This is a genomic window from Escherichia sp. UTM R2, from assembly GCF_048593455.1.
Taxonomy (GTDB): Bacteria; Pseudomonadota; Gammaproteobacteria; order Enterobacterales; family Enterobacteriaceae; genus Escherichia; species Escherichia coli.
The window spans coordinates 1,150,967-1,208,637 of sequence record NZ_JBFWDY010000002.1 but is presented as its reverse complement, the minus strand read 5'-3'; the positions used below and the strand labels follow the sequence as shown (position 1 = coordinate 1,208,637).

56 protein-coding genes (2 of these 56 running past the window's edge) are annotated in these 57,671 nt (G+C 52.2%); 18 read left to right on the top strand and 38 right to left on the bottom strand.

All coding sequences use genetic code 11. The features are described from left to right. From hscB to trmJ, 6 genes are all read right to left on the bottom strand, one after another. Positions 1–310, bottom strand: the 5' portion of a protein-coding gene (gene hscB, locus AB4H76_RS06710) for a co-chaperone HscB (protein ID WP_000384413.1). The gene continues 206 nt to the left of window position 1, outside the view; the window shows 310 of its 516 coding nt (coding positions 1–310); its start codon is at positions 308–310; its stop codon lies off the left edge, out of view. 95 nt (positions 311–405) lie between these two features. Then, on the bottom strand, positions 406–729 hold the full coding sequence (iscA, locus tag AB4H76_RS06705) for an iron-sulfur cluster assembly protein IscA (protein WP_000028953.1): 324 nt from the start codon (positions 727–729) through the stop codon (positions 406–408). A gap of 16 nt (positions 730–745) precedes the next feature. Then, positions 746–1,132 (bottom strand): Fe-S cluster assembly scaffold IscU, encoded by a 387-nt coding sequence (gene iscU / locus AB4H76_RS06700; protein ID WP_000331707.1) that lies wholly within the window; start codon positions 1,130–1,132, stop codon positions 746–748. Positions 1,133–1,159: 27 nt separating this feature from the next. Further along, positions 1,160–2,374, bottom strand: a complete 1,215-nt coding sequence (gene iscS / locus AB4H76_RS06695; RefSeq protein WP_001295373.1) for a cysteine desulfurase — start codon at positions 2,372–2,374, stop codon at positions 1,160–1,162. Positions 2,375–2,485: 111 nt separating this feature from the next. Next, positions 2,486–2,974: a Fe-S cluster assembly transcriptional regulator IscR gene (iscR, locus tag AB4H76_RS06690; RefSeq protein WP_001241357.1), complete on the bottom strand. Its 489-nt coding sequence runs from the start codon at positions 2,972–2,974 to the stop codon at positions 2,486–2,488. 269 nt (positions 2,975–3,243) lie between these two features. Next, positions 3,244–3,984: a tRNA (cytosine(32)/uridine(32)-2'-O)-methyltransferase TrmJ gene (gene trmJ / locus AB4H76_RS06685; RefSeq protein WP_000940019.1), complete on the bottom strand. Its 741-nt coding sequence runs from the start codon at positions 3,982–3,984 to the stop codon at positions 3,244–3,246. Between the two features lie 118 nt (positions 3,985–4,102). Between trmJ and suhB the strand changes: the two genes are divergently transcribed. From suhB to csiE, 3 genes are all read left to right on the top strand, one after another. Next, on the top strand, positions 4,103–4,906 hold the full coding sequence (gene suhB / locus AB4H76_RS06680; RefSeq protein WP_000553451.1) for an inositol-1-monophosphatase: 804 nt from the start codon (positions 4,103–4,105) through the stop codon (positions 4,904–4,906). 144 nt (positions 4,907–5,050) lie between these two features. Further along, positions 5,051–5,905, top strand: a complete 855-nt coding sequence (locus AB4H76_RS06675; protein ID WP_001299515.1) for an alpha/beta hydrolase — start codon at positions 5,051–5,053, stop codon at positions 5,903–5,905. A gap of 190 nt (positions 5,906–6,095) precedes the next feature. Next, entirely contained in the window at positions 6,096–7,376 is a 1,281-nt protein-coding gene (gene csiE, locus AB4H76_RS06670) for a stationary phase inducible protein CsiE (RefSeq protein WP_000982997.1), read from the top strand. On the opposite strand, the gene AB4H76_RS06665 is transcribed toward csiE, so the two are convergent. Together AB4H76_RS06665 and hcaR are read right to left on the bottom strand one after the other, a co-directional pair. Next, entirely contained in the window at positions 7,368–8,507 is a 1,140-nt protein-coding gene (locus AB4H76_RS06665; protein WP_000244174.1) for a 3-phenylpropionate MFS transporter, read from the bottom strand. The two genes, csiE and AB4H76_RS06665, sit on opposite strands and share 9 nt — an antisense overlap. Positions 8,508–8,666: 159 nt before the next feature. Further along, entirely contained in the window at positions 8,667–9,557 is an 891-nt protein-coding gene (gene hcaR, locus AB4H76_RS06660; RefSeq protein WP_000423257.1) for a DNA-binding transcriptional regulator HcaR, read from the bottom strand. A gap of 135 nt (positions 9,558–9,692) precedes the next feature. On the opposite strand from hcaR, the gene hcaE reads away from it, so the two are divergent. The 6 genes from hcaE (at position 9,693) to AB4H76_RS06630 (ending at position 14,429) form a co-directional block, all read left to right on the top strand. Beyond that, the gene (gene hcaE / locus AB4H76_RS06655) at positions 9,693–11,054 is read left to right on the top strand and encodes a 3-phenylpropionate/cinnamic acid dioxygenase subunit alpha (RefSeq protein WP_000211172.1); all 1,362 of its coding nucleotides are present in this window, start codon (positions 9,693–9,695) and stop codon (positions 11,052–11,054) included. Next, positions 11,051–11,569 carry a 3-phenylpropionate/cinnamic acid dioxygenase subunit beta gene (gene hcaF, locus AB4H76_RS06650; RefSeq protein ID WP_001276076.1) on the top strand — a complete coding sequence of 173 codons (519 nt, stop codon included), beginning with the start codon at positions 11,051–11,053 and terminating at the stop codon, positions 11,567–11,569. Before hcaE ends, hcaF begins: the two co-directional genes overlap by 4 nt. Beyond that, complete coding sequence (locus AB4H76_RS06645; RefSeq protein WP_001080102.1) at positions 11,569–11,889, top strand: bifunctional 3-phenylpropionate/cinnamic acid dioxygenase ferredoxin subunit; 321 nt, start codon at positions 11,569–11,571, stop codon at positions 11,887–11,889. Before hcaF ends, AB4H76_RS06645 begins: the two co-directional genes overlap by 1 nt. Further along, a complete protein-coding gene (gene hcaB, locus AB4H76_RS06640; RefSeq protein ID WP_001281377.1) occupies positions 11,886–12,698 on the top strand; it encodes a 3-phenylpropionate-dihydrodiol/cinnamic acid-dihydrodiol dehydrogenase in 813 nt (270 codons plus the stop codon). The genes AB4H76_RS06645 and hcaB overlap by 4 nt, the downstream gene beginning before the upstream one ends. A 9-nt stretch (positions 12,699–12,707) precedes the next feature. After that, a complete protein-coding gene (gene hcaD / locus AB4H76_RS06635) occupies positions 12,708–13,910 on the top strand; it encodes a phenylpropionate dioxygenase ferredoxin reductase subunit (protein WP_000660788.1) in 1,203 nt (400 codons plus the stop codon). Positions 13,911–14,006: 96 nt separating this feature from the next. Then, positions 14,007–14,429, top strand: a complete 423-nt coding sequence (locus tag AB4H76_RS06630; RefSeq protein WP_001094726.1) for a DoxX family protein — start codon at positions 14,007–14,009, stop codon at positions 14,427–14,429. A 47-nt stretch (positions 14,430–14,476) separates the two neighbouring features. Here the strand turns inward: AB4H76_RS06630 and AB4H76_RS06625 are convergent, their stop codons facing one another. The 6 genes from AB4H76_RS06625 to AB4H76_RS06600 form a co-directional block, all read right to left on the bottom strand. Further along, complete coding sequence (locus AB4H76_RS06625; protein WP_000158547.1) at positions 14,477–15,349, bottom strand: aldose 1-epimerase; 873 nt, start codon at positions 15,347–15,349, stop codon at positions 14,477–14,479. A gap of 11 nt (positions 15,350–15,360) precedes the next feature. Further along, a complete protein-coding gene (locus AB4H76_RS06620; protein ID WP_000700812.1) occupies positions 15,361–16,455 on the bottom strand; it encodes a zinc-dependent alcohol dehydrogenase family protein in 1,095 nt (364 codons plus the stop codon). Positions 16,456–16,487: 32 nt separating this feature from the next. Next, positions 16,488–17,486 carry an ABC transporter permease gene (locus AB4H76_RS06615; protein WP_001276670.1) on the bottom strand — a complete coding sequence of 333 codons (999 nt, stop codon included), beginning with the start codon at positions 17,484–17,486 and terminating at the stop codon, positions 16,488–16,490. A gap of 24 nt (positions 17,487–17,510) precedes the next feature. Beyond that, the gene (locus AB4H76_RS06610; protein ID WP_000493470.1) at positions 17,511–19,022 is read right to left on the bottom strand and encodes a sugar ABC transporter ATP-binding protein; all 1,512 of its coding nucleotides are present in this window, start codon (positions 19,020–19,022) and stop codon (positions 17,511–17,513) included. A gap of 22 nt (positions 19,023–19,044) precedes the next feature. Then, positions 19,045–20,028 (bottom strand): substrate-binding domain-containing protein, encoded by a 984-nt coding sequence (locus AB4H76_RS06605; RefSeq protein ID WP_085452701.1) that lies wholly within the window; start codon positions 20,026–20,028, stop codon positions 19,045–19,047. Between the two features lie 96 nt (positions 20,029–20,124). Further along, on the bottom strand, positions 20,125–23,406 hold the full coding sequence (locus AB4H76_RS06600) for a DUF5107 domain-containing protein (protein ID WP_001329228.1): 3,282 nt from the start codon (positions 23,404–23,406) through the stop codon (positions 20,125–20,127). A gap of 117 nt (positions 23,407–23,523) precedes the next feature. Here AB4H76_RS06600 and AB4H76_RS06595 point away from each other — a divergent pair, with 117 nt between their 5' ends. Further along, entirely contained in the window at positions 23,524–24,717 is a 1,194-nt protein-coding gene (locus tag AB4H76_RS06595; protein WP_001200789.1) for an ROK family protein, read from the top strand. Between the two features lie 197 nt (positions 24,718–24,914). On the opposite strand, the gene glyA is transcribed toward AB4H76_RS06595, so the two are convergent. Further along, positions 24,915–26,168, bottom strand: coding sequence for a serine hydroxymethyltransferase (glyA, locus tag AB4H76_RS06590; protein WP_000919159.1), 1,254 nt, complete (start codon positions 26,166–26,168; stop codon positions 24,915–24,917). Positions 26,169–26,495: 327 nt separating this feature from the next. On the opposite strand from glyA, the gene hmpA reads away from it, so the two are divergent. Next, a complete protein-coding gene (gene hmpA, locus AB4H76_RS06585) occupies positions 26,496–27,686 on the top strand; it encodes an NO-inducible flavohemoprotein (RefSeq protein ID WP_000883122.1) in 1,191 nt (396 codons plus the stop codon). 44 nt (positions 27,687–27,730) lie between these two features. Here the strand turns inward: hmpA and glnB are convergent, their stop codons facing one another. The 5 genes from glnB to purL all read right to left on the bottom strand — a co-directional run bounded on the left by glnB (position 27,731) and on the right by purL (position 36,222). After that, complete coding sequence (gene glnB / locus AB4H76_RS06580) at positions 27,731–28,069, bottom strand: nitrogen regulatory protein P-II (protein WP_000717694.1); 339 nt, start codon at positions 28,067–28,069, stop codon at positions 27,731–27,733. A 60-nt stretch (positions 28,070–28,129) separates the two neighbouring features. Further along, positions 28,130–29,464, bottom strand: coding sequence for a two-component system response regulator GlrR (glrR, locus tag AB4H76_RS06575; protein WP_001295369.1), 1,335 nt, complete (start codon positions 29,462–29,464; stop codon positions 28,130–28,132). After that, on the bottom strand, positions 29,454–30,167 hold the full coding sequence (gene qseG / locus AB4H76_RS06570) for a two-component system QseEF-associated lipoprotein QseG (protein ID WP_001215861.1): 714 nt from the start codon (positions 30,165–30,167) through the stop codon (positions 29,454–29,456). Before qseG ends, glrR begins: the two co-directional genes overlap by 11 nt. 164 nt (positions 30,168–30,331) lie before the next feature. After that, positions 30,332–31,759, bottom strand: a complete 1,428-nt coding sequence (gene qseE, locus AB4H76_RS06565; protein ID WP_001297612.1) for a two component system sensor histidine kinase QseE/GlrK — start codon at positions 31,757–31,759, stop codon at positions 30,332–30,334. A 575-nt stretch (positions 31,760–32,334) separates the two neighbouring features. Continuing rightward, positions 32,335–36,222 (bottom strand): phosphoribosylformylglycinamidine synthase, encoded by a 3,888-nt coding sequence (purL, locus tag AB4H76_RS06560; RefSeq protein ID WP_085452703.1) that lies wholly within the window; start codon positions 36,220–36,222, stop codon positions 32,335–32,337. 256 nt (positions 36,223–36,478) lie between these two features. Between purL and mltF the strand changes: the two genes are divergently transcribed. Next, positions 36,479–38,035 carry a membrane-bound lytic murein transglycosylase MltF gene (gene mltF / locus AB4H76_RS06555; protein WP_000734212.1) on the top strand — a complete coding sequence of 519 codons (1,557 nt, stop codon included), beginning with the start codon at positions 36,479–36,481 and terminating at the stop codon, positions 38,033–38,035. Here the strand turns inward: mltF and tadA are convergent. Both tadA and yfhb read right to left on the bottom strand, forming a co-directional pair. Beyond that, positions 38,032–38,535 carry a tRNA adenosine(34) deaminase TadA gene (gene tadA, locus AB4H76_RS06550; protein WP_001301544.1) on the bottom strand — a complete coding sequence of 168 codons (504 nt, stop codon included), beginning with the start codon at positions 38,533–38,535 and terminating at the stop codon, positions 38,032–38,034. The two genes, mltF and tadA, sit on opposite strands and share 4 nt — an antisense overlap. A 57-nt stretch (positions 38,536–38,592) precedes the next feature. Continuing rightward, the gene (yfhb, locus tag AB4H76_RS06545; protein ID WP_000190655.1) at positions 38,593–39,228 is read right to left on the bottom strand and encodes a phosphatidylglycerophosphatase C; all 636 of its coding nucleotides are present in this window, start codon (positions 39,226–39,228) and stop codon (positions 38,593–38,595) included. A 208-nt stretch (positions 39,229–39,436) separates the two neighbouring features. Between yfhb and AB4H76_RS06540 the strand changes: the two genes are divergently transcribed. Both AB4H76_RS06540 and yfhL read left to right on the top strand, forming a co-directional pair. Continuing rightward, positions 39,437–40,285 (top strand): MurR/RpiR family transcriptional regulator, encoded by an 849-nt coding sequence (locus AB4H76_RS06540; protein WP_001013779.1) that lies wholly within the window; start codon positions 39,437–39,439, stop codon positions 40,283–40,285. A gap of 55 nt (positions 40,286–40,340) precedes the next feature. Then, positions 40,341–40,601 (top strand): 4Fe-4S dicluster ferredoxin YfhL, encoded by a 261-nt coding sequence (gene yfhL, locus AB4H76_RS06535; RefSeq protein WP_001196283.1) that lies wholly within the window; start codon positions 40,341–40,343, stop codon positions 40,599–40,601. A 193-nt stretch (positions 40,602–40,794) separates the two neighbouring features. On the opposite strand, the gene shoB is transcribed toward yfhL, so the two are convergent. The 13 genes from shoB to rseD all read right to left on the bottom strand — a co-directional run bounded on the left by shoB (position 40,795) and on the right by rseD (position 50,842). Then, positions 40,795–40,875, bottom strand: coding sequence for a type I toxin-antitoxin system toxin ShoB (gene shoB / locus AB4H76_RS06530; RefSeq protein ID WP_000128776.1), 81 nt, complete (start codon positions 40,873–40,875; stop codon positions 40,795–40,797). Between the two features lie 420 nt (positions 40,876–41,295). Further along, positions 41,296–41,676: a holo-ACP synthase gene (gene acpS, locus AB4H76_RS06525; RefSeq protein WP_053900796.1), complete on the bottom strand. Its 381-nt coding sequence runs from the start codon at positions 41,674–41,676 to the stop codon at positions 41,296–41,298. After that, a complete protein-coding gene (gene pdxJ, locus AB4H76_RS06520; RefSeq protein ID WP_001295365.1) occupies positions 41,676–42,407 on the bottom strand; it encodes a pyridoxine 5'-phosphate synthase in 732 nt (243 codons plus the stop codon). The genes acpS and pdxJ overlap by 1 nt, the downstream gene beginning before the upstream one ends. Positions 42,408–42,418: 11 nt before the next feature. Next, positions 42,419–43,147 carry a DNA repair protein RecO gene (recO, locus tag AB4H76_RS06515; protein WP_000399393.1) on the bottom strand — a complete coding sequence of 243 codons (729 nt, stop codon included), beginning with the start codon at positions 43,145–43,147 and terminating at the stop codon, positions 42,419–42,421. Between the two features lie 11 nt (positions 43,148–43,158). Next, entirely contained in the window at positions 43,159–44,064 is a 906-nt protein-coding gene (era, locus tag AB4H76_RS06510; RefSeq protein ID WP_000020749.1) for a GTPase Era, read from the bottom strand. Continuing rightward, a complete protein-coding gene (gene rnc / locus AB4H76_RS06505; RefSeq protein WP_001068343.1) occupies positions 44,061–44,741 on the bottom strand; it encodes a ribonuclease III in 681 nt (226 codons plus the stop codon). The genes era and rnc overlap by 4 nt, the downstream gene beginning before the upstream one ends. A gap of 271 nt (positions 44,742–45,012) precedes the next feature. Beyond that, positions 45,013–45,987 (bottom strand): signal peptidase I, encoded by a 975-nt coding sequence (gene lepB, locus AB4H76_RS06500; protein WP_000002541.1) that lies wholly within the window; start codon positions 45,985–45,987, stop codon positions 45,013–45,015. A 15-nt stretch (positions 45,988–46,002) separates the two neighbouring features. Then, positions 46,003–47,802, bottom strand: coding sequence for a translation elongation factor 4 (gene lepA / locus AB4H76_RS06495; RefSeq protein ID WP_000790168.1), 1,800 nt, complete (start codon positions 47,800–47,802; stop codon positions 46,003–46,005). Between the two features lie 197 nt (positions 47,803–47,999). Further along, complete coding sequence (gene rseC, locus AB4H76_RS06490; RefSeq protein WP_000589070.1) at positions 48,000–48,479, bottom strand: SoxR-reducing system protein RseC; 480 nt, start codon at positions 48,477–48,479, stop codon at positions 48,000–48,002. Beyond that, positions 48,476–49,432, bottom strand: a complete 957-nt coding sequence (gene rseB, locus AB4H76_RS06485) for a sigma-E factor regulatory protein RseB (RefSeq protein WP_000812053.1) — start codon at positions 49,430–49,432, stop codon at positions 48,476–48,478. Before rseB ends, rseC begins: the two co-directional genes overlap by 4 nt. Next, positions 49,432–50,082: an anti-sigma-E factor RseA gene (rseA, locus tag AB4H76_RS06480; protein ID WP_001168459.1), complete on the bottom strand. Its 651-nt coding sequence runs from the start codon at positions 50,080–50,082 to the stop codon at positions 49,432–49,434. Before rseA ends, rseB begins: the two co-directional genes overlap by 1 nt. Positions 50,083–50,114: 32 nt before the next feature. Then, positions 50,115–50,690, bottom strand: coding sequence for an RNA polymerase sigma factor RpoE (gene rpoE, locus AB4H76_RS06475; protein WP_001295364.1), 576 nt, complete (start codon positions 50,688–50,690; stop codon positions 50,115–50,117). Then, the gene (rseD, locus tag AB4H76_RS06470; RefSeq protein ID WP_001303621.1) at positions 50,687–50,842 is read right to left on the bottom strand and encodes a rpoE leader peptide RseD; all 156 of its coding nucleotides are present in this window, start codon (positions 50,840–50,842) and stop codon (positions 50,687–50,689) included. Before rseD ends, rpoE begins: the two co-directional genes overlap by 4 nt. Positions 50,843–51,097: 255 nt before the next feature. On the opposite strand from rseD, the gene nadB reads away from it, so the two are divergent. Further along, on the top strand, positions 51,098–52,720 hold the full coding sequence (nadB, locus tag AB4H76_RS06465; RefSeq protein ID WP_001094491.1) for an L-aspartate oxidase: 1,623 nt from the start codon (positions 51,098–51,100) through the stop codon (positions 52,718–52,720). On the opposite strand, the gene trmN is transcribed toward nadB, so the two are convergent. Further along, positions 52,705–53,442: a tRNA(1)(Val) (adenine(37)-N(6))-methyltransferase TrmN gene (trmN, locus tag AB4H76_RS06460; RefSeq protein WP_001295363.1), complete on the bottom strand. Its 738-nt coding sequence runs from the start codon at positions 53,440–53,442 to the stop codon at positions 52,705–52,707. The two genes, nadB and trmN, sit on opposite strands and share 16 nt — an antisense overlap. Before the next feature lie 131 nt (positions 53,443–53,573). On the opposite strand from trmN, the gene srmB reads away from it, so the two are divergent. Continuing rightward, positions 53,574–54,908, top strand: a complete 1,335-nt coding sequence (gene srmB, locus AB4H76_RS06455) for an ATP-dependent RNA helicase SrmB (RefSeq protein ID WP_000219193.1) — start codon at positions 53,574–53,576, stop codon at positions 54,906–54,908. Positions 54,909–55,116: 208 nt separating this feature from the next. Here the strand turns inward: srmB and AB4H76_RS06450 are convergent, their stop codons facing one another. Beyond that, on the bottom strand, positions 55,117–55,998 hold the full coding sequence (locus AB4H76_RS06450; RefSeq protein WP_001351830.1) for a LysR family transcriptional regulator: 882 nt from the start codon (positions 55,996–55,998) through the stop codon (positions 55,117–55,119). Between the two features lie 102 nt (positions 55,999–56,100). On the opposite strand from AB4H76_RS06450, the gene eamB reads away from it, so the two are divergent. After that, on the top strand, positions 56,101–56,688 hold the full coding sequence (eamB, locus tag AB4H76_RS06445; RefSeq protein ID WP_074579435.1) for a cysteine/O-acetylserine transporter: 588 nt from the start codon (positions 56,101–56,103) through the stop codon (positions 56,686–56,688). A gap of 55 nt (positions 56,689–56,743) precedes the next feature. Here eamB and grcA read toward each other — a convergent pair whose 3' ends face one another. Then, positions 56,744–57,127, bottom strand: coding sequence for an autonomous glycyl radical cofactor GrcA (gene grcA, locus AB4H76_RS06440; protein ID WP_000627807.1), 384 nt, complete (start codon positions 57,125–57,127; stop codon positions 56,744–56,746). 304 nt (positions 57,128–57,431) lie between these two features. Here grcA and ung point away from each other — a divergent pair, with 304 nt between their 5' ends. Further along, positions 57,432–57,671, top strand: partial view of a uracil-DNA glycosylase gene (gene ung / locus AB4H76_RS06435; protein WP_001262716.1) — the 5' end (the start) only. 450 nt of this gene lie beyond the right edge of the window; only the first 240 of its 690 coding nucleotides appear in the window; its start codon is at positions 57,432–57,434; its stop codon lies off the right edge, out of view.

Sequence of the window (57,671 nt, the reverse complement as noted above, 5' to 3'; positions counted from 1 at the left end):
CGTCCAGCTCTTCGCGCAGCTCCAACTGTTCCATCAGGAACGCGGTGTCGCGCACAGTATGCTGCTCGCTGGCGAGATCAAAGCCGTGCAAAGAAAGCAAATATTCCGCGCGCATTAACGGATGACGCAGCGTTTGCCAGGCCTGGTTAATGGTTGCAGATTGCTGTACGGCGGCGAGTTGTTCCGCCTGGCTTCCGCTGGCGAATTTATCAGGATGATACTGACGTTGTAGATCCTGAAAACGCAGGCTCAGCGCCTGGGTATCGAGTTGATAGCGGGCAGGCAAGCCAAAGAGGGTGAAGTAATCCATAACATTCTCAGGGCTGCGATCCGCCGCGATAACGGCGAATCAGGTAAAACAAACCCCACGCGCAGGCGACCACGGTGGGGTTATCGGTATGCGCATCAAACGTGGAAGCTTTCGCCGCAACCACACTCATCTTTGACGTTCGGGTTGGTGAATTTAAACCCTTCGTTCAGGCCTTCTTTTACGAAGTCCAGCTGCGTACCGTCCAGAAATTGCAGGCTCTTGCCATCGACCACGACTTTCACGCCTTTGTCTTCAAACACGATGTCTTCCGGCGTCGGTTCGTCAACAAATTCCAGTACATAAGCCATACCTGAACACCCGGAGGTTCTCACGCCCAGACGCAGGCCAAACCCTTTACCGCGGTTAGCCAGAAAGGTATTTACTCGCGCTGCTGCACTGTCGCTCAGTGTAATCGACATAACCAAACCTCAACTCTTATTTTGCTTCACGTTTGCTTTTATAGTCCGCAATGGCGGCTTTGATCGCGTCTTCTGCCAGAATAGAACAGTGAATTTTCACCGGCGGCAGTTCAAGTTCTTCAGCAATATCGGTGTTTTTGATCGCCTGCGCTTCGTCGAGAGACTTCCCTTTCACCCATTCGGTGACCAGGGAGCTGGAAGCGATAGCGGAACCGCAGCCGTAAGTTTTAAAACGCGCGTCTTCAATGATACCTTCATCGTTGACTTTAATCTGCAACTTCATCACGTCGCCACAGGCCGGTGCACCCACCATGCCGCTGCCGACGTTCTCGTCGTTGTTGTCAAAGGAACCCACGTTACGCGGATTCTCGTAATGGTCGATAACTTTTTCGCTGTAAGCCATTATAAATTCTCCTGATTCCGATACCGATTAATGATGAGCCCATTCGATGCTGTTCAGATCCACGCCCTGCTTGTACATTTCCCACAGCGGAGAAAGGTCACGCAGACGACCGATGGATTTACGAACTAACTCGATGGTGTAGTCGATCTCTTCTTCAGTAGTAAAACGACCTAAAGAGAAACGGATAGAGCTATGTGCCAGCTCGTCGTTCAGCCCCAGCGCGCGCAGCACGTAGGACGGTTCGAGGCTTGCTGACGTACAGGCGGAACCGGAAGAAACCGCGAGGTCTTTCAGCGCCATAATCAGCGACTCACCTTCAACGTAGTTGAAGCTGACGTTGAGAATGTTCGGCGCACCGTGTTCCAGGTCACCGTTCAGGTAAACTTCTTCGATATCTTTGATGCCGTTCCACAGACGGTTACGCAGTCCGCGCAGACGTTCCATCTCGGTCGCCATCTCTTCTTTTGCGATGCGATAGGCTTCGCCCATTCCGACGATCTGGTGAACAGGCAGAGTGCCGGAACGCATACCGCGTTCGTGACCGCCGCCGTGCATTTGCGCTTCGATGCGTACGCGCGGTTTACGACGCACATACAGCGCACCAATACCTTTCGGGCCATAGATTTTGTGACCGGAGAAAGACATCAGGTCAACTTTCAACTGGCTCAGGTCGATAGGCAGTTTACCCACGCTCTGGGTTGCATCAACGTGATAGATAATGCCACGAGCACGGCACATTTCGCCGATAGCCGCGATATCCTGCACCACGCCGATTTCGTTATTTACGTGCATGATGGACACGAGGATGGTGTCGTCACGCATCGCTGCTTCAAGTTCTTTCAGGTCGATAATGCCGTTACGCTGCGGTGCCAGGTAGGTGACTTCAAAACCTTCGCGCTCCAGCTGACGGCAGGTATCCAGTACCGCTTTGTGTTCGGTTTTGCTGGTGATGATGTGCTTGCCTTTTTTCTGATAAAAGTTGGCTGCACCTTTGATCGCCAGGTTGTCAGATTCGGTTGCACCAGAGGTAAAGACGATTTCACGCGGATCAGCGCCGACCAGATCGGCAATCTGATTACGGGCGATATCTACCGCTTCTTCAGCCTGCCAGCCGAAACGGTGAGAACGGGAGGCCGGGTTACCAAAGGTTCCGTCCATCGTCATAAACTGCATCATTTTCTCGGCAACACGCGGGTCCACCGGCGTGGTTGCGGAGTAGTCGAGATAAATCGGTAATTTCATTGCTCTATAAACTCCGTACATCACTCAATGCAAGGAATCAGGCTACCGGCTGGATGTACGACCGTGTTTACGGAGTATTTAGCACTCCGGCCTGATTCTGAATTCTTTTTATTAAGCGCGTAACTTAACGTCGATCGCGTCTTGTGTGCGGGTGCGTGGCGCGTCGTGAGTATGCTGACGACCAGACACATCCAGCACTTCCTGGTTATTAACCAGTTCGCCTAAAGTAATGTTGTTGAGAAAACCGGTGAGACGGTCGCTCAAATCACGCCACAGCGCGTGGGTCAGGCATTTATCGCCGCCCTGGCAGCCGCCTTTACCCTGACAACGGGTGGCATCTACAGATTCGTCAACGGCGCTAATTACTTCGCCAACGGCGATGCTGCTGGCATCTTTGCCTAACAGATAACCACCGCCTGGTCCACGTACGCTGGAAACCAGACCATTTTTACGCAGACGGGAAAACAGTTGTTCCAGATAAGAAAGGGAAATTCCCTGACGTTCGGAAATATCAGCCAACGGTACCGGGCCCGCTTCAGAGTTGAGCGCAACGTCAAGCATTGCGGTCACGGCATAGCGCCCTTTAGATGTCAGTCTCATGTCTTACTTCACCTCAAACTCGCCCCTGCCCGGGGTTTTTTATTGTAAAAGTGGGGGTATTGCATAGCAGGGTCAAGTCTGACATTCCCGAGTAAATTGGTCAACTATTTACTTGACTGATTTAGTCGGGTATTTAACCTTCAGTGCCATTTTTTTATCGTGGCGTTTGTACCTGTTGTCGGATGCGGTGTGAACACCTTATCCGACCTACGGTTCTGTACATTGTAGGCCTGATAAGACGCGTTAAGCGTCGCATCAGGCAACCACTGTTATTCGGCCTTGTTACCTTTATTCTGCTGCTCAATAGAAGCCAGAATCCCGCGCAGGATATTCAATTCCTGGCTTTCCGGGCGCGCACGGGTAAACAGACGGCGCAATTTATTCATCACCTGCCCCGGATGGTTTTCACGGATAAAACCGGTTGCCAGTAGCGTTTGTTCCAGATGACCATAAAAACGCTCCAGATCATCGACCAGCGGATACGGCGTCTCTTCATGCTCGACCTGCTCGCCATTTTCCTGAGTTGCCAGCCAGGCCATGCGCACTTCATAGGCAATAACCTGAACCGCCATCGCCAGGTTCAGCGAGCTGTATTCCGGGTTAGCCGCAATCGCGACATGATAATGGCATTTCTGCAACTCTTCATTGGTCAGGCCGACACGTTCGCGACCAAAAACCAGCGCCACCGGGGTATTTGCCGCTTCAGCAACGCTTTTCAAACCGCATTCGCGCGGGTCGAGCATCGGCCACGGCAGCGTGCGGGAACGTGCGCTGGTGCCCACCACCAGGCTACAACCGGCTAACGCTTCGTCGAGCGTATCGACGATGTGAGCATTACCAATCACATCGCTGGCCCCCGCCGCCAGGGCAATCGCCTGGGAGTCAGGTTTCACCAGTGGATTAACCAGCCACAGATTGGTTAATCCCATTGTTTTCATGGCACGGGCAACAGAACCCATATTGCCGGTGTGTGACGTCTCCACCAGCACAATTCGAATATTTTGCAGCATTGTCTTTCTTCGTCTAAAGATTATTCGCGCATCTTATCATAAAACGAAGACAGATGCCGATCTCGCTGCTATACTCTGCGCCGTTTTCCCGTTCTTTAACATCCAGTGAGAGAGACCGATGCATCCGATGCTGAACATCGCCGTGCGCGCAGCGCGCAAGGCGGGTAATTTAATTGCCAAAAACTATGAAACCCCGGACGCTGTAGAAGCGAGCCAGAAAGGCAGTAACGATTTCGTGACCAACGTAGATAAAGCTGCCGAAGCGGTGATTATCGACACGATTCGTAAATCTTACCCACAGCACACCATCATCACCGAAGAAAGCGGTGAACTTGAAGGTACTGATCAGGATGTTCAATGGGTTATTGATCCACTGGATGGCACTACCAACTTTATCAAACGTCTGCCGCACTTCGCGGTATCTATCGCCGTTCGTATCAAAGGCCGCACCGAAGTTGCTGTGGTATACGATCCTATGCGTAACGAACTGTTCACCGCCACTCGCGGTCAGGGCGCACAGCTGAACGGCTACCGTCTGCGCGGCAGCACCGCTCGCGATCTCGACGGTACTATTCTGGCGACCGGCTTCCCGTTCAAAGCAAAACAGTACGCCACTACCTACATCAACATCGTCGGCAAACTGTTCAACGAATGTGCAGACTTCCGTCGTACCGGTTCTGCGGCGCTGGATCTGGCTTACGTCGCTGCGGGTCGCGTTGACGGTTTCTTTGAAATCGGTCTGCGCCCGTGGGACTTCGCCGCAGGCGAGCTGCTGGTTCGTGAAGCGGGCGGCATCGTCAGCGACTTCACCGGTGGTCATAACTACATGCTGACCGGTAACATCGTTGCTGGTAACCCGCGCGTTGTTAAAGCCATGCTGGCGAACATGCGTGACGAGTTAAGCGACGCTCTGAAGCGTTAATGACTCAGGCGGGTGATATCAATCACCCGCCCCCGCCTTTCAGGCGCTATTCCGAAATACTTCCTCACCGCTTTACTTTCTTTCGTCACTCTCCCACCATCTTTCCCCGATTAATGGATGATAAAGAAGTCGCAAGGAAAGGTTATGGCACTGCCAGTGAACAAACGCGTTCCCAAAATTCTGTTTATTCTCTTTGTTGTTGCCTTCTGCGTTTATTTAGTGCCGCGCGTTGCCATCAACTTCTTCTATTATCCCGACGATAAAATTTACGGTCCCGATCCCTGGTCGGCGGAATCCGTCGAATTTACGGCTAAGGACGGTACTCGTCTGCAAGGCTGGTTTATCCCTTCTTCGACGGGCCCTGCTGACAACGCCATCGCAACCATCATTCATGCTCACGGCAATGCCGGAAATATGTCCGCCCACTGGCCGCTGGTCAGTTGGTTACCCGAGCGTAATTTCAACGTTTTTATGTTTGATTATCGCGGGTTTGGTAAATCAAAAGGCACGCCGTCCCAGGCCGGATTGCTGGACGATACGCAAAGCGCCATCAATGTGGTGCGCCATCGCAGTGATGTAAACCCACAACGGCTGGTGCTGTTCGGGCAGAGTATTGGCGGGGCGAATATTCTTGCTGTTATTGGTCAGGGTGATCGTGAAGGCATACGTGCGGTGATCCTCGACTCCACATTTGCCTCTTATGCAACCATCGCCAACCAGATGATCCCCGGCAGTGGCTACTTACTTGATGAGAGTTACAGCGGCGAAAATTACATCGCCAGCGTCAGCCCGATCCCGCTTTTACTCATTCACGGTAAAGCCGATCACGTTATCCCATGGCAGCACAGCGAAAAGTTGTATAGCCTGGCAAAAGAGCCAAAACGGTTGATCCTAATCCCGGATGGCGAACACATTGATGCTTTTTCCGATCGTCACGGCGATGTTTATCGCGAACAGATGGTGGACTTTATCCTTAGCGCGTTGAATCCGCAGAACTAACCCATGATCGCTAGCACGATAATCATTCACAAAACCACCTTAAGACATGCTAATCCACTGGTCAGAACAGTTTAAGATGAGAAAAATTCTGTGACGCTTGCCAACATTTCTGATGATTAGCATTCCCTTCGTCATTTCCCTGAGCAAACTTTAGCTATTCTTATCAATTATGCTTATGGGAGATCTACAGATGATGCCTACGCTTGCTCCACCATCTGTCCTTTCGGCTCCCCAGCGCCGCTGCCAGATCTTGCTGACGCTCTTTCAGCCGGGGTTGACCGCCACCATGGCAACCTTCAGCGAGCTTAATGGTGTGGATGATGATATTGCCAGTCTTGATATCAGCGAAACAGGACGGGAGATCCTGCGCTATCATCAACTCACACTGACGACTGGTTATGACGGTAGCTACCGGGTTGAAGGTACAGTGCTTAACCAACGTTTGTGTTTATTTCACTGGCTACGACGTGGTTTCCGTCTGTGTCCGTCATTTATTACCAGCCAATTCACCCCCGCCCTGAAGAGTGAATTGAAGCGGCGCGGAATTGCGCGTAACTTTTACGACGATACCAATCTACAAGCGTTAGTGAATCTCTGCTCCCGACGGCTGCAAAAACGCTTTGAATCGCGCGATATTCATTTCCTGTGTCTGTATCTGCAATATTGTTTGCTGCAGCACCACGCTGGAATGACGCCTCAGTTTAATCCGCTCCAACGTCGCTGGGCGGAATCCTGCCTTGAATTTCAGGTAGCGCAGGAAATTGGACGCCACTGGCAGCGTCGGGCGCTCCAGCCTGTACCGCCTGATGAGCCACTGTTTATGGCACTACTTTTTTCCATGTTGCGGGTTCCCGATCCACTGCGGGATGCGCATCAGCGAGACAGACAATTGCGTCAGTCTATCAAACGTCTGGTAAACCATTTTCGTGAGCTGGGAAATGTTCGTTTTTATGATGAACAGGGGTTATGTGATCAGCTTTATACCCACCTCGCCCAGGCGTTAAATCGCAGTTTGTTTGCCATCGGTATTGATAATACCCTGCCGGAAGAGTTCGCCAGACTGTACCCACGCCTGGTGCGCACCACCCGCGCGGCGCTGGCCGGATTTGAAAGTGAATACGGCGTCCATCTTTCTGATGAGGAAAGTGGTCTGGTCGCGGTGATTTTCGGTGCCTGGCTAATGCAGGAAAACGATCTGCATGAAAAACAGATTATTCTACTGACCGGGAATGATAGCGAGCGAGAAGCGCAGATTGAGCAGCAGTTACGCGAACTAACGTTACTGCCGCTCAACATTAAGCATATGTCGGTAAAGGCATTTTTGCAGACAGGCGCTCCGCGTGGCGCGGCACTGATTATTGCGCCTTATACCATGCCATTACCGCTCTTTTCACCACCGCTGATCTATACGGACCTGACGCTGACAACACATCAACAGGAGCAGATCCGCAAAATGCTCGAATCAGCATGAGGGAACAACTTTCGGGCGCAAAAACATTGCCGGCAGCGCCACCAGCGCCATTACCCAGAACACGCCGTGGCCCAGATATTGATACAGGAAACCGGCGAAAACGGTCATGATAGCGATACTGCCGCCCATCGCGACGGCAGAGTAAACCGCCTGTAAACGGATGACTTCGCTACCCTGGCGAGCAGCAATATAACGCATGGCGGCCAGGTGGCAGACCGTGAAGGTGCCGCAATGCAGAATTTGCACCACTATCAACCACGGCAACGCCGTAGTTGCTCCCATAATGCCCCAGCGCACTACGCCGCAAATCGCCGAGATCAACAGCATATCGCGTGCACTACAACGGCGGAAAAGTTTATTACTCAGCGCAAAGATAATGACTTCCGCCACCACGCCCAGCGACCACAAATACCCCACCGCCGAGGCCGAGTAGCCAGCTGCCTGCCAGTAAATGGCGCTAAAACCGTAATAGGCCGCATGTGCCCCCTGCAATAAACAAACGCAGGCCAGAAAGCGCCAGTTCTGGCGAACCAGCGCCAACCACGCTGACCAACCGGTGCTCTCCTGCTGGCGGCTTGCCCCTTGTGGCTGAATCGTCGGACGGATGAGAAAGCCGAGCAGCATGGATGCCACGCCCAACGTCAACAGCGCGAGGATCACCCGATAATCAAACATAGTGACCAGTTTGCCCGTCAGCGCCGAGCCAATGACAAACGCCACCGAGCCCCACAGTCGCACTTTGCCGTAATCAAGCGGGAACTGCTTTTGCCACGTATTCGCCAGTGCATCGGTCAACGGTACCAGCGGTGAGAAAAAGAGGTTAAAGCCAATCATCACCAGCATCAGCCACGCTACGTGCGCCCCCGCCCAGAAGGCGACAGCAAAGAGAAGTGTCAGCAGTGCCAGCACGCGCAAGGCGAAAATCAGGCGGGAAGGATCGCTGACGCGGGGCGCGATGAGCAAACTCCCGAGAAAACGGGCAACCAGACCTGCCCCCAATAACAGGCCGATGGTTTCTGGCGTTAAACCAATCCCTTTAAGCCAGACGCTCCAGAAAGGTAGAAAAATGCCGTAACTAAAAAAGTATGTGAAATAGCCGAGCGCCAACCAGCGCGTGGATTGCAAAACCATGAGTCCCTCCCGTCAGGAGGCGTTAGTCTGGGGTTAATCGAATGTTGGTGCAAGTTGAAAAATAAGAATATTCGAGCCTGCTTCCCGATGTCTGTAACGCCAGTTCACAAGCACTAAAAAACTGAGATCCGCGACGCATGTTGCAAAAATAATGCGTAATTATGCCGTTACGCTTGCCAAACGTTCCTGCACAATGGCGATGAAATCGCGTAATGCCGGCTTCATCTCCCCTTTCTTCCACGCCATCAGTAAAGCAATGGAAGGCACATTTCCGGCAATGGGACGAAAAACAACCTGCCCGGTATTAAAATTATTCATATAACCGGGTATCAAAGTGACGCCCAGCCCCATGCCCACCAGATTCATGGTCACCAGAATATTCGTTGCCACCTGGACGATATTTGGCTGGCTGTTTTCTTGCGCAAACCACGCTTTAACGATCGGCGCAAGCGAACCGGAATACGCCGGATCGGTACTGACGAAATTCACGCCATCCAGTTGCGCGGCGGTGATCTCTTTTTCATGTGCTAAAGGGTGATCAACCGGTAACACCACCACTAATGGTTCGTCAAAAAGCTCCAGATAATCAATCTCCGGGCTATAAACAGGATGGCGCATTAAGCCGACGTCGAGTTCACCACGGCGAATTTTTTCCTCCTGTTGCGTGGTGATTAAACTCACCAGCTCAATCAAGGTGTCTGGCTGTCTGAGACGAAACATCGGTAATACTTTTGGCAATAAATTCACTTCCGCCGATGGCACAAAGCCAATGGTTAATTGTCTGTCTTCCTGAACAATTTTCCGCGCCCGTAATTTGGCATTTTCCGCTTGTTCGAGGATTGCCAGCGCGTCCTGGAGAAAACATTCTCCCGCCGCCGTCAACGCGACTTTGCGCTTATCCCTCACCAGTAACGGAACACCGACACAGTTTTCAAGATCGCGGATCTGGCTGCTTAACGAAGGCTGTGAGGTATGCAGTTTTTCCGCCGCACGGGTAAAGTTCAGTGCCTGCGCCACTGCGACGAAATAGCGTAAATGCCGTAGTTCCATCACCTTCCCCTTGTTATCGAAAAAACGTCTCAGCTGGTAGAAATTAACTATTTCACATATTAGCAACCAACCAGCAACATCCTTATGGCACAAAAATAGAAGGTCAATACATCTTATCTTTCAGGATTAAAAAATATGACCACACCCTCAGATTTGAACATTTACCAACTGATTGACACCCAAAACGGTCGGGTCACTCCGCGTATTTATACCGACCCGGACATTTACCAACTGGAGCTTGAGCGTATTTTCGGTCGTTGCTGGCTATTTCTCGCCCACGAAAGCCAGATCCCAAAACCCGGTGATTTCTTTAACACCTACATGGGAGAAGATGCGGTTGTCGTAGTGCGTCAGAAAGACGGCAGCATCAAGGCGTTTCTCAACCAATGCCGCCACCGGGCCATGCGTGTGAGTTATGCAGATTGCGGCAACACTCGCGCCTTTACCTGCCCGTATCACGGCTGGTCTTATGGCATTAACGGCGAGTTGATCGATGTACCGCTGGAACCTCGCGCCTATCCACAAGGGTTGTGTAAATCCCACTGGGGGCTAAACGAAGTTCCTTGTGTGGAGAGTTATAAAGGGCTGATTTTTGGCAACTGGGATACCAGCGCACCGGGCCTGCGTGATTACCTGGGTGACATTGCCTGGTATCTGGATGGCATGCTGGATCGTCGCGAAGGCGGCACCGAAATTGTCGGCGGCGTACAAAAGTGGGTGATCAACTGCAACTGGAAATTCCCGGCAGAGCAGTTCGCCAGTGACCAGTATCATGCTCTGTTCAGCCATGCTTCTGCCGTTCAGGTATTAGGGGCGAAAGATGATGGCAGCGATAAGCGCCTCGGTGATGGACAAACCGCCCGCCCGGTGTGGGAAACCGCCAAAGATGCGCTGCAATTTGGTCAGGACGGTCACGGTAGCGGTTTCTTCTTTACTGAAAAACCGGATGCTAATGTCTGGGTCGATGGCGCAGTTTCAAGCTATTACCGCGAAACCTATGCCGAAGCAGAACAACGTTTAGGTGAAGTTCGCGCCCTGCGCCTGGCGGGTCATAACAATATTTTCCCCACGCTTTCATGGCTCAACGGCACTGCCACGCTCCGCGTCTGGCATCCGCGCGGCCCTGATCAAGTTGAAGTGTGGGCGTTCTGTATTACTGACAAAGCCGCCTCCGATGAAGTTAAAGCCGCTTTTGAAAACAGCGCCACTCGTGCTTTTGGTCCTGCTGGTTTTCTCGAGCAGGATGACTCGGAGAACTGGTGTGAAATCCAGAAATTGCTTAAAGGCCACCGCGCCCGCAACAGCAAACTGTGTCTGGAAATGGGGCTTGGTCAGGAAAAGCGTCGCGACGACGGCATTCCTGGCATTACTAACTATATTTTCTCAGAAACTGCCGCTCGCGGAATGTACCAACGTTGGGCCGATCTCCTGAGTAGCGAAAGCTGGCAAGAAGTGCTCGATAAAACCGCCGCTTACCAGCAGGAGGTGATGAAATGAGTGCGCAAGTTTCACTGGAGTTACATCACCGCATTAGCCAGTTTCTCTTTCACGAAGCCAGTCTGCTGGATGACTGGAAATTTCGTGACTGGCTGGCACAGCTCGACGAAGAGATTCGTTACACCATGCGCACCACGGTTAACGCGCAAACGCGCGACCGCCGCAAAGGCGTTCAGCCACCGACGACCTGGATTTTTAATGACACCAAAGACCAGCTGGAGCGGCGAATCGCCCGTCTGGAAACGGGCATGGCCTGGGCAGAAGAGCCGCCGTCACGCACTCGTCACTTAATCAGCAACTGCCAGGTAAGCGAAACCGACATCCCAAATGTATTTGCCGTGAGGGTGAATTATCTACTTTATCGGGCACAAAAAGAGCGCGATGAAACATTCTATGTTGGAACGCGTTTCGACAAAGTTCGCCGTCTGGAAGATGACAACTGGCGCTTGCTGGAACGGGATATCGTCCTGGATCAAGCGGTAATCACTTCCCATAACCTGAGTGTACTGTTCTGATGAATCGAATTTATGCGTGTCCCGTTGCGGATGTGCCGGAGGGTGAGGCTCTCCGGATCGATACCTCGCCCGTCATCGCCCTGTTCAACGTTGGCGGCGAGTTTTATGCCATTAACGATCGTTGCAGCCATGGTAATGCGTCAATGTCAGAAGGGTATCTGGAAGATGACGCCACGGTGGAGTGCCCGCTACACGCCGCCAGTTTTTGCCTGAAAACGGGGAAAGCGTTATGCCTGCCCGCCACCGATCCGCTCACCACTTATCCAGTACACGTTGAAGGTGGTGACATTTTCATCGACTTACCGGAGGCGCAGCCATGAGCGATCTGCATAACGAGTCCATTTTTATTACCGGCGGCGGATCGGGATTAGGGCTGGCGCTGGTCGAGCGATTTATCGAAGAAGGCGCGCAGGTTGCCACGCTGGAACTGTCGGCGGCAAAAGTCGCCAGTCTGCGTCAGCGATTTGGCGAACATATTCTGGCGGTGGAAGGTAACGTGACCTGTTATGCCGATTATCAACGCGCGGTCGATCAGATCCTGACTCGTTCCGGCAAGCTGGATTGTTTTATCGGCAATGCAGGCATCTGGGATCACAATGCCTCACTGGTTAATACTCCCGCAGAGACGCTCGAAACCGGCTTCCACGAGCTGTTTAACGTCAACGTACTCGGTTACCTGCTGGGCGCAAAAGCCTGCGCTCCGGCGTTAATCGCCAGTGAAGGCAGCATGATTTTCACACTGTCAAATGCCGCCTGGTATCCTGGCGGCGGTGGCCCGCTGTACACCGCCAGTAAACATGCCGCAACCGGACTTATTCGCCAACTGGCTTATGAACTGGCACCGAAAGTGCGGGTGAATGGCGTCGGCCCGTGTGGTATGGCCAGCGACCTGCGCGGCCCACAGGCGCTCGGGCAAAGTGAAACCTCGATAATGCAGTCTCTGACGCCGGAGAAAATTGCCGCCATTTTACCGCTGCAATTTTTCCCGCAACCGGCGGATTTTACGGGGCCGTATGTGATGTTGGCATCGCGGCGCAATAATCGCGCATTAAGCGGTGTGATGATCAACGCTGATGCGGGTTTAGCGATTCGCGGCATTCGCCACGTAGCGGCTGGGCTGGATCTTTAAGGAAGCACGATGAAAGAAAAAACGATCATTATTGTCGGTGGCGGGCAAGCGGCGGCAATGGCTGCGGCCTCGCTACGCCAGCAAGGGTTCACCGGTGAGCTGCATCTGTTTTCCGATGAGCGACATCTTCCTTATGAACGACCTCCACTCTCGAAATCCATGTTGCTGGAAGATTCCCCGCAGTTACAGCAGGTGTTACCCGCTAACTGGTGGCAGGAAAACAATGTTCATCTGCATTCCGGTGTAACCATCAAAACGCTGGGTCGCGACACACGAGAGTTAGTGTTAACCAACGGCGAAAGCTGGCACTGGGATCAGCTTTTTATAGCAACCGGCGCGGCAGCTCGACCGCTGCCGTTGCTTGATGCACTGGGAGAACGCTGCTTTACCCTACGCCATGCCGGTGATGCCGCCAGACTGCGAGAAGTTCTGCAGCCCGAACGGTCAGTCGTGATTATCGGTGCCGGAACTATTGGTCTGGAACTGGCTGCCAGCGCCACGCAGCGCAGATGTAAGGTGACAGTGATTGAACTGGCGGCAACCGTCATGGGCCGTAATGCACCACCGCCCGTGCAACGCTATCTTTTACAGCGCCACCAGCAGGCTGGTGTGCGCATTCTGCTCAATAATGCCATTGAACATGTGGTCGATGGTGAAAAAGTAGAACTGACGCTGCAAAGTGGGGAAACGCTTCAGGCTGATGTGGTGATTTACGGTATTGGTATCAGCGCCAACGAGCAACTGGCTCGCGAGGCCAACCTTGATACTGCCAATGGCATTGTCATTGATGAGGCTTGCCGCACCTGCGATCCCGCGATCTTTGCCGGTGGCGATGTGGCAATCACTCGTCTTGATAATGGTGCACTACACCGCTGCGAAAGCTGGGAAAACGCCAATAACCAGGCGCAAATTGCCGCTGCCGCAATGTTAGGGCTACCGCTACCGCTACTGCCGCCGCCGTGGTTCTGGAGCGATCAGTACAGTGATAACTTACAGTTTATTGGCGATATGCGTGGCGATGACTGGCTTTGTCGTGGCAACCCGGAAACTCAGAAGGCGATTTGGTTTAATCTGCAAAACGGCGTGCTTATCGGTGCGGTCACGCTGAATCAGGGGCGTGAGATTCGCCCAATTCGCAAATGGATCCAGAGCGGCAAAACGTTTGATGCGAAACTGCTGATAGATGAGAACATCGCGCTTAAATCACTGTAACCAGGATAATTAGCGAATATCTCAATGCCTGGGGCGTGGCGAGGTGCAAGAGTGTGTATTACGTTTAAATCACATTATCTTGCAAAGGGATTGGTTATGAACACACTACGTTATTTTGATTTTGGAGCTGCCCGCCCCGTTTTGTTATTAATTGCCCGTATCGCCGTGGTCTTAATTTTCATTATTTTTGGTTTTCCCAAAATGATGGGCTTTGACGGTACGGTCCAATATATGGCCTCGTTGGGCGCGCCAATGCCGATGCTGGCAGCGATTATTGCGGTAGTTATGGAAGTGCCCGCCGCGATATTAATCGTGCTTGGCTTTTTCACCCGTCCGCTGGCGGTGCTGTTTATTTTCTACACGCTGGGTACGGCGGTGATTGGTCACCATTACTGGGATATGACCGGCGATGCGGTTGGGCCAAATATGATTAATTTCTGGAAGAATGTCAGTATCGCTGGCGCGTTCTTGCTATTGGCAATTACCGGGCCGGGGGCAATTTCTCTCGATCGGCGTTAGGAAAGATGCCGGATGCGGCGTGAACGCCTTATCCGGCATTTAATAAATTACAGCCACTCTACCCGCAACGACATCTCTGAAGTTGTTGATTCCCCTGGTGCTAGCGCAATGAGATCACCCCCTTCCGGGCGATGATGATCATCCGGCGCATGGCTCATCGGTTCCAGACAGAAGAAATCAAACGCATATCCTTTATCAAACGCAGGGTCGGAAACAAAGATGAAATAACACGGTGCAGGTGGCGTCGTTTCCATGATGATGGCATAACCTTCCTGCGGCTGCTCGATGCGGGCCTGACCATTCCATCCGGCAAAACCATTGTTCACCCACTGGCGCGGCAACGGCGCGGGCTGGTTAAAATCCAGTTCCTGCGGTAGCTGCTCGCAAAACTCACCCGCCAGCCACTGCTCCCGCTCCAGCCAGTAACCGCTCGCCTGTGCCTGAATCCGCGTTTGCGGCGACAACGGAAAATAAGGATGCCAGCCGGTACCAAATGGCAGCGTCTCTGCCCCTTGATTGGTGACAGAGAGCGTCACCGTCAGCGTATCCGCCGTTAAATGAAACGCCTGACTTACCCGATAGTGATAGACACCGCTGCGATGTTCATACACCAGACACAAACTATCATCGCTGTGCGAGACACATTGCCACTCGCCCAGCCAGCCATCGCCGTGTAGATAGTGCGCATCCCACTCAACATTCGGTTGCAGTTGATACTCACGCCCCTGCCAGACAAAACGGTTGCCGCTCACCCGGTTTGCAAATGGCACCAGCGGAAAACAGGAGGCATCGGTTGCCACACCGCTTTTTTTACCAGGACGTAAGAGCGGCGTCGTATCGCGCCAGAAGCCTTCGATTACGCCGCCCTGGTCAGAAACGTCCAGCTTTAGCGACCCGTGGGATAAGGTATAGATGGTCATCCGCTAACTCCTTAATCCGGGAAGTTAATCACAACTTTCCCGCATTTGCCGCTCGCCATCAGCGCATAGGCATCTCCAGCCTGTTCCAGCGTGAAGCGATGGGTAATGGCGTTACGCGGCCACAGTTTCCAGTCCGTCAGATCATGGGCGCATTTTTCCATATGGAACAGACTGGTCACCCAGGAGCCGATAATCCGCCGTTGATGGTGCATCAGATCGGCGCTGACCTCGAATTCCACTTTTCCGGTTTCACCAATGTAAACCACCCGTCCCCAGTCAGCGGTGGATTGCAGTGCCAGCAAGCGACCTGCGGCATTACCAGAACAATCGAGCGCAACATCCGCGCCACCGTGGGTGAGTTCGGCGATAATCTGCGGCAGACCTTCGGTGGTTGCTAAATAGCCGTGATCCATCACCCCTAACTGTTTTGCCATCGCCAGACGTTCCGGCAGCATATCAACGCCGATGATCCGTTTTGCACCGCGACCTTTCGCCAGCATCATCGCCATCATGCCGACCGGCCCCAGACCGACCACCAGCACGTTATCGCTGCCGGAAACTTCGCCGCGCAAAATCCCTTCATAGGCCGTGCCAACGCCGCAACTGATAAACGCACCATCTTCGTAGCTCAGCGCATCCGGCAGGAGGATCAGATCTTTTTCTTCCGCCAGCAGATATTCGGCATGACCGCCGTCACGCTGCCAGCCGTAAGCCGCTTTTCCTTTGCCAGTACAAGAGATAGGAAAGCCGCGGCGGCAGTTCGGGCAAAAACCACAGCCAGAAATGTGATACACCAGCACGCGGTCGCCCTCTTTAAAATGGCGGCAGCCTTGCCCCATCGCCACAATCTGCCCGCACGGTTCATGACCGTTGATAAAGCCCTGGTATAACGGTTTATCGGGTGCCGCCGCTGTGGCACGGTGTTGATGATAGATATAGTGGACATCGCTTCCGCAAATCCCGGAGGATTTCATTTTGATCAGTACCTGGTTAATCCCCGGCGTCGGCACCGCAACTTCCCGCAGATCGACGGTCGAATTTCCTGGTAAATAAGCTGCCAGCATCGTTTTCATAAATCCCTCATTAACAATACGATTAATTTTCATCCCTGCCGCACCCGCGCCAGGGGCGTTAAGGTTTAGCGTTTCGCTTTACTGCTTCGCTGGGTCAGCAAGATATTCGCCAGCACCGCCACCACGATGATGACGCCGCGTACCACCTGCTGGAAAAAGGAGTTAATACCGAGCAGCACCAGACCGTTACCGATTAGCGTAATCACCAGCACACCAAGCAATGTACCGAACAGGGAACCGCGACCGCCGGAAAGTGCCGTACCGCCGACCACGACCGCGGCGATGACGTCAAACTCCAGACCGTTTGCGGCACCTGCGTTACCAGAACCGAGGCGCGCCGCCAACAAAATGCCGGTCACCGCCGCTAATAATCCCGAAAGGGTAAAGATAAGAATGCGCACCCGACGAACGTTGATGCCGCACAACTGCGCCGCCGTAGCATTACCGCCAACGGCAAAAACCGAGCGCCCGAAGGCGGTTTTGCGGCTGATGAACACAAACAGCGCAAACAACACAATCATGATCAGCGCGGATACCGGCACACCGAGAAATTGTCCGCCCAGCCAGTCCAGCACCTCGTTTTCATCAATCGGCACTGGCAGTGCGTTCGTCATAAACAGCCCCATTCCGCGCAGGGCGCTCCACAGCCCCAGTGTGGCAACGAAACTTGGTACATTAAACACGCCGCGCAGCACCCCGGCCAGCGTTCCCATCAGCGCGCCTAACAGCAACACCAGCAGGCACGCCACCGCCAGCGGAACTTCAAATTGCAGCAAAAATGCCAGGCACACCGAGACAAAAGCCACCATCGGCCCAACGCTGACATCAATTTCACCGGAGATAATAATCAGCGTCATCGCCCAGGCGGCAATCCCAATGGTGGCGGCATCGCGCAGCACGTTCATCTGGTTATTCAATGAGATAAAGCCAGGCGCGTTCAGGGAGAAGACCAGATAAAGAATGGCAATCACCACCAGCAAACCGATCTCATTAATATGGCGACTGACAAATTGTTTGAGCGAGACGCTCTTGCCCTGCGGCAATGGTAATGACGAAGCAGACATCTTCAGGTTCCTCGGTAAAATTCATCAGTGCACAGACAGAATGGCGGACATCAGCTCATCCACATTGACCGGAGCGTGAAACTCCTGCGAGAACGTGCCGTGCTGTAATAACAGGATGCGGTCACACACCAGCGGCAACTCCTCCACTTCACTGGAGATAAACACCACGCTTTTTCCTTCGGCAGCCAGCTCACGGACAATACGGTAAATCTGCTGTTTGGCTTCGATATCGACGCCGCGCGTTGGCTCGTCGAGCAACAAAATCTGGCTGGCAGCATAGACCCAACGACCGATCACCACTTTTTGCTGATTGCCACCAGAAAGCGTGCCGATGGGTGTTTCGCTACTGGCGGCCTTGACCGTCATCCGCTGCATCACCTCTTCGGTCAGGCGGCGGATGGTGGACCATTGCAGCACACCGTTGGCGCTGATTTTTTGCCGATTGGTCAGCACTGTATTTTCGTCAACGCCCAACCAGGGAATGATCCCCGCTTCTTTGCGGTTTTCTGGCGTATAGCCAATGCCGCGTTTCAGCATGTCGCCGTAATCGGGGCGCGTGATTTTCTCGCCGTTGATAACAATTTCGCCCTGTTCATACTCCTCCAGCCCAACAATCGCCTTCAGCAATTCACTGCGCCCTGCCCCCAGCAGACCAGCAATGCCGAGCACTTCGCCACGACGTAGCGTAAAACTGATATCCTCCAGCTTGGGCTTATGGCGTAACGCACGGACTTCCAGCACGGCCTGATCCACAATTTCCTGAGGGGCTACCGGCGCAATATCAACGTGATCGCGCCCGAGCATCAGCGACACAATATGATGCGTGGAGGTGTTTTCGAGCATCACATCGCCCGCCACCTGACCATCGCGCATAACGGTGGCACAGGAGGCAATGCGGCGAATTTCTTCCATCCGGTGGCTGACATAAATCACCGCCACGCCCAGTGCCGACATCTTTTTCACCGCGCTGATCACCAGTTCAACTTCCGCACTCGCAAGCGAACTGGTAGGTTCATCAAGAATGACCACGCGCGGCTCGCCCTTCATCACCCGCGCAATTTCCACCAGCTGCTTTTGCGCCGGGCTTAGCGTTGAAACAAGTTGTTCAGGACTAACGTCAACGCCCAGCGCCTGTAAGCAACGTTGGGCATCCTGCGCCATTTGCAGGTAATCAATCATGCCGTTGCGGCGGGGCCACTGACCGAGGCAGAGGTTTTCCGCCACTGTCAGCCCTTCCACCAGACTTAACTCCTGATAAACCGCGCGCACCCCCAGTTCAGCGGCACGGCGAGTCAGCGTAGCTTCGTCACCTTCCAGTCGCGTCTCGCCAATCCAGATATCACCGCTATCCGGGCGTTCGCTGCCGGTAAGCATTCGAATGAGAGTCGATTTGCCCGCGCCGTTTTTACCTAACAGCGCACGAACTTCGCCTTTATTGAGCGTGAAGTTAACGTTATCCAGCGCAACGACGCCGGGATAACGCTTATTTCCTGCCACCACTTTTGCTACCGGGACTGCCTCTGTTGCCGTGAACATAGGGACCTCTGCGAATCAGCGATTAGGGCAGACCATCAACGTGCGTTGCCAGCCACTGTTTACCGTCTTCCGTTTTGGTATAGAGATCGATAGGCACCTGAATCACTTTTTCACCGTCGGCTTGTTTATTGATAACCTTCAATGTTTGCGCGAAAACAGCATTGCCCATTTTCTTACCGGAAATATCCACTACCGCTTTCAGCACCTGATTGTTTTCCAGCTCCTGAGCAATTTCGGTTGTCATATCCGAACCGAAAACAGCAATTTTTCCGGCCTGATTTTGATTACGTACCGCTTTTACCGCGCCGAGTGTCGCACCGCCCGATTCCCCCATAATGGCGTTGAGATCCGGCGTGGAGATAATTAGTTTTTCACCAACGGAAATCGCTTTATCTAAAACAGTCCCTTCCTGATTAGCGACAATTTGCGCGCCGGGAACGCGGGATTTTAAAACTTCTTCAAATCCTTTACGTCGCTGCACACAAACTTCAAAGGCTTCGCAATTGATGACGGCAATTTTCGGCTGGTCAATTTTATTGGCAATAAAATAATCAGCGGCAGCGTTACCCAGTTTTTTACCAAATTCCAGCGGATCGCCGACCAGATACGCCGAGACATATTTATCGACCCCCTTTTGATTAATACAGGTGTTGTAGCAAATCACCGGAATGCCCGCTTCACTGGCGCGACGAACGGTACGGCTACTGCCATTTTCAGACACTGCCGATAAAATAATGGCATCGACATTACGCGCCACGAGGGTATCAACAAAGGTATTTTCTTTCGAAATATCACCCTGGGCGTTAGTTTCAATTAACTGTACCTGTACTGAAGAATCTTTTGCCGCATCCTGAACGCCCTGACGCACTCCAGCGTAATATCCCTGGGTATCAAGGTATATTGCACCAATGGTCATTTCTTTATCCGCAGCCCTGGCAAATAGTGCGCTACCTAATAGCGTAGCCATTAATAATAGATTACGGGTTGTTCTCATTTTTTTAGGCATAGTGCCTCCTGTAGGGTTTTTATTAACAACGGCTTATTCTAATTATTTTGTGATGAGCGGCAGCGCATGCCGCTCAAATATTACAGTTAATAGGGTTTAGTGAACGTAGTTAAAAATAAAAGGCATCACGGTGGTGAATAATGCCGCTTTCGGCCAGGCCGGATTAATCGCCGTCAATTCAGCGCGAGCAGATTCATATTGCGCAACCTCCCCGAGTCCCGCGGACGCCAGCATCGCCACCATCAGGCATTTTTCTTTATGCTGCTGTTGTAAATCGCCATACAGCGACAACAGGTCAGGTTGTGAAACAGCAAAGAAATCCGCCTCAATACTGGTTTTCGCCATCTCTTGCGCCCACTGTTTCATTTCACTAAACAGTTGCTGTGCGGTTTGCTGTTCACCCAGCAGTCGCAGCGCCATTCCTTGCCAGAAGAGATAATCAACCGGCTGATCGTTGTAATAACTGTGGATGTTAATGGTGCGATCGCCGGTCGCCGCCAGACGTAAACAACGCATCGCTTCAGTTTCATCGCCCTGCGCGTTGGCGCATATCGCCTGCCAGAACCAGATGTCGTTATCAGTTTGCCCCGGTAAACGGCCTTCGCTTAAATTCTCCGGATAATGCAGCGCGGCATGAAGCAGTTCGCTGGCCTGCTGCGGCTCTCTGGCATCAAGATGCTGCCAGGCGCGTAATAACTGGTTGAGGATAAACTGACTGGTGACCTTCCCTTCCCCGCCTTCCCACGGGTGGAATTTACGCGTGGCGAGAATGTCCGCCGCTTTGTCTGCCTGACCCGTGAGATGCCACAAATTGAGCAGTTCTGCGGTCATGTCGTCGCGTTTCAGCGCAATTTCCTGATTATTTTCCAGACGCGCCAGTCGTTTCTCCGGTGTGGCTCCACTTAACTTATCAAGCAAATCCCGTTCGAAAAGCAGACGTGCATCCTGCGGCGCAAGCTGATAAGCATTATCAAGATAACGCGCGGCCAGCTCATAATCGTGTTGCTTATTCCACGCATGGATCGCTAACCCGCGCCAGCCGTCGGCAAACTCCGGCGACATCTCTACGCAACGTTGCCATAAGGCAATGGCTTTGTTGTAGCTACGTTTGTTATAGTAGAAGCAGGCCAGTAAATGGCGAGCAAACCAGCACTCTTCAATACTCTCCAGCGCCGCCACTTCTTCCAGCGTATTCGGGAAACGGACAAACTGCGGGAAGACATCAATGGCTTTTGCGACCAGTTCGCCACGTTCGGCTTTCGGCAGCAAGCTGGCTTGCAGGTAAAGCGGCAGCGTGCGCTGGCAGTCCAGTGCGTTCAGCATCTCTGCCGCCAGGGTGGGCATTCCCCAGTTAATCAGTTGCCCGGCGGTCATCAGAGCGTTAACGTCGCGTCCCTGACACAGACCGCGCCACTGCGCGAGGGCTGATTCGCTACGACCATCGAACCAGTTCAGCCACCACAGAGTGGCGTTCAGCGGATAATCGCGCAGCAGTTTCTCGCGCTGCAAACGCGCGTTGTCCTGACGACCACTTAACACCAGCAGCAGGTTATGCAGGCAAAGCACTTCCTGATTGGTTGGGCAGGCGCGAAGACTTTGTTGGCAAAAATCCAGACCCGCATCGAAGTTACCATTACGCGCAGCCAGTCGTGCCAGGCCATAATAGCCACCGGCTTTGCTGTTGCCGCTCCAGACCGCCCGCCAGAAATCCTCTTCGGCTTGTTGATATTGTCCCTGACGTTCGTAAGCACTGGCGCGAATCAAACTCGCCTGTCCGCACTGCGGATTTTTGTTCAGCGCATGTGCGCGTTTCAGAGCCTGAGTGGCATACGCCACCGCTTGCGGGAAATCGGCACGGTTATATTCCAGCATCGCCAGCGCCAGGTTACAGCGGTAATCCAGCGGATCCAGCGCCACGCCGCGCAGGTAGTAATCGAACGGTGAACGGCTGGCGTGATGATATTGCTCCAGATGCTGACCGATAAACCAGGCTTCATCTGTACTGGTAATGTCTTGTGCTGCCAGTGGCGCTTTGGCGACGTCCGGCAACGGCAACTCTTGCGGCTGATGTTCCTGATAACTCAGTACAATATTGCCGTCGGCATCGGAGAGCTCAATGGTCAGCCTTTCAGGATTGATACCGTGCAACACGCCCTGGATGGCGGTCGCAGGCATCAGTGCCACGGCATCATCAAGTAACGCGTTGCATTTGCCGATTTCGCGGATCGCCAGGCGGTATCCGTTCAACGGAGAGATGGCATACAGCCCCCACTCAATCCCCCGCTCACTACGCTGGAGTTTTATCACCGCATCGCGGGAGGCATTTTGCACCATGCCCAAAGAATGATAAGGCAGGAAATACTGCTCAAAACGCTTCTCTTCGTAAGCATCAAGCCAGGTAAAATCAGGCTGGTTATCGGCAAAAATACCGGTCATCAGTTCGATATACGGGCCGTTATTGTCGGTCAGACTCTTATCCCACGCCTGGCCAAATTCACTGTGTCCCCAGCTCCACTGCTTTTTACCTGGCGCAATATGGTGGTTGGCAACGTGTAGCAAACCACCATCTTCATCGTGACACCACGCGCCAACAAAATCGTACTGTGATTTTTCAGCCATATATGAGGTTGGAACGGGCACATTTTTATAGCGAGAAATGTCCACTCCAGCGGAGTAGTCCACTTTGTAGTAAGTGCCGGTGGCGATGGGGAAAGCGGAGACGGCCCGTTTGCCGTGATCAAACACCGCAGTCACATCCGGCGGGAAAACGCTCTGATGCCCTTCCCCCCCTTTCACTGCCGGGTTGGCCCACCACAAGAAATGACGCGGCGTGGCGTTGCCGTTATAGACGCGGCTGGCGATTTCCAGCGCCGCCCGGTCAGGGCGCAGGGTGAAACCTGTCATCACCTGTAAACCATGCATCGGCTCCGTTTCGCCGACCCACACCGTCTGTGCGCCGTCTTCATGGGCTTCGAGGGTGAAATCAACGGGCATAAAGGTGGTCGGGCGATGGTGTTGCGGCCAGTTAAACTCAATCCCGCCAGAGATCCACGGTCCCAGCAGCCCCACCAGCGCAGGTTTAATGACTTCATTGTGATAGACAAAATCGCGCTGTTTCACTTTATCCCATGCGCGATGCACCCGACCGCCCAGTTCCGGCAGGATCATCACTTTGATGTAGTCGTTTTCCAGCCACACCGCCTGCCAGGATTTCAGGGTTTTCTGTTCACTCAGCGTATCGGTCACGCCGTAGGGATAAACCGCGCCGGACGATCCCTGATAAACGCGATTTTCCAGGAACATGGGATGTATATCCTGCGGCCCGGTTTCATAGGTCGGGATCTCAACGCGCTCTTGCCACACTTTTACTGGAGTCATGGTGCCCTCAATATTAACAAGACATACTGAATTAAAAGATTTGTGGCAGTGTATTGAACAATCTGGCAATGTTTTCGCGGAATAATCACGCAATTAACTAAACAAGGTTTAGTGAAGATGAGAGCCTGCATTAACAATCAACAGATTCGCCACAATAACAAATGCGTGATTCTGGAACTGCTGTACCGGCAAAAGCGCGCCAATAAATCAACGCTGGCCCGGCTGGCGCAAATTTCGATTCCGGCGGTCAGTAATATTTTGCAGGAACTGGAAAGCGAAAAACGGGTGGTGAATATCGACGATGAAAGTCAGACGCGCGGGCATAGTAGCGGTACATGGCTGATTGCGCCGGAAGGTGACTGGACGCTGTGCCTGAACGTGACGCCCACCAGTATTGAGTGTCAGGTTGCTAATGCTTGTTTAAGTCCGAAAGGCGAGTTTGAGTATTTACAGATTGATGCACCGACGCCGCAGGCGCTGCTGTCCGAAATCGAAAAATGCTGGCATCGCCACCGTAAATTGTGGCCGGACCGTACCATCAACCTGGCGCTGGCAATCCACGGTCAGGTTGATCCGGTGACCGGCGTGTCGCAAACCATGCCGCAAGCGCCGTGGACAACGCCGGTTGAGGTAAAGTATCTGCTGGAAGAGAAGCTCGGCATTCGGGTGATGGTCGATAATGACTGCGTGATGCTGGCGCTCGCGGAGAAATGGCAAAATAATTCGCAGGAACGGGATTTCTGCGTGATCAACGTTGATTACGGCATTGGCTCGTCGTTCGTGATTAACGAGCAAATTTATCGCGGCAGTTTGTATGGTAGCGGACAGATTGGTCACACCATCGTTAATCCGGATGGCGTCGTCTGCGACTGTGGACGTTACGGCTGCCTGGAAACCGTCGCCTCGTTAAGCGCATTAAAAAAACAGGCGCGGGTATGGCTAAAATCACAACCGGTTAGTACTCAACTTGATCCTGAAAAACTGACTACAGCGCAGTTAATCGCTGCCTGGCAAAGTGGAGAACCGTGGATCACCAGCTGGGTTGACCGCAGTGCCAATGCCATTGGTTTGAGTCTGTATAACTTCCTCAACATCCTCAATATTAATCAGATTTGGTTGTACGGTCGCAGTTGTGCCTTTGGTGAGAACTGGCTTAATACTATTATTCGCCAGACAGGATTTAACCCGTTCGACCGCGACGAAGGACCGAGCGTGAAAGCGACGCAAATTGGCTTCGGGCAATTAAGCCGCGCACAACAGGTGCTGGGAATTGGCTATTTGTATGTTGAGGCGCAGTTACGACAGATTTGATGGCGCGATAACGTAGAAAGGCTTCCCGAAGGAAGCCTTGATGATCATAAACGAAAAATCGCCTGATGCGCTACGCTTATCAGGCCTACACGGAGATTGCAATATATTGAATTTGCAAGATTTTGTAGGCCTGAGAAGGTGTTCATGCCGCATCCAACATGAACAACGAGCACATTGTCAGCAAATCACCGTTTCGCTTATGCGTAAACCGGGTAACGTGCGCAGATGTCGAGAACTTTACCTTTGATGCGCTCGATAACGGCTTCATCATTGATGCTGTCCAGCACGTCACACATCCAGCCAGCCAGTTCTTTCGCTTCTGCTTCTTTGAAGCCGCGACGCGTAATTGCCGGAGTACCCACGCGAATACCGGAGGTCACAAACGGGCTCTTCGGATCGTTCGGTACGCTGTTTTTGTTGACGGTGATGTTAGCACGGCCCAGAGCGGCGTCTGCTTCTTTACCGGTCAGGTTTTTATCAACCAGATCAACCAGGAACAGGTGGTTATCAGTGCCGCCGGAAACCACTTTGTAGCCGCGCTCGAGGAACACTTCTACCATCGCTTTAGCGTTTTTCGCGACCTGCTGCTGGTAAGTTTTGAACTCAGGCTCCATCGCTTCTTTCAGAGCAACCGCTTTACCGGCGATTACGTGCATCAACGGACCGCCCTGACCACCAGGGAAAACGGCAGAGTTCAGTTTTTTGTACAGCTCTTCGCTACCACCTTTCGCCAGGATCAGGCCGCCGCGCGGACCCGCCAGGGTTTTGTGAGTGGTGGTAGTAACAACGTGAGCATGAGGAACCGGGTTCGGGTAGACGCCAGCAGCAACCAGGCCCGCAACGTGCGCCATATCAACGAACAGGTAAGCACCGATGCTGTCAGCGATTTCACGCATTTTCGCCCAGTCCACCACGCCGGAATATGCAGAGAAACCACCGATAATCATTTTCGGCTTGTGTTCTTTGGCTTGTTTTTCCAGATCGGCGTAGTCGATATGACCGGTAGCATCGATACCGTAAGGAACGATGTTGTACAGTTTACCGGAGAAGTTAACCGGAGAACCGTGAGTCAGGTGACCGCCATGCGCCAGGTTCATACCCAGAACGGTATCACCTGGTTCCAGCAGCGCGGTGTAGACCGCAAAGTTAGCCTGGGAGCCGGAGTGCGGCTGGACGTTAGCGTAGTCAGCGCCGAACAGTTCTTTCGCACGATCGATCGCCAGTTGTTCAACGATATCAACATACTCGCAACCGCCGTAGTAGCGTTTGCCCGGATAACCTTCAGCATATTTGTTGGTCAGCTGAGAACCCTGCGCCTGCATTACGCGCGGGCTGGTGTAGTTTTCGGAGGCGATCAGTTCGATGTGCTCTTCCTGACGTACTTTTTCCTGCTCCATAGCCTGCCACAGTTCGGCATCATAATCGGCAATGTTCATTTCACGCTTTAACATCCGCATCTCCTGACTCAGCTAACAATAAAATTTTTGGCCTTTATAGGCGGTCCTGTTGGACAACGGCGAACAGTATAACCGAATCATTGTGCGATAACAGGTCTTGACAAAGGAATTTACGCAAACGATTACCTTCAGGCTACGCAAGGCTTTGGAGAATAAAGAGCTTGCAACCGGAAACGGATTTCTTTTCAGGTTTGTGATGCAAATTTTTCACTTCATCACATTCTTTCTGAAAAACACCAAAGAACCATTTACATTGCAGGGCTATTTTTTATAAGATGCATTTGAGATACATCAATTAAGATGCAAAAAAAGGAAGACCATATGCTTGACGCTCAAACCATCGCTACAGTAAAAGCCACCATCCCTTTACTGGTGGAAACGGGGCCAAAGTTAACCGCCCATTTCTACGACCGTATGTTTACTCATAACCCAGAACTCAAAGAAATTTTTAACATGAGTAACCAGCGTAATGGCGATCAACGTGAAGCCCTGTTTAACGCTATTGCCGCCTACGCCAGTAATATTGAAAACCTGCCTGCGCTGCTGCCAGCGGTAGAAAAAATCGCGCAGAAGCACACCAGTTTCCAGATCAAACCGGAACAGTACAACATCGTCGGTGAACACCTGTTGGCAACGCTGGACGAAATGTTCAGCCCGGGGCAGGAAGTGCTGGACGCGTGGGGTAAAGCCTATGGTGTACTGGCTAATGTATTTATCAATCGCGAGGCGGAAATCTATAACGAAAACGCCAGCAAAGCCGGTGGTTGGGAAGGTACTCGCGATTTCCGCATTGTGGCTAAAACACCGCGCAGCGCGCTTATCACCAGCTTCGAACTGGAGCCGGTCGACGGTGGCGCAGTGGCAGAATACCGTCCGGGGCAATATCTCGGCGTCTGGCTGAAGCCGGAAGGTTTCCCGCATCAGGAAATTCGTCAGTACTCTTTGACTCGCAAACCGGATGGCAAAGGCTATCGTATTGCGGTGAAACGCGAAGAGGGTGGGCAGGTATCCAACTGGTTGCACAATCACGCCAATGTTGGCGATGTCGTGAAACTGGTCGCTCCGGCAGGTGATTTCTTTATGGCTGTCGCAGATGACACACCAGTGACGTTAATCTCTGCCGGTGTTGGTCAAACGCCAATGCTGGCAATGCTCGACACGCTGGCAAAAGCAGGCCACACAGCACAAGTGAACTGGTTCCATGCGGCAGAAAATGGCGATGTTCACGCCTTTGCCGATGAAGTTAAGGAACTGGGGCAGTCACTGCCGCGCTTTACCGCGCACACCTGGTATCGTCAGCCGAGCGAAGCCGATCGCGCTAAAGGTCAGTTTGATAGCGAAGGTCTGATGGATTTGAGCAAACTGGAAGGTGCGTTCAGCGATCCGACAATGCAGTTCTATCTCTGCGGCCCGGTTGGCTTCATGCAGTTTACCGCGAAACAGTTAGTAGATCTGGGCGTGAAGCAGGAAAACATTCATTACGAATGCTTTGGCCCGCATAAGGTGCTGTAATTTGATGTTGCCGGATGGAAACATCCGGCAACCCTTGACGCGGTTTAAATTGCCGCGTCGTCCTCTTCACCGGTACGGATGCGAATGACCCGTGCCACGTCAAAGACGAAGATTTTACCGTCACCGATTTTGCCGGTTTGCGCCGTGCGAATAATGGTATCGACACAGGTATCGACAATGTCGTCCGGTACGACAATCTCAATTTTCACTTTCGGCAGAAAATCCACCATATACTCCGCGCCGCGGTACAGCTCGGTATGGCCTTTCTGGCGACCAAAGCCTTTCACTTCGGTCACCGTCATGCCGGTAATACCGACTTCGGCCAGTGCTTCGCGGACATCGTCCAGCTTGAAGGGTTTTATAATCGCATCAATCTTTTTCATGCTATTCCTTGAAAAGGTCGCCTGTCTTTTGATCTGCTAAACGTAACACATAACGCCAATTCATTCCTTGAAATCGTTTGCATCCAGCTCGTGTCGGGAAAGCAGTTTATAAAATTCTGTCCGGTTGCGCCCCGCCATTCTCGCCGCGTGGGTGACGTTGCCTTTGGTGATTTGCAGCAGCTTACGCAAATAGTTGAGTTCAAACTGATTACGTGCCTCAACAAAGGTTGGCAGCGCCGTATTTTCACCCTCCAGCGCCTGCTCCACCAGCGCATCACTAATCACCGGAGATGAGGTCAGCGCCACGCACTGTTCAATCACGTTGACCAACTGGCGCACATTACCCGGCCAGCTCGCGGTCATCAGGCGTTTCATCGCATCGGTAGAGAACGCGCGGACAAACGGTTTATGTCGCTCTGCCGCCTGGCGCAACAGGTGATTTGCCAGTAGCGGAATGTCTTCTGTGCGCTCCGCCAGTGCCGGAATTTTCAGGCTGACAACGTTGAGGCGGTAATAGAGATCTTCGCGGAATTCCCCGCGCGCCATCGCTTTTGGCAGATCACGGTGAGTGGCAGAAATAATCCGCACATTGATATCAATATCGCGGTTACTGCCCAGCGGGCGCACTTTACGCTCCTGCAACACGCGCAGCAGTTTGACCTGTAACGGCGCAGGCATATCGCCAATTTCATCGAGAAATAGCGTACCGCCTTCCGCCGCCTGGAATAAACCTTCGCGATTGCTGACAGCGCCAGTAAACGCGCCACGCGCATGACCAAACAGCTCCGACTCCAGCAATTGCTCGGGCAATGCGCCACAGTTAATAGCAATAAATGGTTTGCTATTGCGCGGGCTGGCGTTGTGGATAGCCTGGGCGAAAATCTCTTTCCCGGTGCCGCTCTGGCCATTAATCAAAACGCTGACGTCTGATTGCGCCACCAGCCGCGCCTGTTCCAGCAAACGCAGCATCAGCGGGCTGCGGGTGACAATTGCCTCGCGCCAGCGTTCATCGGTGGCTGGCGCGGATTGCTCCAGCGCATCGTCAATTGCCTGATATAGCGCATCTTTATCGACAGGCTTGGTGAGGAAACTAAAAACGCCCTGCTGTGTTGCAGCAACGGCATCGGGAATAGAACCATGCGCGGTAAGAATAATTACCGGCATTCCCGGCTGCACTTTCTGGATTTCAGCAAACAGCTGCATACCGTCCATTTCATCCATCCGCAGGTCGCTGATAACTAAATCTACTTTTTCGCGATTCAGTACCCGTAATCCTTCAGCGCCACTTTCCGCCGTGACCACACTGTAGCCTTCGCTGGTCAGGCGCAGGCCAAGCAGTTTCAGCAATCCCGGATCGTCATCGACCAATAATAAATGCGCAGGTTTATGGCTCATCAGGAGTGACCTCATGGGTGGATGGCGCGGGCTTTTCACTCTCGTGCGGCGTATCCGGCGAGAAATTTCCAGCCGGTTTGCGGGTCGAGAGCTGGCGTTCAATATCGGTCAGGTTTTCCAGCTTGCGGGTGGTGAGTTCCAGTTGCTGCTGTAGAACGTGATGTTGCTGGCGCAATGTATCCAGCTCGCTGTCGCTGGACTGCTGGAGTTTACTGTAACGTTGGCGCTCTTCCGCCAGTTGCAGTTGCAGCGCCTGACCGTCGCGCCAGAGTTGATACAGTGGGCGAACCTGTGCCGGGATCTCGGTACTTAACGCTTCAATACGCGCGACCAGCTGGCGGCGCTCATACGGCGTAATTTTGGCGTCGGCGAGCAAAATCCCTTGTTTAAAGGTATTTTGCCAGCTGCCGTCGTCATATTGGCGAGCTTGCTGACGCGACTGCGCAGGCATTAAACGATCAGCACAATCCATCGCCCGCAGCCAGTAAAGCGGATTGGTTTCGGTTGATTTACCTTGCAGCGCCCAGATGTCGCTACATTCAGTAGAAAGATAGTCAGCCAGTTGATAAACCGGAATTTTTTCTTCTGCTGGCGTATCAATGGCTGGCTTATTGTGATTCTGCACGCAACCCAGCAATGCCAGACATGGCAGCCCTGCCAGCCACAGCCGTCGGGGCAATAATCGTTGAAAAATGTGTCGCATATTCACCAGACTTAAAGCCTATCCCAGTGGGCGTAATTGTTGCAGACAGTCTGGACATGGACAGCGCGGAGAAACCGGAGCGTACATATCGTACGTGAAGATTTCGAGCACTGCCCGGGGCCGAACTGACAAATAAAATAGCCTGATAGGATAGGCTGTTAGCATTATTTCGTGTTTTTCGACGACGGTAATTCAATGCGGAAACAAACGTCTTGCCCGCTCTCGTCGACCAGATACAGTTCCCCTTGCATACGGCGAATACAATCCCTGGCAATGCTTAATCCCAGACCGCTGCCCTTCACCGCCCCTTTTCGCTGGTGGCTTCCCTGAAAAAAGGGTTCGAAGATCATGGCGCGTTCCTCTTGCGGAATGGGCGTGCCTGTATTGATGACATCAATATAAACCCGCGCACCATGTAAACTGCTGCGAAGGCAAATGTTACCGGATTCAGCCCCGTAGTGCACCGCATTGGAGTAAAGATTATCCAGTACGCTCATCAGCAGCATTGGCTCCGCCAGGCAAGCTGTTGCTTTGAGATCGACGTCGGTATGCATCATTTTAGCCCGTGCGGGCAGGCTATGAGCAGAAACCACTGTCTCCACCAGCGGTGCTAATTCAACATTCTCCAGTTCCACCGCACTGTCCGCCTGTTTACGGTTGTAATCAAGCAGTTGTTCGATCAGTTTTTGCAAATTGCGGCTGCTGCTATCAAGAATGCTCACCACCTCTTTTTGCTCTGGCGTAAGCGGCCCGACAACCTGATCAGCCAGTAATTCAGTGCCCTCGCGCATACTCGCCAGTGGCGTTTTTAATTCATGAGATAAATGTCTTAAAAATTGATGGCGTTGGGATTCCAGCCATGACAGGCGCTCACTTAACCAAAGAATACGTTGCCCAACCGAGCGTAACTCGCTCGGTCCACTGAACGAAACGCTATTGCCCAGAGAACGCCCTTCCCCCAGACGGTTGATCATGCGCTCGATATTTTTCACCGGCCCGATAATCATCCGCGTGAAAAGTAGCACCATCACCAGACTCACCAGAAATAGCACCAGCGATTGCCAACCAAAATATTGCCCACGTTCGGCGATTTCACGCTGAAGTTGCTGCCCACGAGAGAACACCACTGTGCGCGTGGCCTGCACCATTTCGGTATTGGCACTGGCAAAGGCTTCAAGACGCGCGGCGGCGGCAGCATCGGGACCACTGTTGTTACACTGAAGTTGGGCCAGATTGTTCAAATCCTGACGCAATGCCTGGTAAAGTTTATCGTCTGGCAGTACGCCTGCGTGGGCATCGAGCATTTCGCTGTAACGCTTGCGCTGGCTTTGATAAACCTTCGCAAGCGTAGGGTCGTCCAGCACGCAATACTGACGGTAGCTACGCTCCATCTCCAGCGCCGCGTTGGTCATCGCTTCACTACGCCGGGCATCAATAAGCGTAGTGCGGTTAACCAGCGCCGCCTGATCGCTAAGCGCATTCAGGCTTTGCCAGGCTTGCCATGCCAGCACCAACAGGGGTAGTAGAATTAGCAAAAATGCCAGCATTACCAGTTGTCGTAATGAGCGGGGAAAAACGGGCCAGCGTTTCAAGGTGTTACTCTCGTCAGACGCGAATAGCCTGATGCTAACCGAGGGGAAGTTCAGATACAACAAAGCCGGGAATTACCCGGCTTTGTTATGGAATAAGGCGGTGCCTAACTCGACGTTTCGCCCGATGGTTGATATAGCTACGCTGATATCAGAAGTTGGACGGCAGGCACCTTGTTGTGCGTCATTCGAATTTTATGTAGCACGTCCCGAAGGGGCTGACATAAGTCGGTGAATGAGCCACTGCTTACTATTATGCAGTAACTGTGCCAATAAAGAAAATAGTTTGGTAACGTACTGATTATACGTTGCTTTGAGGGATTTATGGCTTCTTCGCTATTTGAATGTAAATCAGCCACTGTGTCGCTAAAAAGAGACAACTTAAGATAAACTTATTAGATTACAATAAAATCAATCATTTAAGTGTCGCCAGAAAGCGACACGGTAAACCACCCATTGTCGTGATTTACAGACACAAAAAAGCTCCCGGAGTTGGGAGCTTATGATAGTGGTTGGTGCTTAATGCCGGATGCGGCGTAAATGCCGCATCCGGGCTGCAAAACCAATGAACTGATGACTTACCCCAACTGCTTACGCGCATTGCGGAAAATGCGCATCCATGGGCCATCCTCGCCCCAGTTTTCCGGATGCCAGGAGTTGCTGACAGTACGGAAAACACGTTCCGGGTGCGGCATCATAATGGTGACTCGACCACTTTCAGTCGTAACCGACGTAATACCGTTCGGTGAACCGTTCGGGTTAGCCGGGTAGGTTTCAGTGACTTTGCCGAAGTTATCAACATAGCGCAGCGCCACCAGCCCTTTGCTTTCCAGTGCCGCCAGATGCGCCGCATCACGCACTTCCACGCGCCCTTCACCATGAGAGACAGCAATCGGCATTTGCGAGCCCACCATCCCCTGCAACAGCAGAGACGGGCTTTGGGTTACTTCAACCAGGCTGAAACGCGCTTCAAAGCGATCGGAGGTATTGCGCACAAAACGTGGCCACAACTCACTACCTGGGATCAGTTCGCGCAGGTTAGACATCATCTGGCAACCGTTACATACCCCCAGCGCCAGCGTTTGCGGACGGTGGAAGAAGGTTGCAAACTCATCGCGTACACGGTCATTGAACAGGATTGACTTCGCCCAACCTTCACCGGCACCCAGCACATCACCGTAGGAGAAACCACCGCACGCGACCAGGGCGTGGAAATCTTCCAGGACCGTGCGTCCGGTCAGCAGGTCACTCATATGCACGTCGATAGCATCAAAGCCTGCACGGTGGAAAGCTGCCGCCATTTCAACATGCGAGTTCACGCCCTGCTCACGCAGTACGGCAACTTTCGGACGTGCGCCAGTGGCAATATACGGTGCTGCCACATCTTCGTTGATATCGAACGACAGTTTTACATTCAGGCCAGGATCGGCATCGTTAGATTTCGCCTGGTGCTCCTGGTCAGCACACTCCGGGTTGTCACGCAGGCGCTGCATCTGCCAGGTAGTTTCTGCCCACCAGACACGCAACGTGGTGCGGCTTTCGCTGAATACAGTCTGCCCGTTGGCGGTAATCACAAAACGGTCACCGGAAACCGCCTGCCCTACATAATGGACACAATCAGCAAGCCCATGCTGTGCCAGTACGGACTCAACCGCTTCACGGTCAGCGGCACGAACCTGAATCACCGCACCCAGTTCTTCGTTAAACAACGCCGCCAGGCGATCGTCGCCCAGAGAGGCAATATCCGCGTTAATGCCGCAATGACCAGCAAAGGCCATTTCCGCCAGCGTTACCAGCAGGCCGCCATCAGAGCGGTCGTGGTATGCGAGCAGCTTACGCTGTGCAACCAGCGCCTGAATCGCGTCATAGAAGCCTTTCAGTTGCGCGACGTCGCGTACATCTGCCGGTTTGTCGCCAAGCTGACGATAAACCTGCGCCAGCGCCGTTGCGCCCAGCGCGTTATTGCCTTTGCCCAAATCAATCAGCAGCAGTGCGTTATCTTCGGTAGAAAGCTGTGGCGTGATGGTGTGACGCACATCTTCCACGCGGGCAAATGCAGAAATCACCAGCGACAGCGGCGACGTCATTTCGCGCTCTTCGTTACCTTCCTGCCAGCGGGTTTTCATCGACATAGAGTCTTTACCCACCGGGATCGTCAGGCCCAGCGCCGGACAAAGCTCTTCGCCCACGGCTTTAACGGCTTCATACAGGCCCGCATCTTCACCAGGGTGGCCTGCCGCCGCCATCCAGTTGGCGGAAAGTTTAATGCGTTTGATATCACCAATCTGTGTTGCGGCTATATTGGTTAACGCTTCACCGACCGCCAGACGGGCAGAGGCGGCGAAATCCAGCAGCGCAACCGGCGCACGCTCGCCAATCGCCATCGCTTCACCGTAGTAGCTGTCGAGGCTGGCGGTAGTGACCGCGCAGTTAGCGACCGGCACCTGCCACGGCCCCACCATCTGATCGCGCGCTACCATGCCGGTTACGCTGCGGTCGCCAATGGTCACCAGGAAGGTTTTTTCCGCCACAGTCGGCAGATGCAGCACACGTTTCACCGCATCTGCAATGGTGATCCCTTCACGGGCCAGCGCGTCGCCTTTCGCTTTCAGCGTTTGTACATCGCGGGTCATCTTCGGCGTTTTACCAAGCAGGACGTCCAGCGGCAGATCGATCGGCTGATTATCAAAATGACGATCGTGCAGAGAAAGATGCAGTTCTTCGGTCGCTTCACCAATCACCGCGTAGGGTGCGCGTTCACGCTTACACAGTTCGTCAAACAGCGGTAATTGATCGGCAGCAACCGCCAGCACGTAGCGTTCCTGGGATTCGTTACACCAGATTTCCAGCGGGCTCATGCCCGGTTCGTCGCTTAGAATATCGCGCAGTTCAAATTTACCGCCGCGTCCGCCGTCGCTCACCAGCTCCGGCATCGCGTTAGAAAGACCGCCCGCACCGACGTCGTGGATAAACAGAATTGGGTTAGCATCACCAAGCTGCCAGCAACGGTCGATCACTTCCTGGCAACGACGCTCCATCTCCGGGTTGTCGCGCTGTACGGAAGCAAAGTCGAGGTCGGCATCAGACTGACCTGACGCCATGGAAGACGCCGCTCCGCCGCCAAGACCGATGTTCATTGCCGGGCCGCCGAGAACGACCAGCTTCGCACCGACGTTGATCTCGCCTTTTTGTACGTGATCGGCGCGAATGTTGCCGATCCCGCCCGCCAGCATGATCGGTTTGTGATAACCGCGCAGCTCTTCGCCGTTGTGGCTGTTCACTTTTTCTTCATAAGTACGGAAGTAGCCATTCAGTGCCGGACGACCAAATTCGTTGTTAAACGCCGCGCCGCCCAGCGGGCCTTCGGTCATGATGTCCAGCGCGGTGACAATGCGCTCAGGCTTACCGAAATCTTCTTCCCACGGCTGTTCGAAGCCAGGAATTCGCAGGTTGGAAACGGAGAAACCAACCAAACCCGCTTTCGGCTTCGCGCCGCGCCCGGTGGCACCTTCATCGCGGATTTCACCGCCGGAACCGGTCGCCGCGCCCGGCCACGGAGAAATCGCCGTCGGGTGGTTGTGAGTTTCGACTTTCATCAGAATATGCGCCGGTTCCTGATGGAAATCGTAGCGGCCCGTTTCGTGGTCAGCAAAGTAGCGGCCCACTTCAGAACCTTCCATTACGGCGGCGTTATCTTTATAAGCAGAGAGAACGTAATCTGGCGTGGTTTCGAAGGTGTTTTTGATCATCTTAAACAGCGATTTCGGCTGTTGCTCACCGTCGATAACCCAATCGGCGTTAAAAATCTTGTGGCGACAGTGCTCGGAGTTCGCCTGGGCGAACATATACAGCTCGATGTCGTTCGGGTTACGACCAAGCTTTGTGAAAGCATCCTGCAGATAGTCAATTTCATCTTCCGCCAGTGCCAGGCCAAGACGCAGGTTAGCGTCGATTAGCGCCTGACGGCCCTGCCCCAGCAAATCAACGCTTGTGACCGGAGTCGGTTGATGGTGGGCAAACAACTGCTCTGCATCATCTAAAGCAAAAAAGACCGTTTCCATCATGCGGTCGTGCAGTTCAGCGGTAACCTGCTGCCATTGTTCATTGGTCAGCGTACCGGCTTCTATATAGTAAGCAACGCCGCGCTCAAGGCGGTTTACCTGTTGTAGCCCGCAGTTATGGGCAATATCGGTCGCTTTCGAAGACCAGGGAGAGATGGTGCCAGGACGCGGGGTCACCAGCAGGAGTTTGCCTTGCGGGGCGTGGCTGGCGAGTGCCGGACCATATTTCAGCAGGCGTTCAAGTTGTGCGTGCTCATCATCGTTTAACGGCGCATTGAGGTCAGCAAAATGGACATACTCGGCGTAAATATTGTGAACCGGGAGCCTGGCAGCCTGAAAACGTGCCAGCAGTTTGTTGATTCGGAATGCCGACAGTGCAGGCGAACCACGCAGAATTTCCATCATAAGTCTCTCGTCTTCTAAGCTTTCGGTGTACCCAAGGGGGGAAACGGGCGTCATTATAAAGAATCTGATGCGCTGACGAAACCGTTTGCGTGGAAATAAAATCACCATCGTGAATTAGCAACGCGTGCCGCCAATGGCTGTAATAAGTTGCCATCTGGCGCAGGTTTACGCAAAATGCCGCTCATTTATGAGTAAACCTTTCACTATTATTACGTTTTTTCAAGCTGGGACGCGCACGACACAGAGAATTAACTAATTGAAAAAATTAAAGATTAATTATCTGTTCATCGGCATTCTGGCACTGCTGCTCGCGGTCGCTCTCTGGCCATCCATTCCCTGGTTTGGTAAAGCCGACAACCGTATCGCCGCCATTCAAGCGCGGGGAGAGTTGCGTGTGAGCACCATTCATACTCCCCTGACTTATAACGAAATCAACGGGAAACCTTTTGGCCTGGATTACGAACTGGCGAAACAGTTTGCCGATTACCTCGGCGTAAAACTGAAAGTGACCGTGCGGCAGAATATCAGCCAGCTGTTTGACGACCTTGATAATGGTAACGCCGACCTGCTGGCGGCAGGACTTGTCTATAACAGTGAGCGGGTAAAAAATTATCAGCCTGGCCCTACCTATTATTCCGTGTCACAACAACTGGTTTATAAAGTGGGTCAGTATCGCCCACGTACGCTGGGCAACCTGACGGCGGAGCAACTCACCGTTGCACCGGGTCATGTGGTGGTTAACGATCTCCAGACCCTGAAAGAAACAAAATTCCCGGAATTAAGCTGGAAGGTAGACGACAAAAAAGGCTCTGCGGAATTAATGGAAGATGTCATCGAAGGAAAACTCGATTACACCATTGCTGATTCTGTCGCCATCAGCCTGTTTCAGCGCGTTCACCCGGAGCTCGCCGTAGCGCTCGATATCACCGATGAACAACCGGTGACCTGGTTTAGCCCGTTAGATGGCGATAATACCCTTTCCGCCGCCCTGCTCGACTTCTTCAACGAAATGAATGAAGACGGTACGCTGGCACGCATTGAAGAGAAATACCTGGGGCATGGCGATGATTTTGATTACGTCGATACGCGCACATTTTTACGCGCCGTCGATGCGGTACTGCCGCAGTTAAAGCCCCTGTTTGAGAAATACGCCGAAGAAATTGACTGGCGTTTGCTGGCCGCTATTGCTTATCAGGAATCGCACTGGGATGCACAGGCCACTTCACCGACGGGTGTGCGCGGCATGATGATGTTAACCAAAAATACCGCGCAGAGCCTCGGCATTACGGATCGTACCGATGCCGAACAGAGCATCAGCGGCGGCGTGCGTTATTTGCAGGATATGATGAGTAAAGTGCCGGAAAGTGTGCCGGAGAACGAACGGATCTGGTTTGCCCTCGCTGCGTACAATATGGGCTATGCGCATATGCTGGATGCCCGCGCCCTGACGGCAAAAACCAAAGGGAATCCTGACAGTTGGGCTGACGTAAAACAGCGTCTGCCTTTACTTAGCCAGAAACCCTATTACAGCAAGCTGACTTACGGCTACGCTCGTGGGCATGAAGCCTACGCTTATGTCGAAAATATTCGTAAGTATCAGATTAGCCTGGTGGGTTATCTGCAAGAGAAAGAGAAGCAGGCTACAGAAGCGGCGATGCAACTAGCGCAGGATTATCCGGCGGTATCGCCTACGGAGTTGGGCAAAGAGAAATTTCCTTTTCTTTCGTTTCTTTCCCAGTCGTCATCAAACTATTTGACCCACTCTCCCTCTCTGCTGTTTTCCAGGAAAGGGAGTGAAGAGAAACAAAATTAATCTGTCGAGGATTGCGCTTTTTTCTGCGCTTTAATTTCCTGGCGGCGCATGCGAAAGAAGTCACTGAGCAACGCCGCGCACTCATCCGCCAGTATTCCTTCCGTAATTTCCACTCGGTGATTCATACCCGGATGATGCAGCACATCCATTAAAGATCCCGCAGCGCCAGTTTTCGCGTCACGCGCACCAAAGACCACGCGCCCAATGCGACTGTGGATCATCGCTCCGGCACACATTACACAGGGTTCAAGCGTGACATACAACGTGGCGTCGATCAGACGATAATTTTGCATCACCAGACCGCCCTGCCTCAGGGCCATGATTTCTGCATGTGCGGTGGGATCATGTCGACCAATCGGACGGTTCCAGCCTTCGCCAATAACACGATTGTTATGCACTAATACCGCGCCGACCGGTACTTCCCGCTCATCCCAGGCACGCTTCGCCAGCGTCATTGCATGACGCATCCAGTATTCGTGGCTAAATTCGACTTCAGACAAAAAGAAAACTCCGGTTATAAAAGCGCGGCGCATTATACACGGACGCTATGCTTTACTCTATTCCAGTTGCTGGAGTTCACCGCGCGGGGTTACTCGCCAACGATGCTGACAGAAATAAAGCAGCGGATTGTCCTGATTACTGTCGCTATAGCCACTGTACAGCCGCAGCGGCGTGCCGATTTTGCGCTCCAGTTGTGCGACCTTTTCATGTCCCAGACAACGCATCGTCAATACCCAACCACCATAGCCACGCTGAATCTGACTGGCGATAAGATTAACCCGCGGCAGCCAGGGCGTATCGAAATAAACCGCTTCAACCAGCGGCTGCGGAGAGCCGGTAATCAACCAGATATCAGCATCGGAACTTAACAGGTAGGTGGTTAATCGCTCCTGAACCAGCGGAAAGGCGGTAACATTGTCGCGAAACCAGCGCACGAAATCGGCCTGCAACGTCTGTAAACGTGCTTCGCTGTGACCAAAAGTGCACCCCCACAGAAGCAGACTCATCGGCCAGCGTGCCGCACGACCTTTTATCAATAACGCAATGGCTATAATCGGTAACAACGGCAGGACAAGTAACGCATTCAGCGGTTGGCGACGTAGTAAATAGCGCAGAAAACTGCCGAACATATCCTGCTGATGCAATGTTCCATCTAAGTCAAAAAACACCACACGACGCTCGTGAGTTGCCAAACCATACTCCTCTGGACTGAAACATCCTGATTAATTTTCGCTACTACATAGCCTAACAGATAGATCATCACTTTTCCGGCAACAATCGACCGCATCATGGCTAACTGGAATTTTTAATTCATGGCAATTAGCGGCAATGGAATATAAAATTCACTCGCGTGTGTCTCATATTGCCTGTTGTCGCCACTATTTCATCGCGAGGAAAGATATGAACGGCTTACTTCGTATCCGTCAGCGTTACCAGGGGCTTGCCCAGAGTGATAAAAAACTGGCGGATTATCTGCTGCTACAACCTGATACGGCGCGCCATTTAAGCTCTCAGCAACTGGCCAACGAAGCCGGAGTCAGTCAGTCCAGCGTCGTGAAGTTCGCGCAAAAACTCGGCTATAAAGGTTTTCCGGCGCTTAAGTTGGCGTTGAGTGAAGCGCTGGCAAGCCAGCCGGAATCACCCTCCGTGCCCATTCATAACCAAATCCGCGGTGATGATCCGTTACGGCTGGTCGGCGAAAAACTGATTAAAGAAAATACTGCCGCTATGTACGCAACGCTAAACGTTAATAGTGAAGAGAAACTGCATGAATGCGTAACAATGTTGCGCTCTGCGCGGCGGATAATTCTGACCGGTATTGGCGCTTCGGGTCTGGTGGCGCAAAACTTTGCCTGGAAGCTGATGAAGATTGGCTTCAATGCTGCCGCAGTGCGCGATATGCATGCGCTACTCGCAACAGTACAGGCGTCGTCCCCTGACGATCTGTTATTAGCCATTTCCTACACCGGTGTACGACGCGAGTTAAACCTGGCGGCAGATGAGATGCTGCGAGTGGGCGGAAAAGTGCTGGCGATTACCGGCTTTACTCCGAATGCCCTGCAACAGCGTGCTTCTCATTGCCTGTATACCATTGCCGAAGAACAAGCGACAAACAGTGCTTCAATCTCTGCTTGTCACGCTCAGGGAATGTTAACGGATTTGCTGTTCATTGCGCTGATTCAGCAGGATCTGGAACTGGCACCAGAACGTATTCGTCATAGTGAAGCGCTGGTGAAAAAACTGGTCTGAGTAAAGAATGCGCGTATAATGCCCGCCCGGTTTGTGTTGTTTTGAGAGTTTCCTTATGGCGTTGTTAATCACTAAAAAATGCATCAATTGTGATATGTGTGAACCCGAATGCCCGAATGAGGCGATTTCAATGGGAGATCATATCTACGAGATTAACAGCGATAAGTGTACCGAATGCGTAGGGCACTACGAGACACCAACCTGCCAGAAGGTGTGCCCGATCCCCAATACTATTGTGAAAGATCCGGCGCATGTCGAGACAGAAGAACAGTTGTGGGATAAATTTGTGCTGATGCACCACGCGGATAAAATTTAATATTCTACTCTGGAAGTAGAGTATTAATTATATTACTGGGAAGCCTTAACGCCATTATATTTATTTAATTGATGACATTAGCATAATCATTCACTAAGTTAATTTATATAGTATCTGCCCAGACACTTATTTATAGTTATTAAAGGTGCGTCCGACTGGTTCACCGGACGCACCTTAAGTACGTTTCCTTGTGTTATAAGAACAGAAGGATCAGCTGTAAAACAGCAATGATGATTTTGATGACCCGTTTAATCAGGTATCGGCAATCAGTCATTCGTTTTTCCTTAAACAAGGAATGCAGCCATTCAGATTAGCCCTTACATCTCCCCAAAACTGAACGTGCGAGTTATTGAGGGTGCATGCTGCACTCCACACCAGAGCTTTGACGACACCACTCGTTTCAATGGGGGAATTCTGTGGCATGGTGTAAAGCACAGCAAAATCTTCAATAACGAAGCCAATTTTAATGTACTTACGAATTGGCGGTCACGTTAATCTTTCCATCAATATTGCTTTCTTCGTAAAGGCTCGAGTTTTTATGCTAAAGATTGCAAGTTGCTTGTAAAAGATAAGTACACTGATCCATAATCGCTGTTGTTGAGGGTGCATGCTGCACAAAATTAAAGTTAAAAAGTAAAACCCCCGTTCCTTACCAGTTCGGGGGTTTTACTTTTTAAAGAGAACGGTATTATTTTTAACTTTCAATAATTACCGTGGCGCAAGCATAGTGGCGCTCATCGGCCAGCGTCACATGCATATTTGCAACGCCCAGCTTTTCCGCCAGTTTTAATGCCTCACCCCATAGCCGTAGCCGTGGTTTGCCGAGCTCATCATTGAATACTTCAAATTGATTAAACGCCAGACCATTGCGGATCCCGGTGCCAAACGCTTTTGCTGCGGCTTCTTTCACAGCAAAACGCTTCGCCAGAAAACGCACCGGCTGGTGGTGCGTTTTCCAGATTGCCCATTCGTTATCGCTTAATACGCGGCGTGCCAGGCGTTCACCGGATCGGGCGATCACTGCTTCTATGCGAGCGATCTCTACGATATCCGTGCCTAAACCTAATATTGCCATTAGCCACGCGCTTCCAGCATCAGACGCTTCATTTCTGCCACCGCATCTTTCAGTCCGGTCATCACTGCACGACCAATAATGGCATGACCGATATTCAGTTCATGCATCTCAGGGATGGCGGCAATAGCTTTCACGTTGTGATAGGTCAGACCGTGACCAGCGTTAACTTTCAGACCGAGACTAGCGGCAAAGGTCGCGGCTTTGGCGATACGCGCCAGCTCTTGCGCCTGTTCGGCGTCAGTTTTGGCATCAGCATAGCAACCGGTGTGGATCTCGATAAACGGTGCGCCAACCTCTGCCGCAGCTTTGATCTGCTCTTCATCGGCGTCGATAAAGAGAGAAACCTGGATCCCGGCATCTGCCAGACGTTTGCAGGCATCGCGCATTTTTTCACGCTGCCCTGCAACGTCCAGGCCGCCTTCGGTTGTTACTTCCTGACGCTTTTCCGGTACCAGGCAGCAAAAATGTGGCTTCGTCTCAACGGCGATCGCCAGCATCTCTTCGGTCACTGCCATCTCCAGATTCATACGGGTATCCAGCGTCTGACGCAGGATGCGCACGTCGCGGTCAGTAATGTGACGGCGATCTTCACGTAAATGCACGGTAATGCCGTCCGCTCCCGCCTGCTCGGCAATAAACGCCGCCTGCACCGGATCCGGGTAAGCAGTACCGCGTGCGTTACGCAGCGTTGCAATATGGTCAATGTTGACGCCTAACAGTAATTCAGCCATGACAATCCTCATCATTCATAATGTGTTTTCACCGTTCGCTTAGGCATAAACTGCCGGAACAGTTCCCTGCTCTTTAATGGTTTACCGCCAAGATACGGCTTAAGCGCCATGCGGGTAAAGCGTTTCGCGGCGCGTAGTGTGTCTGCGTCAGGAAATTCCCGCGCGTTTAACGCTTTTAACTGCCTTCCGGTGAACGTTTTATTGTCGATAACGACGCTTGCGATAAACCCTTTTTCTTCGCGATAACGATACGTCATGGTGTCATCTACCGGCTCGCCGCTACCCGCGCAATGGGTAAAATTGACGCCATAGCCCAGATGCCCGAGCAGTGCCAGTTCAAAGCGGCGCAGCGCGGGTTCTGGCGTACCAGTGGCACCTGCAAGAGACTGAATGCAGTGCAAGTAATCGAAAAAGAGTTCAGAGAAGCGCGTCTCGTATTCCAGTACGCGGGAGAGAAGTTCGTTGATGTACAGACCGCTGTAAAGCGTGATACCGCTTAATGGCAGCGCCAATGAGACAGCTTCAGCACTGCGCAACGTTTTGACTTCGCCACGCCCGCCGAAACGTAGCAAGAGAGGGGTGAAAGGCTGTAATGCACCTTTCAGGGTAGAGCGTTTAGAGCGTGCGCCTTTGGCAACCAGACGCACGCGACCCGATTCCTCCGTGAAGACGTCCAGCATCAGGCTGGTTTCGCTCCACGGGCGACTATGCAGGACAAATGCGCGCTGCCAGCCTTCCATCGGAGTTACTCTTAAAGATCGTCAACGTAACCGAGACTGCGCAGTGCGCGTTCGTCGTCGGCCCAACCGGATTTCACTTTTACCCACAGTTCAAGGTGAACAGGCGCTTCGAACATTTCCTGCATGTCTTTACGCGCTTCAATCCCGATGGTTTTGATCTTGGCCCCTTTGTTGCCAATGACCATCTTCTTCTGCCCTTCACGCTCAACGAGAATCAAACCGTTGATGTCATAACCACCGCGTTCGTTAGAGACGAAACGTTCGATCTCCACGGTCACGGAGTACGGCAGTTCAGCGCCGAGGAAACGCATCAGTTTTTCGCGGATGATTTCAGACGCCATAAAACGCTGTGAGCGATCGGTGATGTAATCTTCCGGGAAGTGATGAGTCGCTTCAGGTAGATGCTTACGCACGATTGCCGCAATAGTGTCAACATTCAGCCCGGTTTCGGCAGAGATTGGCACGATATCGAGGAAGTTCATCTGGCTTGCCAGGAACTGCAGGTGCGGCAGCAGATCGGCTTTCTCCTGCACGTTGTCCACTTTGTTCACCGCGAGGATTACCGGCGCTTTGCCTTCGCGCAGTTTGTTGAGCACCATTTCGTCGTCCGGCGTCCAGCGGGTGCCTTCAACGACAAAAATCACCAGCTCAACATCGCCAATAGAGCTGCTCGCCGCTTTGTTCATCAGGCGGTTAATGGCGCGTTTTTCTTCCATATGCAGGCCCGGTGTATCGACGTAGATCGCCTGATACGCGCCTTCAGTATGGATCCCCACAATGCGGTGACGAGTTGTCTGCGCCTTGCGGGAAGTGATGGAGATTTTCTGCCCCAGCAGTTTGTTCAACAATGTGGATTTGCCAACGTTCGGACGTCCGACGATGGCAATAAATCCGCAGTAACTTTTATCGATGCTCATTCCAGCTCCAGTTTTTTCAACGCCTGTTCGGCGGCAGCCTGCTCAGCCTTACGACGGCTTGAACCTGTGCCAACCACCGGTTCACTCAGGCCGCTGACCTGGCAGTGGATAGTAAATTCCTGATCGTGCGCTTCGCCACGTACCTGGACTACCAGATAAGTCGGCAGCGGCAGATGGCGACCCTGCAAATATTCTTGCAAGCGCGTTTTCGGATCTTTTTGTTTATCGCCTGGGCTAATTTCGTCCAAACGAGTTTGATACCAGTTGAGGATTAATTTCTCGACGGTTTGAATATCACTGTCGAGGAATACGCCACCAATTAATGCTTCGACGGTGTCGGCGAGAATTGACTCACGACGAAATCCACCGCTTTTAAGTTCACCTGGCCCTAAACGTAAGCACTCGCCTAACTCAAATTCGCGCGCCAGTTCCGCCAGCGTATTGCCACGGACCAGCGTGGCGCGCATCCGGCTCATATCGCCTTCATCCACACGAGGGAAACGGTGATAAAGCGCATTGGCGATAACGTAGCTCAGAATAGAGTCGCCTAAAAATTCTAAACGCTCGTTATGTTTACTGCTGGCACTACGATGAGTTAATGCCTGCTGCAACAGTTCCTGATGATTAAAAGTGTAGCCCAGCTTCCGTTGAAGCCGATTAATTACGATGGGGTTCATGCGATACCAATAAATAAATGCGTCAACAATTCAGCACACGAAACAGACCTGATATACATGGTTCTGCTAACTGCTTCGCTGCAGTTTCAGTTTAGCGGTATATGGGGACCAACGCTGTTTCGTGTGCCGTGGCAACCTGGAGGTGCCAACCTTAAACTTCGGGGGAATATTCTATACACAACGACGGGGGATGTCGTTAGCCACGGGAGATTTATCTCATAAATAATTCACGTTGTCGCCATAACGGCGACAACGTGAACGAAGATGGCTATTAATGGATGCCGCCAATGCGACTTAAGCGCAGACCAGTCGGCCATTCGCCTTCTTGCTTATCGAAGCTCATCCAGATAGCCGTTGCCCGACCGACCAGATTCGCTTCCGGCACAAAGCCCCAGTAACGGCTGTCCGCGCTGTTGTCGCGGTTGTCGCCCATCATGAAGTATTGTCCCGGAGGAACAATCCAGGTTGCCAGTTGTTGCCCTGGCTGCTGGTAATACATCCCCACCTGATCCTGCGCAATCGGCACTGTCAGAATGCGGTGCGTCACATCACCCAGTGTCTCTTTACGCTCGGAAAGACGAATTCCATTTTCTTTGGTTTCGTTTTTCGGCACTTCAAAGAATCCGCTGGTCGCTTCCCCACCATTACGGCGTGAGAAGGTCTGAACGAAATCGCTCGGTTCCACGTTTGAGTAGGTGACCGGCAGCGCGTTTTCACACGCCTGGCCGGAACTGCATCCCGGTTGAATCGTCAGCTCTTTTGAGACCGGATCGTAAGTGACTTTATCGCCCGGTAAACCCACCGCGCGCTTGATGTAATCAAGCTTTGGATCTTCCGGATATTTAAAGACCACGATATCGCCGCGTTTCGGATGACCGGTTTCGATCAGCGTTTTCTGGTAGATAGGATCTTTAATGCCATAAGCAAACTTCTCTACCAGAATAAAATCACCAATTAACAGAGTCGGCATCATCGAACCTGACGGGATCTGGAACGGTTCATAAATAAACGAACGCACAATCAATACGATAGCCAGTACCGGAAAAACAGAAGCACCGGTTTCCAGCCAGCCAGGCTTCGGCGCAACCTTTTTCAACGTTGCTTTATCCAGTGAGTCCCCGGCAGCCGCCTGCGCCGCTGCCTGACGTTCCCGCCGTTTAGGTGCGAAAAAGAATTTATCCACGCACCATAAAATGCCCGTCACCAGTGTGGCAATCACCAGAATCAGGGCAAACATATTCGCCATGCCAACTCCTAAGGGTTATTTGTTGTCTTTGCCGACGTGCAGAATGGCGAGGAACGCTTCCTGCGGCAGCTCGACGTTACCGATCTGCTTCATGCGTTTCTTACCTTCTTTCTGCTTCTGCAGCAGCTTTTTCTTACGGCTGATATCGCCGCCATAACATTTAGCCAGTACGTTTTTACGCAGCTGTTTCACGGTGGATCGCGCAATGATGTGCGTACCAATCGCTGCCTGAATGGCGATATCAAACTGCTGGCGTGGGATCAGATCTTTCATCTTCTCCACCAACTCGCGACCGCGGTTTTGCGAATTATCACGGTGGGTGATCAACGCCAGCGCATCAACACGTTCACCGTTGATTAATACGTCTACACGTACCATGTCGGACGCCTGGAAGCGCTTGAAGTTGTAATCCAGAGACGCATAACCACGCGAGGTAGATTTCAGGCGATCGAAGAAGTCGAGCACCACTTCCGCCATCGGGATCTCGTACGTCAGCGCCACCTGATTACCGTGGTAAACCATATTGGTCTGCACGCCGCGTTTTTCTACGCACAACGTAATAACGTTGCCGAGATATGCCTGCGGCAGCAGCATGTGACACTCTGCAATCGGCTCGCGCAGTTCGTAGATGTTATTTACCGCAGGCAGCTTGGATGGGCTGTCGACGTAGATAACTTCTCTTGACGTGGTTTCAACTTCATACACTACGGTCGGCGCAGTGGTGATCAGATCCAGATCGTATTCACGTTCCAGACGTTCCTGGATGATCTCCATGTGCAGCAGGCCGAGGAAGCCGCAGCGGAAACCAAAGCCCAGCGCGCTGGAGCTTTCCGGCTCATAGAACAGTGAGGCATCGTTCAGGCTGAGTTTACCCAGCGCGTCACGGAAGGCTTCATAGTCGTCGGAACTTACCGGGAACAGACCGGCGTATACCTGCGGTTTGACTTTCTTAAAGCCAGGCAGCGCCTTTTCTGCCGGATTACGCGCCAGCGTTAAGGTATCGCCGACTGGAGCGCCGTGGATATCTTTAATCGCACATACGAGCCAGCCTACTTCGCCACATTTCAGTTCAGTGCGGTCAACCTGTTTCGGCGTGAAGATGCCCAGACGGTCGGCGTTATAGGTCTGCCCGGTACTCATGACTTTCACTTTGTCGCCCTTACGCAGGGTGCCGTTTTTAATACGGATAAGTGAAACAACGCCCAGGTAGTTGTCGAACCATGAGTCGATAATTAGTGCCTGCAACGGGCCTTCCGGATCGCCTTCCGGCGGCGGAATGTCGCGCACCAGACGTTCGAGAACGTCCTGCACGCCAACACCGGTTTTCGCTGAACAGCGCACCGCGTCAGTGGCGTCGATGCCTACGATATCTTCAATTTCTTCCGCCACGCGTTCAGGATCGGCTGCCGGCAGGTCAATCTTGTTCAGTACCGGCACCACTTCGAGATCCATTTCCATGGCGGTGTAACAGTTTGCCAGGGTTTGCGCTTCCACGCCCTGCCCGGCGTCGACCACCAGCAATGCACCTTCACAGGCAGCCAGCGAACGGGAAACTTCATAGGAGAAGTCTACGTGGCCCGGGGTGTCGATAAAGTTAAGCTGATAGGTTTCGCCGTCAGACGCTTTGTAGTCCAGCGTCACGCTTTGCGCTTTGATGGTAATGCCACGCTCACGCTCAAGATCCATGGAATCGAGAACCTGCGCCTCCATTTCACGGTCAGACAGGCCACCGCAGATCTGGATAATACGGTCAGACAGCGTCGATTTACCGTGGTCAATGTGAGCTATGATCGAAAAGTTACGTATATTCTTCATAAAGTATGATTATTGTGCCTTAATGCCCGGTTAACCAGGCTTTTAGAAGTCGCTGTTCTGAGCTTAACGTCTGTATTAATAGAAACGCCGCATTCTACACTACAACATTGAGGCGAGGAAATGTTCATACCGTATGGATTGTGGTATCTGGAAACGTCCTCGCATTTGTTATGCAAAATGCAACAAAGCCAGTGAAATCACTGGCTCGCGTCTTCCGAAGATGTTTCAAATCGCACAAGGCCAGGCGGCAATGCCACGCTTAAGATGATCGGTTGCCATTCTGCCCGGGCAGCAAACTTACGCGAGTAGCCACGCGCAATCAGGAACCCGCCAATACCGCCGAGGACCGCACCACATAATGCTGCGACGTCAGAAGCAAAGAGTAGCTGAAATAGCGAAGCGATGAGGAATAATCCCACCAGCGGCGACATATAAACCAGTAATGCGGAGCTAAGCAGGCTGCCTTCGGCGATCCCCAATTCCACTTTTTGCCCCGGCACTAACGGCTCATCACAGGGTACGACAATGGTATGCGTGGTTTGCGGGCCAAGTTTATTCAACACGCGGCTACCGCAACCGGCGCGTGAAGCGCAGCTGCTGCATGAGGCTTTAACATCACAACTGACCAGCGCCTGCCCGTTTTGCCAGGAGACGACGGTAGCCCACTCTTTGATCATTGCGCTGCCCCGAACTTAATATTCTCGGCAATGCGTTTCGCCGTTTGCGGCGGCAGTTCACCGACAATGGTGATTTCGGCGTTATCACGTACGCTTGTACTGACGGTTCTGCGTCCGGTGCGCAACATCTGATCGGTGCTCGATGGCGTAGCGCGGTTAACGTTTACCGAGAAGCTGAATAATCCGTCGGAATAGAGACGTGATTCGATAGGCATGTTGTCCATCGTCGGTAGCGGACGTCGACTACTGGAAACTTCGCTAAAACCCTGTGGCAACCAGGTTGGCGTCCAGCTGAATTTAGCTTTTTCACCTACAGGAACAGAAAGCAACGGCGGCAAATTTGCCTTCGCCAACGTCTGCATACTGCTGCTGATATCCTGATTGACGTTAAAAGCAATCACGCGAAATTGTTCCAGCGTTTCACCATCGCGATCAAGGAGATCAACCCTCATCGGTAATTTCGATTCAGTGTCCATCCACACGATGTAGCTGTAGCGTGTACCATCTCGGGCAACCACGCGAATGACTTCGCAAAGACGATCAGCAATACGCGTGCGCCCGACGGAGATGAAGTCGTAGTAAGGAGAAAGGCGTTTGAAATCGGTATAGATGAGCGATGGCAGAGAATCAACAATGTAATCGCCATTAAGCGTGAACGGTTCAAGTCCCGGTTCAAAATAGCTGATTTCATTGCCGCGCTGTACCACTTCCCGGCGCGGGCCATCCATTTGCAACAATTGTGCAAGAGGACGGTTATCGAGGCGTGCATGTCGATAACGCAGAGACTCAACACCCTGTTTATTGATGCTGATGAATGACAGCTCGTAATTCAGTGACTGACTGGCCAGGTTCATCTGCTGTAGTAACGCCCCGGACGCGGGAGTGGCCGAGGCGTTAGCAGAGAATAACAGGCTACCTGTCACTAATGACATGGCAAACCAAAGTTGCTTCATTACTGCGATTGCGTTCCTAAAGTTTGAATTCCTGGCACCTGTACAGCGGCTTGCTGGGTTTGCGCCTGCTCAAACTGAAGCTGTTCAGAGTGGAGTCGGCGTTGCAGTTCGTAATCCTGCAACATTGCATTAATGCGACGACGCTGCTCCTGTACCTGCTGCTGTTGACCATTGTTTGCGGTCGCTTCAGAAGGTACTCCCAGGCTAACCGGGCTGGCTTTACCCATCATCGGCAGTGTATTAAATACCGGCGTTTCGGGCTGCTGGGACGTTTCAGATTGTCCATTATAGTGCTGGACGCCAACGATAACTGCAAGCGATACGCATGCGGCTACGCCCATTTGGGTAAGCTGTGCCGCCCACGGACGTACTTTCTGCCAGAATGGCATTTTCTGCCATTGATGCGGCGCAGGCTGGGCTTCCGGGATCAATGTCGCCGGTTGACGTACTGGCTCTTCTTCAATGGCGGCCATCACGCGTGAAGAGATATCGAAATGGAGCACCTCGGGAGTATCACCCCGCATTGAGTCACGGATTAAGTGATAGCTTTCCCAGGTTTTCTGCATTTCTGGATTATGAGCCAGTTCGTTAAGCAGCTCACTATCCAGCGTTTCGCCATCCATTAAAGCGGAAAGTTGTTCTTTCTGCATGCCTAATACCCTTATCCAGTATCCCGCTATCGTCAACGCCTGATAAGCGGTTGAACTTTGTTATCAATAGCTTCCCTCGCTCGGAAGATACGTGAACGCACTGTACCTACCGGACAATCCATGATAGCGGCTATCTCTTCATAGCTCAGGCCATCCAGCTCCCGCAAGGTTATTGCCATGCGTAAATCTTCCGGGAGGGACTCAATAGTTCGGAAAACTATCTGTCTCAGTTCTTCTGACAACATTAAGTTCTCAGGGTTCGAAATTTCTTTCAACGCGCCGCCACTTTCGAAGTTTTCAGCTTCAATGGCATCCACATCACTGGAAGGTGGACGACGCCCCTGAGCAACCAGGTAATTTTTCGCTGTATTTACAGCAATCCGATACAGCCATGTATAAAAAGCGCTATCTCCCCGGAACGAATCCAGCGCACGATAGGCTTTAATAAAAGCTTCTTGTACCACATCGGGAACATCACCCGACGGCACATAGCGGGAAACCAGACTCGCCACTTTATGCTGATAGCGCACTACCAGTAAGTTAAAGGCTTTCTGATCTCCCTTCTGGACCCGTTCAACCAGGACCTGGTCCGTTAACTGCTCGCTCATCCGAGGTAAAGTCTCCCCAAACCAAATTTCCACGCGCTATCGAAACGCCACTCCATTAGCTGCAATTTGAGCAAGCAAAGGGTTAGAGTGTCTCGTTTTTGTAAAGTTCCGTAACGCATCTGTTTTTGTTTGTCATGCTGTAGACGGATCATTATCTATCATTATAAGTCTACAGAATCTGAACATCGCATTATCTGTGTAGAAATGCCCATTTAACTGCCTGAAGAGTAACCCAACGGCCTTTTTATTTCACCACCTAATCCTCCACCAGCCAGTAACTTCTCTTTTTCTCGCCGCCCTGCGTCAGCGTGTTTAGCAACTGTAACAAATATTAAAATAGCAGGTGTTTATCCGCACAACATGATGCTATGCTGACCAAACCATGTTTAGTAAATTAAACAAAGAAAATGAATACTCTCCCTGAACATTCATGTGACGTGTTGATTATCGGTAGCGGCGCAGCCGGACTTTCACTGGCGCTACGCCTGGCTGACCAGCATCAGGTCATCGTTCTAAGTAAAGGCCCGGTAACGGAAGGTTCAACATTTTATGCCCAGGGCGGTATTGCCGCCGTGTTTGATGAAACTGACAGCATTGACTCGCATGTGGAAGACACATTGATTGCCGGGGCTGGTATTTGCGATCGCCATGCAGTTGAATTTGTCGCCAGCAATGCACGATCCTGTGTGCAATGGCTAATCGACCAGGGGGTGTTGTTTGATACCCACATTCAACCGAATGGCGAAGAAAGTTACCATCTGACCCGTGAAGGTGGACATAGTCACCGTCGTATTCTTCATGCCGCCGACGCCACCGGTAGAGAAGTAGAAACCACGCTGGTGAGCAAGGCGCTGAACCATCCGAATATTCGCGTGCTGGAGCGCAGCAACGCGGTTGATCTGATTGTTTCTGACAAAATTGGCCTGCCGGGCACGCGACGGGTTGTTGGCGCGTGGGTATGGAACCGTAATAAAGAAACGGTGGAAACCTGCCACGCAAAAGCGGTGGTGCTGGCAACCGGCGGTGCGTCGAAGGTTTATCAGTACACCACCAATCCGGATATTTCTTCTGGCGATGGCATTGCTATGGCGTGGCGCGCAGGCTGCCGGGTTGCCAATCTCGAATTTAATCAGTTCCACCCTACCGCGCTATATCACCCACAGGCACGCAATTTCCTGTTAACAGAAGCACTGCGCGGCGAAGGCGCTTATCTCAAGCGCCCGGATGGTACGCGTTTTATGCCCGATTTTGATGAGCGCGGCGAACTGGCCCCGCGCGATATTGTCGCCCGCGCCATTGACCATGAAATGAAACGCCTCGGCGCAGATTGTATGTTCCTTGATATCAGCCATAAGCCCGCCGATTTTATTCGCCAGCATTTCCCGATGATTTATGAAAAGCTGCTCGGGCTGGGGATTGATCTCACACAAGAACCGGTACCGATTGTGCCTGCTGCACATTATACCTGCGGTGGTGTAATGGTTGATGATCATGGGCGTACGGACGTCGAGGGCTTGTATGCCATTGGCGAGGTGAGTTATACCGGCTTACACGGCGCTAACCGCATGGCCTCGAATTCATTGCTGGAGTGTCTGGTCTATGGCTGGTCGGCGGCGGAAGATATCACCAGACGTATGCCTTATGCCCACGACATCAGTACGTTACCGCCGTGGGATGAAAGCCGCGTTGAGAACCCTGACGAACGGGTAGTAATTCAGCATAACTGGCACGAGCTACGTCTGTTTATGTGGGATTACGTTGGCATTGTGCGCACAACGAAGCGCCTGGAACGCGCCCTGCGGCGGATAACCATGCTCCAACAAGAAATAGACGAATATTACGCCCATTTCCGCGTCTCAAATAATTTGCTGGAGCTGCGTAATCTGGTACAGGTTGCCGAGTTGATTGTTCGCTGTGCAATGATGCGTAAAGAGAGTCGGGGGTTACATTTCACGCTGGATTATCCGGAACTGCTCACCCATTCCGGTCCGTCGATCCTTTCCCCCGGCAATCATTACATAAACAGATAAAAAGCCTGGGTCAGCGCCGTATACGCTTCGGAATAGTTCTGGTCTGGCCCACGAATGACTAAGCGATCGCTAAAGCATTCTCCCGCCTGCGGGGAGAATGCCAGCAGCACCCGATGCGGCAGTCGCGCTTCGTTTTCCGCCACATCCGTCCGCAAACGTAAATGCCAGCCCATGCTTAATGCCAGCTCCGTAAAACCATTACCAATCTGCTCTGGCAGCACTACGCAGAAAAATCCCTCTTCGGTAATGCACTCCGCCGCACAGGTCAGCAACGATGGGTGATCAAGCGTAGTGGTATAGCGAGCCTGTTCCCGTTGAGGTGTCGAGCACTCTACTCCCTGCTGATAGTAAGGTGGGTTACTGATGATTAAATCGAAGCGTACTGTCTGCTGTGTGATCCACTGCTGAATATCCGCCGTATGGACGTTAATCCGCTCTGCCCACGGGGACTGGTTGATATTTTCCTGCGCCTGCGCGGCAGCTTCACTTTCCAGTTCAACTGCATCAATCATCACGCTGTCATCGGTTCGCTGCGCCAGCATTAATGCCAGCAACCCGCTACCCGCGCCGATATCAAGGCAACGTTTTACCCCAGCCACCGGTGCCCATGCGCCCAATAAAATACCATCCGTTCCCACTTTCATCGCACAGCGATCGTGAGCAACAAAAAACTGTTTAAAAGTAAATCCATTACGACGAAGCACGGATGTAGACTGTGACATGAAAATAAAACCTTGCAGGAAAAACGGCGATAGCACCGGGTGAGAACAATACCCGAGAAGCGATATCCATACAAACAGATGAAGATTGCAGCCGTAACGTCTATAATCAGCGCCCCACACAGAGGTAGAACATGACTGTAACGACTTTTTCCGAACTTGAACTCGACGAAAGCCTGCTGGAAGCCCTCCAGGATAAAGGTTTCACTCGCCCGACCGCCATTCAGGCTGCCGCCATTCCGCCTGCGCTCGATGGCCGTGATGTACTCGGTTCTGCGCCGACAGGCACCGGTAAAACGGCGGCGTATCTGCTGCCAGCGTTGCAGCACCTGCTCGATTTCCCGCGTAAGAAATCCGGTCCGCCGCGTATTTTGATCCTCACCCCAACTCGCGAGCTGGCGATGCAGGTGGCCGATCATGCCCGCGAACTGGCGAAACATACGCATCTGGATATCGCCACCATCACCGGCGGCGTAGCCTATATGAACCACGCGGAAGTGTTCAGCGAAAACCAGGACATCGTGGTCGCCACGACCGGGCGTCTGCTGCAATACATAAAAGAAGAGAACTTCGATTGCCGCGCGGTTGAAACGCTGATCCTCGACGAAGCAGACCGTATGCTGGATATGGGCTTCGCTCAGGATATCGAACATATTGCTGGCGAAACGCGCTGGCGTAAACAGACCCTGCTCTTTTCGGCAACGCTGGAAGGCGATGCGATTCAGGACTTTGCCGAGCGTCTGCTGGAAGACCCGGTGGAAGTTTCTGCCAATCCGTCCACCCGTGAGCGCAAAAAAATTCATCAGTGGTATTACCGCGCCGATGATCTTGAGCATAAAACCGCGTTGCTGGTGCATCTGTTAAAACAGCCGGAAGCGACCCGCTCAATTGTGTTTGTGCGTAAGCGTGAACGTGTGCATGAGCTGGCAAACTGGCTGCGCGAAGCGGGCATCAACAACTGCTATCTCGAAGGTGAGATGGTACAAGGCAAGCGTAACGAAGCGATCAAGCGTTTGACCGAAGGTCGCGTAAACGTACTGGTTGCAACCGATGTTGCCGCGCGCGGTATCGACATTCCTGACGTCAGCCACGTCTTTAACTTCGATATGCCGCGCAGTGGTGATACTTATTTGCACCGTATCGGACGTACCGCGCGCGCCGGTCGTAAGGGAACAGCGATTTCGCTGGTTGAAGCTCATGACCATCTGCTGCTGGGTAAAGTAGGCCGCTATATTGAAGAGCCAATTAAAGCTCGCGTTATTGATGAGTTACGCCCGAAAACGCGTGCGCCAAGCGAAAAGCAGACCGGCAAGCCATCGAAGAAAGTACTGGCTAAACGTGCTGAGAAGAAAAAAGCTAAAGAGAAAGAGAAGCCGCGGGTGAAAAAACGCCATCGCGACACCAAAAATATTGGTAAGCGCCGTAAACCAAGCGGAACGGGCGTGCCACCGCAAACGACAGAAGAGTAATCTCAATGCCAGGTTTAAGCCTGGTATTAAAAGTGCTGGCAAACGCAAAACTGCCTGATGCGCTACGCTTATCAGGCCTACGTGGCTCATGCAATATATTGAATTTGCACGATCTTGTAGGCCGGATAAGGCGTTCACGCCGCATCCGGCATGAATAAAGCGCACTTTGTCGACAAGTTAAATGCCGGGTTTAATCCCGACATTATTTTTATCCAGCCACAAAACTCTCTTCAACACACTGAATAAAAGTGTGCATCGCCGGGCTAACCGCTTTTCCAGCATGGTGTGCGCACATGGCCGTAATGGTCTGCGACTGTTCGCCAAAAGGCAATTCAATTAATTCTCCGCTCTCAAGCTCTTTTTCCACCGCAAAGCGGGGCAAGTAACTGACACCGATATTCGCCGCGACACAACGTTTGATACTTTCAATGCTTAACAGCTCAATGGTGTTTTCCACCGTGCTCCGCCGCTGGCGCAATGTACTTTCAAAGATCTGCCGAAAGACACATTGCGGTTCGTTGATAATAAAGCTACAGGCGTTATGTCTTCCCGGCTCAGTAAAATCGACATCTGCAATTTGCGGTGAAGCCACCAGCACCAGCGATTGTTCACCCAACTCTCGTCGGTTCAGGGCATCATCATTCCCTACGCGATAAAAGACGCCGACATCGGCCTCATCATTCAGTAGCGCATCACGGATCACGTAACAGTTCAGCGACTGCAACGATAAACGCACTTTTGGTGCGCGTTGCCGAAAACGCTGCAACACCTGCGGCATTCGGTAAGAGAGCAACGTTTCGCCCGAAACAACGCGTAGTTCCCCGTCCGGATCTGACTCCTTTTTGGCAGCCTCACGAAGCGTATCCATCACTCGGGTAAGTTCATAAATGTGCGGCAGCAACTTTTTTCCTTCGCGGGTAAGGCACATCCGTCGGCCAATTTTCTCAAATAACTGGACTGAAAACTCCTGCTCAAGCTGCTGAATATGAAAAGTCACCGTCGATTGTGTACAGCACAATTTTTGCGAAGCTCGCAAAAAGGAACCCTCTTCCACCACGGTTTTAAGCGTAATAAAACGGCGCAGATCCATAACCCCAAACCTATCGAAAATATCGAATCTAGAATATAAAAACATTCATTTTTTTAAATGTTCCGTGTCGGGTACTGTCTACCAAAACAGAGGAGATAACAAGTGATACCGACCCTTTTAAGTGCTTTTTGGACTTACACCCTGATTACCGCTATGACGCCAGGACCGAACAATATTCTCGCCCTTAGCTCTGCTACGTCGCATGGATTTCGTCAAAGTACCCGCGTGCTGGCAGGGATGAGTCTGGGATTTTTGATTGTGATGTTACTGTGTGCGGGCATTTCATTTTCACTGGCAGTGATTGACCCGGCAGCGGTACACCTTTTGAGTTGGGCGGGGGCGGCATATATTGTCTGGCTGGCGTGGAAAATCGCCACCAGCCCAACAAAGGAAGACGGACTTCAGGCAAAACCAATCAGCTTTTGGGCCAGCTTTGCTTTGCAGTTTGTGAACGTCAAAATCATTTTGTACGGTGTTACGGCACTGTCGACGTTTGTTCTGCCGCAAACACAGGCGCTAAGCTGGGTAGTTGGCGTCAGCGTTTTGCTGGCGATGATTGGGACGTTTGGCAATGTGTGCTGGGCGCTGGCGGGGCATCTGTTTCAGCGATTGTTTCGCCAGTATGGTCGCCAGTTAAATATCGTGCTTGCCCTGTTGCTGGTCTATTGCGCGGTACGCATTTTCTATTAACGAAAAAAAGCGGAAGAGGTCGCCCTCTTCCGCTTAGTAACTTGCTACTTAAGCCTTACAGGCTTTCAGTAAAGGTACGAGCGATAACGTCGCGCTGCTGTTCCGGAGTCAGAGAGTTAAAGCGAACTGCATAACCGGATACACGGATGGTCAGCTGCGGATATTTTTCCGGATGCTTAACTGCATCTTCCAGAGTTTCGCGACGCAGAACGTTAACGTTCAGGTGTTGACCACCTTCAACGCGAACTTCTGGTTTCACTTCTACTGGAACTTCACGGTATTCAATGTCACCCAGTTTGCTTACTGCAACCACTTCATCTTCTGCATAACCTGCTTTTGCAACGATGCAACGTGCTTCGCCTTTTTCGCTGTCCAGCAGCCAGAAAGAGTTCAGCAGATCGTCGTTAGCGGCTTTAGTAATCTGGATACCTGTAATCATGTGATGCCTCCCCGGCAAAATTATTTGATTTGTTCAGCCTGTCGCGGCCAATTGGTAAAACCATTGTTGCTTGAGTGTATATATACTCCTCAACCACCCTTGATTCTTTGATTTAAATCAATAAAAACCACACATCGATTGTGGTCGTAAATGGATTTTATTGTTTTACATCAACTTATGCGGGTGTGAAATTTTACCAATTTACATTTTTTTGCACTCGTTTAAGTCTAAAAAATGAGCATGATTTTGTTCTGTAGAAAGAAGCAGTTAAGCTAGGCGGATTGAAGATTCGCAGGAGAGCGAGATGGCTAACGAACTAACCTGGCATGACGTGCTGGCTGAAGAGAAGCAACAACCTTATTTTCTTAATACCCTTCAGACCGTCGCCAGCGAGCGGCAGTCCGGCGTCACTATCTATCCACCACAAAAAGATGTCTTTAACGCGTTCCGCTTTACCGAGTTGGGTGACGTTAAAGTGGTGATTCTCGGCCAGGATCCTTATCACGGACCGGGACAGGCGCATGGTCTGGCATTTTCCGTTCGT

Coding starts and splice junctions, on each gene's coding strand:
- rseC (WP_000589070.1), bottom strand. CDS start 48,479: ATGATCAAAGAGTGGGCTACCGTCGTCTCCTGGCAAAACGGGCAGGCG.
- hmpA (WP_000883122.1), top strand. CDS start 26,496: ATGCTTGACGCTCAAACCATCGCTACAGTAAAAGCCACCATCCCTTTA.
- AB4H76_RS06540 (WP_001013779.1), top strand. CDS start 39,437: ATGAACGGCTTACTTCGTATCCGTCAGCGTTACCAGGGGCTTGCCCAG.
- glrR (WP_001295369.1), bottom strand. CDS start 29,464: ATGAGCCATAAACCTGCGCATTTATTATTGGTCGATGACGATCCGGGA.
- purL (WP_085452703.1), bottom strand. CDS start 36,222: ATGATGGAAATTCTGCGTGGTTCGCCTGCACTGTCGGCATTCCGAATC.
- csiE (WP_000982997.1), top strand. CDS start 6,096: ATGATGCCTACGCTTGCTCCACCATCTGTCCTTTCGGCTCCCCAGCGC.
- shoB (WP_000128776.1), bottom strand. CDS start 40,875: ATGACTGATTGCCGATACCTGATTAAACGGGTCATCAAAATCATCATT.
- hcaD (WP_000660788.1), top strand. CDS start 12,708: ATGAAAGAAAAAACGATCATTATTGTCGGTGGCGGGCAAGCGGCGGCA.
- suhB (WP_000553451.1), top strand. CDS start 4,103: ATGCATCCGATGCTGAACATCGCCGTGCGCGCAGCGCGCAAGGCGGGT.
- nadB (WP_001094491.1), top strand. CDS start 51,098: ATGAATACTCTCCCTGAACATTCATGTGACGTGTTGATTATCGGTAGC.
- hcaF (WP_001276076.1), top strand. CDS start 11,051: ATGAGTGCGCAAGTTTCACTGGAGTTACATCACCGCATTAGCCAGTTT.
- hcaE (WP_000211172.1), top strand. CDS start 9,693: ATGACCACACCCTCAGATTTGAACATTTACCAACTGATTGACACCCAA.
- srmB (WP_000219193.1), top strand. CDS start 53,574: ATGACTGTAACGACTTTTTCCGAACTTGAACTCGACGAAAGCCTGCTG.
- pdxJ (WP_001295365.1), bottom strand. CDS start 42,407: ATGGCTGAATTACTGTTAGGCGTCAACATTGACCATATTGCAACGCTG.
- qseG (WP_001215861.1), bottom strand. CDS start 30,167: ATGCGACACATTTTTCAACGATTATTGCCCCGACGGCTGTGGCTGGCA.
- acpS (WP_053900796.1), bottom strand. CDS start 41,676: ATGGCAATATTAGGTTTAGGCACGGATATCGTAGAGATCGCTCGCATA.
- hcaB (WP_001281377.1), top strand. CDS start 11,886: ATGAGCGATCTGCATAACGAGTCCATTTTTATTACCGGCGGCGGATCG.
- rseA (WP_001168459.1), bottom strand. CDS start 50,082: ATGCAGAAAGAACAACTTTCCGCTTTAATGGATGGCGAAACGCTGGAT.
- iscU (WP_000331707.1), bottom strand. CDS start 1,132: ATGGCTTACAGCGAAAAAGTTATCGACCATTACGAGAATCCGCGTAAC.
- iscS (WP_001295373.1), bottom strand. CDS start 2,374: ATGAAATTACCGATTTATCTCGACTACTCCGCAACCACGCCGGTGGAC.
- grcA (WP_000627807.1), bottom strand. CDS start 57,127: ATGATTACAGGTATCCAGATTACTAAAGCCGCTAACGACGATCTGCTG.
- AB4H76_RS06600 (WP_001329228.1), bottom strand. CDS start 23,406: ATGACTCCAGTAAAAGTGTGGCAAGAGCGCGTTGAGATCCCGACCTAT.
- AB4H76_RS06645 (WP_001080102.1), top strand. CDS start 11,569: ATGAATCGAATTTATGCGTGTCCCGTTGCGGATGTGCCGGAGGGTGAG.
- AB4H76_RS06665 (WP_000244174.1), bottom strand. CDS start 8,507: ATGGTTTTGCAATCCACGCGCTGGTTGGCGCTCGGCTATTTCACATAC.
- rseB (WP_000812053.1), bottom strand. CDS start 49,432: ATGAAGCAACTTTGGTTTGCCATGTCATTAGTGACAGGTAGCCTGTTA.
- AB4H76_RS06675 (WP_001299515.1), top strand. CDS start 5,051: ATGGCACTGCCAGTGAACAAACGCGTTCCCAAAATTCTGTTTATTCTC.
- iscR (WP_001241357.1), bottom strand. CDS start 2,974: ATGAGACTGACATCTAAAGGGCGCTATGCCGTGACCGCAATGCTTGAC.
- iscA (WP_000028953.1), bottom strand. CDS start 729: ATGTCGATTACACTGAGCGACAGTGCAGCAGCGCGAGTAAATACCTTT.
- glyA (WP_000919159.1), bottom strand. CDS start 26,168: ATGTTAAAGCGTGAAATGAACATTGCCGATTATGATGCCGAACTGTGG.
- hcaR (WP_000423257.1), bottom strand. CDS start 9,557: ATGGAACTACGGCATTTACGCTATTTCGTCGCAGTGGCGCAGGCACTG.
- glnB (WP_000717694.1), bottom strand. CDS start 28,069: ATGAAAAAGATTGATGCGATTATAAAACCCTTCAAGCTGGACGATGTC.
- rpoE (WP_001295364.1), bottom strand. CDS start 50,690: ATGAGCGAGCAGTTAACGGACCAGGTCCTGGTTGAACGGGTCCAGAAG.
- AB4H76_RS06595 (WP_001200789.1), top strand. CDS start 23,524: ATGAGAGCCTGCATTAACAATCAACAGATTCGCCACAATAACAAATGC.
- AB4H76_RS06615 (WP_001276670.1), bottom strand. CDS start 17,486: ATGTCTGCTTCGTCATTACCATTGCCGCAGGGCAAGAGCGTCTCGCTC.
- AB4H76_RS06625 (WP_000158547.1), bottom strand. CDS start 15,349: ATGACCATCTATACCTTATCCCACGGGTCGCTAAAGCTGGACGTTTCT.
- lepA (WP_000790168.1), bottom strand. CDS start 47,802: ATGAAGAATATACGTAACTTTTCGATCATAGCTCACATTGACCACGGT.
- yfhL (WP_001196283.1), top strand. CDS start 40,341: ATGGCGTTGTTAATCACTAAAAAATGCATCAATTGTGATATGTGTGAA.
- AB4H76_RS06450 (WP_001351830.1), bottom strand. CDS start 55,998: ATGGATCTGCGCCGTTTTATTACGCTTAAAACCGTGGTGGAAGAGGGT.
- AB4H76_RS06610 (WP_000493470.1), bottom strand. CDS start 19,022: ATGTTCACGGCAACAGAGGCAGTCCCGGTAGCAAAAGTGGTGGCAGGA.
- AB4H76_RS06605 (WP_085452701.1), bottom strand. CDS start 20,028: ATGCCTAAAAAAATGAGAACAACCCGTAATCTATTATTAATGGCTACG.
- trmN (WP_001295363.1), bottom strand. CDS start 53,442: ATGTCACAGTCTACATCCGTGCTTCGTCGTAATGGATTTACTTTTAAA.
- AB4H76_RS06630 (WP_001094726.1), top strand. CDS start 14,007: ATGAACACACTACGTTATTTTGATTTTGGAGCTGCCCGCCCCGTTTTG.
- AB4H76_RS06620 (WP_000700812.1), bottom strand. CDS start 16,455: ATGAAAATTAATCGTATTGTTAATGAGGGATTTATGAAAACGATGCTG.
- recO (WP_000399393.1), bottom strand. CDS start 43,147: ATGGAAGGCTGGCAGCGCGCATTTGTCCTGCATAGTCGCCCGTGGAGC.
- rseD (WP_001303621.1), bottom strand. CDS start 50,842: ATGATCCGTCTACAGCATGACAAACAAAAACAGATGCGTTACGGAACT.
- era (WP_000020749.1), bottom strand. CDS start 44,064: ATGAGCATCGATAAAAGTTACTGCGGATTTATTGCCATCGTCGGACGT.
- rnc (WP_001068343.1), bottom strand. CDS start 44,741: ATGAACCCCATCGTAATTAATCGGCTTCAACGGAAGCTGGGCTACACT.
- trmJ (WP_000940019.1), bottom strand. CDS start 3,984: ATGCTGCAAAATATTCGAATTGTGCTGGTGGAGACGTCACACACCGGC.
- lepB (WP_000002541.1), bottom strand. CDS start 45,987: ATGGCGAATATGTTTGCCCTGATTCTGGTGATTGCCACACTGGTGACG.